Origin of the sequence: Streptomyces sp. NPDC048484 (assembly GCF_040651415.1) — a bacterium.
Taxonomy (GTDB): Bacteria; Actinomycetota; Actinomycetes; order Streptomycetales; family Streptomycetaceae; genus Streptomyces.
Genome location: NZ_JBEZJY010000002.1, coordinates 56,444 through 110,660, shown reverse-complemented (window position 1 = coordinate 110,660; position 54,217 = coordinate 56,444). Strand labels below are relative to the sequence as shown.

Sequence of the window (54,217 nt, the reverse complement as noted above, 5' to 3'; positions counted from 1 at the left end):
GCGCGGGGCACCGAGTTGGCACTGGTCTCCAGGGCGCCGTACACGAAGATCCTGCCCTTCAAGGCGCGGATGGGGTGGACACTGCCCTGGTACTCGTCGTACGGCAACGACTTCAACCACGACTTCCAGGTGTCGTTCGGGGGCGATGAGGGCGATAAGGGTAATAAGGGCGATGACGGTGGCGAGGGTGGCCAGGTCGAAGGGTCTGGAGAGCCTTACGAGAGGCCGGGAGTGAGCTGCTTTCTGCGGGACCGGGAGCAGATCTTCCACACGTACTCGACGTACGAGCGCGGACTCGACGGACTGGGTTCCACCACGAGCTTCCTGGACCTCACGGCCCTCGGTCGGCAGGAGGCGTGGGAACAGCCCGAGGGGCGCGCGTCGGCGCTGGGCGCACCCGCGGGCAGCGAACGCATCCGGTACCACGACGAGTACGAGGACTGAGCGCGGCGCCTCACGAAACTGGGCGCGGCAGCCGTACGAGGACTGAACGCGGCCGCCTCACGAGAGCGTGGGAGCCGTCCGCGCCGGCTTGAGAGGTGGTCCACGTTCCGTTGTGACCATGTGTCGACTACGTCTCAGTAACGTCACTTCGCGAGACCTTGACCCCATGATGCGCGTTTAACTCTTCAAGGGCTCTCAAGAGAGCAGCGCTACATGGAGGTGCAGGATGTTGAACGGTCGAACGGTGCTGGAGCGTTTTCCCGCCGGCGGGCCGCGTGGTTCCTGGCCCGCGGAGGAGTTCGCGCACGCGCGTCGCCTTGAGGGGCAGCACGTCGATGTCGTGATGGACCTGTCCACGGACACCTTCCTGGTCGTCGTACGGGAACTCGTCGAGTGAGCCGGGCCGGGCAGAGCCGGGCCGGCCGTCGGGTACATCAACGCAACTTCGGCGTCGGCACCTTTGCCGTCGGCTCTACTACCGTCGGCTTCTTCACCGCGAACTGATCGGCCTGCAGCCCGTACAGCTCGGCGTAGACGCCACCCGTGGAGAGGAGTTCGTCCGGAGTACCGGACTCGACGAGACAGCCCTGGTCGAGAACATGCACCAGATCGGCGTGGCGCACCGACGCCAGCCGGTGCGTGATGAGGATGACCGTCTGACCGGTACCTGCCAGGGCCCGGATCTTCTCGAAGACCTCCAGCTCGGCGCGCGCGTCGAGCGCCGCCGTCGGCTCGTCCACGACCAGGATCGCGCCCCGCCGGTACGCCGCCCGTGCGATGCCGAGCCGCTGCCACTGGCCGCCCGACAGCTCGTGCCCGCCGCTGAACATCCTGGCCAGCAGGGTGTCGAGCCCTCGCGGCAGGTCCGCCACCACGTCCTCCGCGCCGGCCTCCTTGACGGACTCGCCCAGCCGCTCGTCGGTGAGCGGCGCCGAGGCCCGGCCGATCGCGACGTTCACCCGGGCCGTGAACGGCCACCGCTTGAAGTCCTGGGCCACCATCGCGATCCGCTCGGCGAGCTGGTGCCGGTCGGCGGTCGCCGCGTCCACGCCGTCCCACAGGATCCGGCCGCGCTGTGGCGCGTACAGGCCGGACAGCAGCTTGACCAGGGTGGTCTTCCCGGAACCGTTCTCCCCGACGAGCGCCACGATCTTGCCGAGCGGCACACTGAGCGTCAGGTCCGACAGCGCGGGCCGGGCCGCGCTGCCCGGATAGGTGAACGTGACGTTCTCGAAGCGGATCTCGCGCGGCTGTTCGGGCAGCGGCGTGCCGCCGACCGGGATCGTCCGCTCGGCCGCCACCACGTACAGGCGCTGCAGGTCCCCGACGAACAGGGCCTCCTCATGGAGGGTGTTGACCTCCAGGACGAGCGTGTCGAGATTCGCGGAGCCCGTACGGATCGCGATGACCGCCGTGCCCGCCACGGACAGCGCCATCGCTCCGGCCAGCAGCAGTCCGCCGAGCGTCGCGTACGTCGCCATGGTGGCGAGGCCGGTCCAGGCGGCCGCGATCAGACCGGTTCGAGCTTCCAGTCGGGCGAGACGGGCCTGTTCGGCCTCGGCGGCCTCCGACATGGCGCGGAAGTGCCGCAGCAGGAACGGGCCGACGCCGTGGACGCGGATCTCCGGCGCGGCGGCGGGCTCGGTGAGCAGACCGCTGATCAGCCGGCCGGCCCGGGCGTGCTGCACCCAGGCGTGCCACGACGCGTAACGGCGCCGGGCGATGGTCAGTGCGCTCCAGGCACTCGGCAGCGTCATCGTCATCAGCAGGGGCAGCAGCGCCGGGTGAGTCGTTGCAGACGCCGTGTCCCCCACAGATCGTGTCCCATTAGCGGTGGGTTGATGCCTCAGCTCGTGTCGCGTAACGGCGGCGCATCGTGTCTCTTTCATCGGTTGTCGGAGTGTCGGAAGCCGCGCTGCTCTGGCTGCTTGATGCCAATCATCTCAGGCCCAGGTTGTCGCCAGGATCCAGGCGCCGCGAGGCTCGCCGCAGAAGCGTGGCTGCCTGGGGGCTCTCCCGGGGCGGCCATCCAGGTATGGCCTGGTCGCCAAGGTCAGGTGACGACGCGGCGCTGGAAGTGGTGCATCCCTTGCCAGAGGAGCAGGGCTGTGAAGCCGATGAGGGCTGGATAGACGACGTAGAGGCTCAGGTGCGGGGCGGGGGTGACCGAGGCGCGGAAGCCTTCGCTGACGTAGGTCAGGGGATTGGCCAGGGACAGCGCCTGGACCCAGCGGATCTGGTCGAGCGTACTCCACGGGTAGAGGGTGCAGCCGAGGTAGAGCAGCGGTGTCAGCATGATCGCGAATAGCGCGGTGACGCTGCGCGGATCGAGGGCGGTGCCCAGGAAGAGGCCGAGACTCGAGCACATCAGTGCCGCGATCGGCGCCAGGGTCAGAAGCACGGCCCAGTGGAGGTGGAGGTCGGGCCGGGCCGAGGGGACGAACTCTGCGAGCGGGAAGACGACAACTGCGGCCAGCAGACCCTGGAGCGCACCGGCGAGGACCTTGGCGAACGCGACGAGGCCGACGGGAATCGGGGACAGGACGCGGTCGTCGATCTCGCGTGTGTAGCCGAACTCCTGCACCAGTGGCATGGCGACCGCGAAAATGCCCTGGAAGAGGACGACCATCGCGAGCATTCCCGCCAGGAGCGTGGTGGCCTCATCCGCCGCCTGGGTGCCGGAGCCGTGGCCCGGGGTGATCTTCGGGGTGACGTAGCCGAGCACGAACAGCAGCATCAGCGGTTGCACGACGGTGCGGGCGATGAAGTTGCTCGGTTGCTTGCGCAGGACCGTGAGGTCGCGGGCGAGCAGGGCGCCGACCGCGCGGCACGTCGCGGTGGCGGAGGGGCGGATCGGTGTGGCAACTGGGTCGAAGGCAGCGGTGGTGGTGTCCATCAGTCGCGTAGTTCCTTGCCGGTGAGGCGGATGAAGACGGTCTCCAGGGAAGGTTCTTCGATGCGGACGTCGCGCAGGCCGATGCCCGCGACGGCGGCGGCGGCGGCGATGGCCGGGAGCACCGTCTGGTCTCCGTGGACGGTCAGCAGGACGGAGTCGTTGAGGATGTGCACGTCGCGGACCCCGGGTACCTGCTTGCGCAGGAGCGCCGCGAGATCCGGTGGTCCTGTATCGGTGGTCACCGCAATGACGGTGTCGGCGTCGACCAAGCGTTTGAGCGCCTCCGGGGTGTCGAGGGCCAGCAGATGTCCGTGATCGATGATGGCCACCCGGTCGGCGAGCTGGTCGGCCTCCTGCATGTCGTGGGTGATCAGGACGATCGTTTGGCCGGCGGAGCGCAGCCCGCGCACGATCTCGTGCAGGGCGAGACGGCTTTGGGGGTCCAGGCCGCTGGTCGGCTCGTCGAGAAAGAGCACCTCTGGCCGGTGCAGGATCGCCCGCGCGATCATCAATCGCTGTGCCATGCCTCCAGACAGGCCGTCCACCGCCTTGCCTCCGACGTGCGCGAGCGCGACCTGCTCAAGCCTGAGGTCGGCTTCGCGGCGGGCATCGGTGGTGCGCATGCCGAAGAACCGACCGTGGAAGATCAGGTTCTCGCGCACGGTCAGGCTGCGGTCGAGAGTGTTGCGCTGGGGTACCACGCCGATGTTCCGGCGAGCGTCGGCGGGCCGGTCCGCGACGTCGATGCCGGCCACCCAGGCCCGGCCGGCTGTTGGTACGACGCCCGTGGTCAGCATGCCCACCGTGGTGGACTTGCCCGCTCCGTTCGGGCCGAGGAGAGCGAACACCTCGCCCCGGCGTACCGACAGGTCGAGGCCGTCCACGGCGGCCGTGCCGTCTGGATAAGTCTTGCTCAACCCTTCGGTGCGGACGATCGCGTCGGCGGGTGGAGAACCCTCCGAGGAGGAGGCCACGCGGCGCTGGATGAGAGAGGGCATGGATGCTCCCAGTTTTTTGGACTAGACCGTCTAGTCCAAGTCATTGACTATAGTATTGGACTCATGAGTCCAAGTCGTCAACATCAGGCTCCTGCGGGATCGGCGCCCTCAGCACACGGCGCCCGCCCAGGCCGACCCGGAAAGCGGCGGGCGATCATCGACGCGGCCAGACACGTATTCCTGCGCAACGGCTTCACCGACACCAGCGTCGATGCGATCGCAGCGGAGGCCGGAGTCTCGAAGCAGACGATTTACAACCACTTCGGCGACAAGAAGAGCCTGTTCACCGCGGTCATCGAGGCGGCGCAGCGCGACGCGACGAGCGAGTCCGAGTCCCGGTTCGCGACCGAGTTCAAGGAATCGGGCGACCTGGACCGCGACCTACGCGCGGCCGCACGTCTCTGGGTGGAACTGGTCCTGGCAAAGGACCTCAACGCACTACGCCGCGTCATCATCTCCGAGCAGGTGCGCCACCCCGAGCTCGCCGAAGAATGGGCGCGCCCGCGTGCCCCGTTCGAGGCGGCCCTCGCCCAGGAGATCGAGCAGCAGGTTCGTAAGGGTGTCCTTGATGTGCCCGATGTCGAACTGGCTGCTCATCAACTCGTCCTGCTCACCGCCCATGAGGCGGCGCATCAGTCCAGCTATGGCATGCACGAGCTCTCGCCCGCCGAGGTCAACAAGATCGTCAATGATGGCGTTGACATGTGGCTGCTCAGCTACCGAACACGGCAGTGAGGAGCGAGGTGATGGTGCAGTCGGCGGTCAGCTGCACGACCCGAACGGGGCAGTCCGGTCGCCGACAGCGGGGAGTCGGCGGACGTTCTCGCCGTTGGCGGCCTGCTCGCGCAATCGCATGATCTCGTCGTGCTGGGCGGCCAACCGGGAGATCGCCAGGGTCTTGAACTCGGACAGCTTCGTCAGCTCCTCATTGCGGTCGGTGATGCGTCTCTTCAGTTCGGCGTTCTCCTTCTTGAGCCGCTCGATCTGCGCGACTCGGGGATCGAGGATTTCCCCAGCGTCCTGAAGTTCCCTGAGCCGCCGCTCGAACTCCTCGGCGAGGTGCTGGTAGGCACCGGGCCTGGTGGTGCCGTCGCGGTTGGGTTTGGGGTAGAAGCCGGTGCGGGTGACCCCGGCCAGGGCGGCGAGGGTCTTGAGGTCCGCCTTTCCCCCGGGCGGCAGGTTCCCGCTCAGGATCCGTTCCATAGCAGCCCGGATTGCGGCCTCGTTGCGAGCTTTGTCATCCCAGGTGAGCCGGGCCATGTCACTCCTCTCCACCGGACGCGGCCTGGGCGGCGTCGATCTCGGCGACGACTCGCAGGGCGCGATCGCGCTCGGGTACCAGCCGTGCTTTCTCGCCCTTGGCCACCCGAGGGCTCTCGATGAACACATCGATGGCGGTGGCCTGTCCGGCCCAGACAGGACGGTGGCAGGGGTGGTGGGTGGCCTGCGGGCAGCGAGCCGAGTCGCACATGCCGACCAGTGGCTTCGCCGCATCCGGCGTGCCGGCCAGGCGCAGGCACAGGGCCTTCGACGGGTCACGGAACCAGCAGAAGTTTGCAGGCCCGACGTGCAGCGTCTTGGCCTGTTTACGCAGGAGATTCTCCAGGTGACGGTCGTCCTTGAGGATCTTCGGGTCTGTGCGGGCCGCGTCCTTCAGCTGGGCATCCACGTGGTGGAATGCCTCGATCAGGCCGCGTGCACCGGGACCGGCGGGCATACGGCCTGCTTGGACATCGCGGAATGCCTCCACCGTCAGCTGCACGTGATGGGCTTCTTCGGCTTCTTCGATCTCGGCATGGAACAGTCGCTGGGATCCGCCGGGGCGAGCGGCATAGCCCTCCGTGGTGGCTACGGAGATGTGCTTGAGGGCGATCTTCGCCGCCAGCAGACCCCCCGGCCGCTCCGCGATGGCCAGGGACAGCGTCCGTCGCAGCATCCTGGCATTGAGCGGGCCTTGGGGGATGATCGGGAGTCCCCAGCGCTCCCGGTTGCCGGTCCGCTCCAGCCAGCCACGCAGGTTCTTCAATCGGCCGGACAGATCGATGGTGCCGAACAGCGCCTCACCGGCAGGCCGGTTCACCAGGCGTTCGGCGAGGGCCACGGCTCGGTCCACCTGCTCGATGACCACCCACTCGTCGGGGACTCCCCCGAACTTCTGCCCTTTGATCAGGCGGCTGGCGAGCCGAAACCGGCGGCCGCCCCCAGACGTTGTCACAGCAGGGAGTCGGCACCCTGCCTCGATCTCCAACAGTTCGCTGGTCCGCATTCCGCTGAGGGCGCAGGTCACCGCCAGACAGGCTGTCACCGCATGGTCGACCATGAAGAAGAGATCGCCCTCAGCCAACGGCAATGTCCACGGGATCAGCTCGCCGTCCCCCAAGCGCGGGATGGCTGCGGCCTGCCGGGCCAGCGGCGGCTGGAATCCGACCTCGGCGGCCAGGGCGGTCAGTTCAGGGATCATTTGCCGACGCGCGTCGTCTCCGAATCTGCGGGCGTCGATGGTGCGGGCGAGTGCTTCCCACCCCAGGTGCTTCAGGGGACCCTCCTGTCCCAGCGTGGTGCGCTTCCGCAGCTGAACATCATCAACCGCGGGCAGGGGTTCGCCATTGGCCCGCATGATGGCCAGGACCTGCCGCAGAGCGGGAAGGTGCGCCAGGGTGACGCTGCCTGACACCGTCGTGTCCGCTCGGGACGTGCGCGCCGTGTCCATCAGGTCTGCCAGATGCGGCCCCACTTCATTGACGACGTACAGGCAGGTGGCCAACAGCGGCTGCAGCATGGAGTCCGGCACGGGCGGTGTGAGGTTCGGCCCCTTCGACTTGTAGCCGACGACCTGGGTGGCGGTCTTCCCTCTCCACGGGACAAACCCGGTTTCGTAGCTGTCGCTGGACAGCAACTCCTCGTACTGGGCAATCAGTTTGAGGATCCGGACATGCGCCACGGTTGAGTACGGTTCGAGACGTCGCCTTGGCCGCCCGGGGACCGGGACGCTCCACGAGTAGTGCTCCAGGTACCGTTCGCACATCTCCTGCGTGACATCCTCCAGAGCCGTGATCCCTTGCTCGGTGAGCCAGTTGAACCACTCGGTGTATCGCTGCAGGAAGTTGAAGCAGGTCCGGGGAGAACGGGCGGCCCGCAGCGCATGCGCGCACTCCAGCACCGCCTCGTACTGCGGGGCCAGCATCGCCAGCAGGATCTCCTTGGCCACGATTCTCCATAGCGGATTGACGATCCGGGGGAAGTCCCAGATCTGCTCGTGGTCGGACATCATCCGGTGTGCGTCCGCGAGGCCGGAGAACACCCAACGGTCCTGCTCGAACCGCGGGCGTGTCGCACCATCGACGAGTCGCAGCCCGGCGATCTCACACACGTCACTCTGAGCGAAGACCGAGGCCAGCCGACGGTGACGGGAAAGAAGTGCATGTACGGGAGGGTGCGTCACAGTGTGGCCTCCTCGGGCCTCAGCGGGAGATCAGTGTCGTCGTCCTCCACCTCGCGTTCGCCCTTCGCCTTGGCCTCGACGGAGAGCTTCGGCAGGATCTCGCTGGTCAGACGATCGGCGTACGGACCGAAGACCCGAACGAAGTTCTCCGTAGGCATCTGCCGGAACTGGCGCGCGAAGAAGGCGTTCAGCCGCAGCAGGTTCGCCGCGTGACGTGGTAAGAACACCGACAGCGGGCACAGAAGACACACCCACGGCCGGGCCGGACACGGTTGCCCGGCCGGACCGTGGACTCCGGCCAGTTGATCGGCGCACGCAGCGGTGAACACATCGCGCTCGCCGCCCACCAACTCGGCAATCGCCGTGGCATCCAGCTTGAGCCGCTTCACCTCGTCAGGAAAATCCTCGGCGAACTGCGCTGCCTGCCCCGCAGAGAGCACCACCGGCGGCAGCGCCTTGCGCAGGATGTCGGCCTGACCGTCCTCGATAATCGACTCCACCGCATCGAGCTGCGCAGGACTGGTCGGAGTGACGTAGTGATCGCCTTCGGTGCGGGCGGTGTGGTTCGGATCGATCGTGGCCCGTCCGGTCCACCCTCGCCGGGCCAATCGTTCGTGGTACGTCGCACGAATCCGGCCGCGATGGATCACGAACGGCTTCCCCGCATCGTCCACCAGGCCCAGCTGCTTCACCAGATCACGATGACGGCCCGTGCCCAACGGAGGGCCGACAACCGGACTGAACTCCCCACTCGTCGTGTACCACTTCGGCGTGTACGAGATCCACAGCTGCCCACGGATCTCGGCGTCAGTGAAGTTCCGCAGCGGCGCCGAGTACGCCAGCCACCGCTCCAGCAGCCGCACCGCCCGAGCCGGAAGATTGGAACTCTCCCGCGCAGTACGCCCCTTGATGTAGGTGATCAGCATCGTGGCGTCGCCGGTCCACTCGAGACCGTCCAACCCCAGATCGTCAATGCCGTCCGGCACGACCCCGCAGTACATGCCGAACAAGACGGAGTAGGCGACTTGGACGACCGGATGCGGAAACAGATCACTGCGTACCTGCCGCACTGCCCGGCGCAGGTCCCACTGTGTCGACTTCGTGCCCTGGGTCCGCGCCCGGTACACGGGCCGGTCCGGAAAGGGGCCGTCCCGCAACAGCAGCCAGGCGATGTCCTGCGGACTGTGGTGCGCGCTCGCCGACGGCTCGCCGCCCTGCGCGGCCAGCTCCAGAGCCCGCCGGTGACGGGCCCAACTGTCGTCCACCACCGCCCGGCACGACGTCTCCAGCCGCTCCCACTCTCCATCGGTGTACGCCTTGTACGGGCTGGTGCCTCGATACGCCTGGATCTGGTTCCCTGTGAGATACGTCCGCACCTCCGGACGCAGGGCTCCGGTGACCGCGTCGAAGCCCTTCAACAGCATGCGGGTCTCGCGCTCACGCGTATACGTGCTGGCCATCCAGTAGCGGACCAGCGCGGCCCGCGTCAGATCCGGGGCACGCCCGGTGAACCCGGCCTCAGCCAAGGCACTCACCATCTTGCGGAGGGCCACCGCGTACGCCTTCGCCGTGTTCTTCGCGCCGATACCGCCAGAGGGATGCGCGTTGGCCGCGAGCCCCTTAGCAAGATCACGCGCCAGCCCGGGATTGGGCAGACCCTCCAGAACAGCCGTCCACTCACGACCGTTGGGAAACACGAAGCGCACCGCCAACGGCTCGTCCATCACGTACGCGGGCATCCGCCGGCCTCCTCGTCATCGAACTCGGCCGCGGCTTCGGCGGCAGCCTCCGGATGCAGTGCGTCGGCCGTGTCCTTGTAGGCGTCGCGATAGATCCGTGTGACGTCCAAGCGAGCGATGTAAAGCTCCGTCGACAGGACGCTCTGGTGGCCGAGCAAGTCCCGCAGGATCAGCATCGGATCGTTCCGGGTCAGATAGAGAGCCATCGCGGCGTCGTCTCCGGTGTCCGCCGCGAGGGCAGCCGCCCGCTGGTAGTAGCCCGTGACCAGCCACTCCAGGGTCGCCATCGCCATCGAGTGACGCAGCCGGTGCGGGGCCACCGTCGGAAACCGCGGCTCGAACCGCTCGCGGATACGGGCCGACGTGCGACGGAAGACCGTCGCCCAGTCCACGAACGGCTTCCCCGAGGACTGCAGGCCCAGCAGCGGCGACCCGCCATCCGGACCGACCAGACGCAGCCGCTCGGCCGGACGCAACTTCCGCCACGACCTCCGCTTCCCGTTGAGGAACGCGCCCTCCCAGTCGGGCTCCTTCACCACCAGCGGCTCACCCAGATTCGATGGCGGCCGCCACGTGAAGCCCTCGGCCGACGCCGCCCGGTCCAACTCGATGTACTGGTGCACCTCGGCGAGCGCCTCATAGCTGATCCACGTTGTGCGGGCCTTCTGCCCCTTGGTGATCGCATGGCTCAGCGGAAACAGCACGGGCAGTGTTCGCGAGCGGGACGGAAGAGGCGGCACTTCGTAGACCGTCAGGTGTGTGAACTCCTGCCGCCGCAGGCCGCTGGACAGCACCAGTCGGCCCATCGCCGCGTTACGCGCCCCTTCCCGGCCGCGGTAGCTCGGGTCCGGCTCGCCATCCGGGCCGAGCCCTGCCAGCCCCCGCACGAACAACTCCGCGAAGTCCCGTTCCAGGTACTTGATCGTTGTGTGCGGCCTGGGTGTGCGCAGCTTGGCGAGGTTCCGCTCCACATCGACCAGAACCCCATCCGCCATGCGTCGGCCTGTCCGGTAGCTGAACGGCACGGCGGCGGCGATGCCTTCGTCACGGGCCCATGTGTAGAAGCCCGACAGGATCCCCATGTTCAGGTTCCAGGTGCTGGGGTCCCAGCGGTCCGTCAGCTCGCCGGCCAGCCGGTACTCGGCGTACATGCCCAAGGTGGCGCGCAGGTCCTGACCGTCACCCAAGGGGCTGACCCCCCGGACCTGGAGGAACGTCAGCCAGTCGCGGAGGCAGCTGGCGCTGTTCTGCCAAGTGCGTGTGGCTGGGGCACCGTTCAGCGGAAGCTCACGCAGCCAGCGGTTGACGAACACCGTCGGCCGGGGCGCTCCTGGAGCGTCCTCGAATCTCAGGTCGTCGTCGATGAGTACGGGCATCCGGTCCCGGATGAGCGGCTGCCGAGCCACATCCCAGGACTCCCAGCCGGCGGCGGAGAAACCGATCAGTTGCATGGCGCGGAGCCTAGATATTCGACACGGCCTGAATGCAACAGACTTGGAGGAATCACTCCAAGGTGTACCGCGAGTAAAGCGACACGACGATTAAGCAGCGACTTCCGGGTGCAGCACTGTGAGGACGCCGGCCGCCGCGATCAGCGAGATCATCGCGTTCACCACGCGCGTGGCGATCCCGATCATGCGCCGGGCGGACGAGGCGCCGTACTGCGCGGTGTCCAGCAGCTTGTGGAACGCCTCGTCCTCGATGGCCGACAGTTCGACCGTCGCGGCCCGTTCCAGATACAGCTCCGTCGCGACCCGTTCCACCTTCGGTTCGAGGCGGCCGGTGGCGTACGTCGAGGCGGCGCGCAGCAGTGCGGCGAGCAGCGTCACCACGGCGACCGCGACAAGTGCGGGCACCGCGTCCCGCAGCCGGTCCGCGACCGGGCCGCCGCCCATCAGGCGCCCCAGGACGCTGTTGACCGCCAGCAGACTCACCGCCTGCGCCAGACCGCGGCTCACTTCCGCGGCCAGGACGATGCGCGCGGCCTGGCGGTCCGCCTGCCACGCCAGCCGGAAACTGGACGCGAGCAGCGCGGGCAGCCGCGTCAGCATGGCACGGAAGTTCAGCTCCATGAACGCGTTGGAGTGCTGTGACCAGCCCATGTCGTAACGCAGCGGGCCGCCGAACAGAAGCCGCTCGGACTCGGAGGGTTCAGGCCCGTCCGCACCGGCTTTCCCGCCGGTGGCCCCCGGGGCCGGCTCCTTCCGGGTGGCACCTGGCCCTTTCCGGGCGGCTTCTGGGGACTTTGCCGACGTGGTCCTCTTCGATGGTCCCGATGACTCAGCAGACCTCACCGTTGACCTCCCCGATCGTGGACGGACGGCCACTATCGCGGTGTGGGGCGCTGTCGGGCAGGGCGCGTGCCCGCTCCGGTACGGCGTAACCGGAGCGCGCCCGGGCGCTCGTGGCCGCGCGCTGTGCCATGCCCGGGAACGTGTGCTTCCACGCACCCGGGGGCGGGAGAGAACTGTGGCGGACCGAACGTACGACCAGGTGCTGATCGACTCGGGCGCTGATCGACCCAGGCGCTGGTCGACGCGTGTACTGGTCGACTCGTGTACTGGTCGGCTCAGGCGCTGATCGGCCGGGACCAGGCCGGCGGCGTCCCTGTCACCCGGCACAGCGCCAGATAGAGGGGGATCGGCGGGGTGTACGGAAGGGTGCCGTCAGGTGTGTGGATCAGGCCGGGAAGGCTGGGCGAGGCGGGAACGCGCGCCCCTGTGGCGTAGTGCGCGGGCGCGGGCCACTCCAGGGCGACATCGGAGTCGGACGGCACGAGCCACCACCAGTGCGTACTGTCGGCGTACACGCAGCCGACGCGCGGCAGCCGGGGCATCACCAGCGGGCCGATTCTCGCGGGCATCGCCACCGCGTCGCAGCCCAGCGGGGCCCGCATGCCCTCCGGCACGGTCAGCCGCCGCGACCCAGCCGGGCCCGACGTCGCCCGGCCGCGTTCGATGCGGACCAGCGTGTCCAGGCTCAGCGTCCGTGGCGCACCGGCCGAGGTAGCCCTCACACCCATTCAGCCCCTCTCCCGATATCCGCACCGGCCGGTGGCCGACCGGCGGCTCGGCACTGGAACGGTTCAGCTCAAACCCGCTCGTGTCCGGTCGGGAGTGTTCCGGCCGGGGGCATACATATCCCGGTCGGCGAGGAGCCGGCTGGGGCCGGCCGGCTCCTCGCACTCCAACCCAGGTCCGACCGCGGCTCGGCGCCGTTGTTCGCCGAGCGCGGCAGGTCCGCCCAGACCAGCAGTCCGGGACCGGTTTCCTGGGCGCCCCAGGCAGTGCACATCGCCGCGACGAGAAGCAGTCCCCTCCCATGCTCCTCATCAGGGCGCTGTGGCGACGGGTGGGGCTCACCCGGCGCACATCCCTCGTCACGGACGGCTATCCGCAGCAGGTCCTCGCCGTCGTGCAGCTCGCACACCACATGGCGGCTCGCTGTGTGCACGATGGCGTTGGTGACCAGTTCGGAGACGACGAGCTCTGCCGTGTCGCAGGTGTCCTCGCAGACGGCCCACCCCGAAAGCCGGGCGCGCGTCAGGTGTCGGGCCTGTGCTGCGGAGCCCGGGTGTGCGGCCAGCTCGAAGCGGAACCGGCGCTCGGCTGCCGTGTCGGGGCGTACCCCGGCAGTGGCACCAAGACGGAACCGGTCCTCGACGGCGTCTGTTCCTAACGGCGCGGACGGAATCACGCTTGCCACTATCTCCCCGTCGTGAACACTTGGCAAGTGTCACTCTGAAAATTGCAGAGTGCAGTGTTCTGGGCGGTATGGCCATGGCACACTGCTCGCAACAGCATGTGGCGCGGCGTCAGTTGGGTACCCGTACAGGGCCCGAACGGGCGCCGCCCCGGCTGTCCGGACCAAAGTGGAGGTGGACGTGAGTGAGCCGCGGTCCGCGCCGACGGTCGGGCAGGTCGTCCTCGGGCGGCGTCTGCTGGACCTGCGGGAACGCGCGGGGCTCAAGCGTGAGGAGGCGGCGCGCATTCTGCGGGTCACCGCCGCCACCGTCCGGCGTATGGAGATGGCCGAAGTATCACTCAAGATTCCGTACCTCCAGCTCCTGCTGAAGTCGTACGGCGTCTCCGACGGCGAGGCCGAAGCGTTCGTCGCGCTCGCCGAGGAGGCGAACCAGCCGGGCTGGTGGCAGCGGTTCCACGACATCCTGCCGGGCTGGTTCTCGATGTACGTGAGCCTGGAGGGAGCGGCCTCCCTCATCCGCTCCTACGAACCCCACTTCGTACCCGGAGTGCTGCAGACCGAGGAGTACGCGCGTGGCGTCATGGAATCCGGCGCCATCGGCCAGACAAGACCCGAGGACATAGAGCGCCATGTGGCGCTGCGTATGCAACGGCAGGAACTGCTGACGCGCCAGGGCGCGCCCCGGTTCTGGGCCGTGATGGACGAGACCGCCCTGCGCCGCCCGGTCGGCGGCCCCGAGGTCATGCGCGGCCAGCTCGACAGGCTGCTGGAGGCCACGAAACTGCCCAACGTGACACTGCAGATCGCCCCCTTCTCCTCGGGGCCGCACGCGGGCACGTACGGGCCGTTCGTGCTGTTCCGCTTTGCCATGCCCGAACTGCCGGACATGGTCTACAGCGAGTACCTGACCGGTGCCGTCTATCTGGACGCGCGCACCGAGGTGGCAACCCACCTCGAGGTCATGGACCGCATGGCGGCGCAGGCCGCCACGGCACATCGCACGAAGGAGATCCTGCTGGATCTCCGCAAGGAGCTGTGAATGGATCGCATCAAGTCCCGGATACGCCTCGCGCGGATCTACAACGGCATGCCCGCCAGGGAACTGGGCAGCGAGGGCTGGCACAAGCCGTGGAGCGGGGGCAACGGCGGCAACTGCCTGGAGGCGATGAAGCTCGCCGACGGCCGGATCGCGGTGCGTCAGTCGGCCGACCCGGACGGTCCAGCTCTCATCTACACCCCCGGCGAGATGACCGCGTTCATCCAGGGCGCCAAGGCGGGGGAGGCGGACTTCCTGCTCTCCTGAGGCCACCGACCAGTGTCGAGAACGCCGTTGTCGGAACGCCACTGCAAGAACGTCGCCGCGAGAACGCCGATTCAGAACCAGGACCACATGCGCCGTGGCGCGTCCACGAGCCGGCTGACCGCCACCACCGGTAACGGCGGCTGCTCCGCCCGGCTCGGGCCGAGGCTCAGCGCGTAGTGGATCTGCTCGATGGACGGCGGTCCGACCGCGAGGTTGCGGCGGACCGCATCCGACGGGGATTCCTGCCCGGCATGCACGGGGTATGCCGCAGCCATCGTCCCCGTACCGCTCACACCCGCCCCGCAGTGCACGAACACCGGCCCCGGGGGCGCACCGACGACGCCCAGGAAGCGCCGTACCTGGTGCGGCGTCGGGATCTGTCCGTCCCGTACGGGCAGCCGTACGACGTCCAGGCCCGCCCTGTGCGGTCCGGCGAGCTGGGCGGCGGACGGGTCCTCGGCACGCAGGTCGACCACGGTGCGTACGGCCGCACGGAAGTCGTGCCGGCCCCGCACGTCCAGCACGGACGTGAACTGACCTGCCAGGGGCGGTTCCTGGGGGTCGGGGCCGGGACCGGGGGCTCCAGCTCCGCGCCGACATCGTGGTGCGCGCCCCGTTCCTCCCGTCGCACGCACCGTCTTCGTGACGTTCGCCAACCGTCGTCCTGGAGCACCCTCCAGGACCGACCGCCAACAGGGGGACGTGCGGGGATCCACGGAGTTGCAAGGAGACTCACGGAGGCGGCAGCGCGGCGCACAACGCGTTCAGCGCGGCTCCGTAGGCGTGCTCCGAGGGCGTGGCATAGCCCACGACAAGGCCGTCCGGCGCCGCTCCGGCCGCCTCCGGGTGCCGGAACTCCGCGAGCCCGTCCAGCGAGAGGCCCTGCCACACGGCGGCCTTCACCGCGGACTGCTCGCTGCCGGGCGGCAACCGCAGCACCGCGTGGAGCCCGGCCGCGATCCCGGTGACCTCGACATGCGGTGCCTGTACGGCGAGCGCCTCGATCAAACGGTCCCGCCGCCTCCGGTACCGCTGCCGCATCCGCCGTACATGACGGTCGTACGACCCCGACTCGACGAAGTCCGCGAGCGTCAACTGGTCCAGGACGCTCGCCCAGGCCTCCCGCTCGCCCTTTGCCGCCAGCACGTCTTCGACGTACCGCTCGGGAAGGACCATCCAGCCCAGCCGCAGCGCGGGCGACAGGCTCTTGCTGACCGAACCGATGTGGATGACCCGCTCCGGATCCAGGCCCTGCAAGGCCCCGACAGGCTTGCGGTCGTAGCGGAACTCCCCGTCGTAGTCGTCCTCCAGAATCACCCCTCCACGCGCGCGTGCCCAGTCGATCACGGCGGCTCGCCGCGCGGGATGCAACGGCCCGCCGGTCGGGAACTGGTGCGCGGGCGTGAGCAGCACGGCCCGCTCCCTGCCGAGGTCGCCGACCTGGGCGCCGTCCTCGTCGAGGGCCAGCGGGACGGTCCGAACTCCTGCCGCGGCCAGCAGCCCCCGATGGAAGGGGAGACCGTACGACTCGACGGCCAGGGAGCCCCGCAGAATCGTGGGGAAGAGCAGCCGCAGAGCGTGCGCGAAACCCGAACAGATCACGATCCGTCCCGGCTCGGTACGGACACCACGCGCGCGTGCCAGGTACTCCGTGAGCGCCTCCCGCAGTTCGGGTCGCCCCGCGGCATCGCCGGGCCCGAACGCTTCGGCGGGGGCCCGCTGGAGAGCCCGCCGGTACGAGGCGAGCCAGGCGGTGCGCGGGAACGCCGACGCGTCCGGGGTGCCCTGCCGCAGGTCGTGCCGCGGCCCACGCGCGCGTGGAGGTGTCTTCTTGGGTACGCGCGCCTTGGCCTCCAGCGGTTCTGCTCGCTCGGCGACCCGGGTGCCCGAGCCCTGGCGCGCCGTGAGCCAGCCCTCCGCGACGAGCTCGGCGTACGCGTCGGCCACCGTGTTGCGCACCACGCCCAGGTCGGCGGCGAGCGAGCGGTACGGGGGAAGGCGGGTGCCCGGAGCGAGACGCCCGCTGCGGATCGCCTCGCGCAGAGCGCGGATCAGGGCAGCGCGCCGGCCACCCGGACCGGACAGTTTCAGATGCAGGTCGACGCCGATGCGCTCCGCATAATTGACCCATGAATCTGCCATGAAAATGCACCCTACCGGGGGTCTTTGAGGCACATAGATTCATGGTCATGACGACAAACACGATGCACGCCACGCACACTACGCTCGCGGTGATCAGTAGCACTGGGGATGCGACCGAGGCCGCTGGGGTCACCGAGGCCACTGGGGTGGCCTCGCGGGTGGCCGAAAATGTTCGCCCCGCTCGCCCCGTTCGCCTCGACTTCGGGAAGTCCGCTCCCAAGGTCTTCCGCGCCCTCATCGGCTTCGACGCCGCGGCCCGTGAGGGGCTCGATCCGGCTCTCGTTGAACTGATCCAGATATGCGCCTCGCACCGCAACCACTGCGCGTACTGCCTCCACATGCACACCAACGACGCCCGCAGGGCCGGCGAGAGCGAGGACAGGCTGCACATGGTCGCGGTGTGGCGCGAGGCCCCGCACTTCTTCACCGAGAGGGAGCGGGCGGCCCTCGCGCTGACGGATGCGGTCACGCTGGTCGCCGACGGCGGCGTGCCGGACGACGTCTACGCCGAGGCCGCCGCGCACTTCGACGACCGGGAACTGGCCCAGGTGCTGGCCCTGATCCTTGCGATCAACACCTGGAACCGCGTTGCCCTGTCGACGGCGAAGACGGCGGGCACGGACCAACGCTGAGAGCTGTCGTGGGAGCAGCACACCGGGATCACCGGGGTAGGGGAGGGGTAGGGGAGAGAGGCGGGGCCGGGCGAACGCCGGCTACGCCGTCATGGGGCGGTCGTGCGGTCCGATCGGCGCAGGCAGCCGAGAGGCGCCCGTCAGATGACGGTCCACCGCTGCCGCCACCGCCCGGCCCTCGGCGATCGCCCACACGATGAGGGACTGGCCGCGCGCGGCGTCCCCGGCGGCGTACACCCCCGGCACGTTGGTCGCGAAGTCCGCGTCGCGGGTGATCGTGCCGCGGGGGTCGAGGCTCAGGCCGAGTTGGCCGACGAGACCGTCGGAGCGGTCGGGACCGGAGAACCCGAGGGCCAGCAGCACGAGGTCGGCCGGGAGTACGCGCTCGGTGTTGGGGCGCGGGCGGCGCTCGGCGTCGACCTCGACCAGGTGCAGCGAACGCACCCGCCCGGCCGCATCGCCCGTGAAGCGGAGCGTGGACGCCGCGAAGAGCCGGGCGTCCGCGTCAGCCGCGGGCGCGGTCTCCAGATCCCGGGCCTCTTCGTGCGCGGCGGACAGCCGGTAGATCTTCGGGTACACCGGCCACGGGTCGGAGTCCTCGTCACGCTCCGCGCCGGGCTGGGCGTAGATGTCCAGCTGGGTCACGGACTTCGCGCCCTCGCGCACCGCCGTGCCCAGACAGTCCGCCCCCGTGTCGCCACCGCCGACGATCACGACGTCCTTGCCCGCCGCGGACAACGGGGACGCGTCCAGATCCCCCTCGCACACCCGGTTGGCCAACGGCAGATACTCCATCGCCTGATGGATGCCGCTCAACTCACTTCCTTCGACCGGGAGCTCGCGCCAGGCCGTGGCACCCACGGCAAGGACGACGGCGTCGTAGCGCGCTCGCAGCTCGGCCGCCCCGATGTCCCGGCCGACGGCGGTCGATGTACGGAACCTGGTTCCCTCTGCCCGCATCTGCGTGATCCGCCGCTCCAGGTGCCGCTTCTCCATCTTGAACTCGGGGATGCCGTACCGCATCAGCCCGCCGATCCGGTCGTCCCGCTCGTAGACGGCGACGGTGTGTCCGGCCCGGGTCAGCTGCTGTGCCGCCGCGAGCCCCGTGGGCCCCGAGCCGATCACCGCGACGGTGCGCCCCGACAGGCGGTCCGGCGGCCGCGGCGGTGCGAGGCCGTCGGCCCAGGCCCGGTCGGCGATGGCGACCTCGACGTTCTTGATCGTGACCGCGGGCTGGTTGATCGCCAGGACGCAGCCCGTCTCGCACGGAGCGGGGCACAACCGGCCGGTGAACTCGGGGAAATTGTTCGTCGCGTGCAACCGGTCGCTCGCCCCGCGCCAGTCGCCGCGCGCGACCAGATCGTTCCAGTCGGGGATCAGGTTGCCCAGCGGGCATGCATCGTGGCAGAAGGGGATGCCGCAGTCCATGCACCGGTCGGCCTGCGTGCGGACGATCGGCAGCAGAGCTCCGGGGACGTACACCTCGTTCCAGTCACGGACCCGGTCCTCGACGGGCCGACGCGGCCACTCCTCACGGGACGAGTGGAGGAAACCCTTGGGATCGGGATGGGCGCGGGGATCGGGATCGGGGTCGGGGGCGGGACTGGGATCGGCCATGGCCGTCTCCCTCGCGTACGCGAACGGGGCCTGTACGGTCTCCGCCACCGTCTCCCACACCACCATCCGGGCGATGGCGTGGGGTGACGGTCCATGGGCCATGTGCAATGGGCGACAGGCATGGGCGGCGGGCCGTAGGGCCTTCGGCAGACTCCTCCTGTCACGATACGACGCCGCAGCCGCGCCCGCCCCAGGGGACGCGGCTGCGGTGGCTCAGGTCAGCGCCAGCACGTACGAGATCGCTCCGGCGGCCGAGGCGATCATCCGGACGTGGTTCCACATCGACCACTCGCTCACATACGTGGGCCAGTACGCGATGGCCTCCGGCGTGCCGGGCTCCATCCCGGCCAGCCTGTTGTTGCGCGGAACGTTCGCCGCGATCGTGACCCCGAAGCAGCCGAACAGATACAGCGCGCTGCCCAGCAGCAGTTCGACCGTGCCCTCGTCGGGCCACAGCACGAAGGTGACCACCGCGATCACGGCACACAGCGCGGCCGACCCGATGAACACGAACATGAAGGCCGGCATCAGCGCGGTCACGTTGATCGCCTGCATCGCCGCGACACCCTGCGCCGGAGGCAGTGCGGCCAGGCCTCTCATCACGAACGTCGAGAACGCGCAGAAGACCCCGGCCACCAGTCCGGTGCCGAGCACGCCCACCACGGTGAGCACGAAGTACGGTCCCTCGATCATGGCAACTCCCGCGTAAGCAGCACTTCTTGTCAACAACTCGCGCACCGTTCCAGGAACCGCGGAGCCGGACCACCCCGGCCCGAACCCCAGGATCCTGTATGGCGCTCCCTGTCACCGCAAGTGAAAAGCCATACGAGGAGAGTGACCATGGCTGAGAGGCGCCACCGCATGTCCGGGCGTCTCAAGGCAGCGTTCAGTGTTCGAGGGCGGCCTCTCGGATCGGCGCCTCAGGGGTGGCGAACGGGTGAGGGAGGGGTGGGGAGGGGCGGGCCGGCCCGGTCTCGGATCAGCCGGCCTCCCGCGCCGTGCCCGGGCCGCCGCTTTCGACCCGTCCACCCCCGGTCCGTCCACCCCCGGTCCGATCGCCCGCGCACCAGCCCGCGAGCGTCGCCTCGACCGCGGGGGCGATCCGACGGCGGGCCTCGTGGCGCGTGACACCGCTCATCAGGAACTGGTCGTAGGGCGTGTCCGTGTGCCGGACCGCCGCGCGCACGGCCGCGACCACCGCGGCATCGGACAGCGCACGCCCGGCGGCGCTGCGGCCCACCCGCCCGCTGCCGCGCACCGAGGCGTGCACGGCGATCGCGTACGCCCGGTCGGCCGGACAGCCGGGAAACCGTCGCCGGATCTCCCGCGCGAACGCGTCCGTGAAGCGCACATCCTCCGCGGCCCGGCGCCGCGCGTCCCGCGCCCGGCGCCGCTGCCGCGCCTCCGCGTCAGCAAGGCACCGCTCCTCGGCCCGGGCGAGCGCCGCCTCCTCGACGAGCACCCCCTGCCTCTCGTACCGGCCCCGCCGCCGGTTGAACCGCACCACGACCGCCGACAAGCCGCTCCCCTCCCGCGACCTCCGCGTCAACGCCGTGTCACCCCGAGGCAGGAACACCAGATGTCCGAGGTCGGCACAGTCCAGACACCGTGGAACCCCCTCCTCCATCACCAGCAGCGAGAGCGGTCCGCCCCGACACTCGCCACAGTGCCGCCGCTTCAACGGCTGGACGACGAGCGGCCCGGTGCGGGGCGGGGTGGTTGCCAGGGTCGCCATGAGCGTTTCATTCCCGGGCGACACCCGCATGTACGCCGACTCGCGCGTCCTTTCTCCTCTCGCCGGCGCGGTGCGCCCGTCCCGCTCGCCCGGTGTCGTCGGGTGTCATGTCGAGTGTCGTCGAGCCGGCCATGAGGACGCGGCTGTCGAGCGGCGATGAACACGGGGCCGTTGCAACGGCCGTGCGGACGCGGCCGTCGTCCGTGTGCGCCCGCGCGGCATCATGGGCCGTGTGCGACTCGAAGCGATCACCTGGGACCGGCTCGGCGACCTCATCGCCGAGCGCGCGCTCGACCTGCGGCCGGCCGACGGCAGCCCCTGGCCGCGCATCGCCTTCGACGGGGCCCCGGCCGCCCGCCCGGGCGACCTGGCCGGACGCGTCGCCGAAGCCCTTCGCCCACGTGGCCGCCCCGCCCTGGTCGTCGGCACGGAGGGCTATCTGAGGCCCGCCTCCCTTCGGTTCGAGTACGGCCGCCAGGACGTGGAGACGTACTACGACGGCTGGTTCGACACCGGCGCCCTGTGGCGGGAGGTCTTCGGCCCGCTGGAACCCGGCGGTGACGGCCGTGTCCTGCCCGACCTCCGGGACCCGGCCACCGACCGCGCCACCCGCAGCCCGTACACGCGACTCCCTCCCGGCGGCATGCTGTTGTTGCACGGGCCGCTGCTTCTGCACCACTGGTTCCCGTTCGACCTCACCGTCCATGTACGCCTCTCACCGGCCGCCCTGCGCCGCCGTACACCCGAGGACGAGCACTGGACGCTCCCCGCGTACGAGCGGTACGAGAGTGAGACGGCTCCTGGCGACACGGCCGATGTCCTGGTGCGGGCGGACGACCCGCGCCATCCGGCGTGGACAGGCTGACCCGACGTCCGGAGCCCGCTGTCGCCAGCTCCCCGGCACCGCGGCCTCCCCGGCACCGCGGCGCTACAGCCAGCCGTTCCGCTTGAAGCCCCGGTAGAGGGTGAAGCACGCGACGGCGATCACGCCGACCGCCAAGGGGTACCCGAGTCTCCAGTGCAGCTCCGGCATGTGGTCGAAGTTCATGCCGTAGACACCGCAGACCATCGTGGGCACGGCGATCAGCGCCGCCCACGCCGTGATCTTCCGCATGTCCTCGTTCTGAGCCACGCTCACCTGGGCCAGATGGGCCTGCAGGATCGAGTTGAGCAGTTCGTCGAACGCGGCTATCTGCTCGGCCGCCCGCAGCAGGTGGTCGGAGACGTCCCGGAAGTAGGCCTGTATCTCCGGGTCGATCACCCGTATCGGCCGTGTGGCGAGATCCGTGATGGGCCGGCTCAGCGGGACCACCGCCCGCTTCAGCTCAAGGAGTTCACGCTTGAGCTGGTAGATGTGCCCGGGGTCGGCCCGCGCGCCGTCCGCCGCGAACACGGCCGTCTCGACCTCGTCGATATCCTCCTGCACGGAGGCCGTGACGTTCAGATAGTCGTCCACCACGTGGTCCGCGATCGCGTGCAGTACGGCGGCCGGTCCCTTGGTGAGCTGCTGGGGGTCGGCCTCGAGTTCTTCACGCAGAGGACCCAGCGAACCGTGCCGCCCGTGCCGCACGGTCACCACGAAGTCCCGGCCGACGAACACCATGATCTCGCCGGTGTTCACCACCTCGCTGGTCGATGTCAGTTCGGAGTGTTCGACGTAGCAGACCGTCTTGAACACCGCGAACAGCGTTTCGCCGTACCGCTCCAGCTTCGGGCGCTGGTGGGCGTCCACCGCGTCCTCGACCGCCAGCGGGTGCAGGTCGAAGAGTTCGGCGATGCCCGCGAACTCCGCCTCGGTCGGTTCGTGCAGTCCGAGCCAGACGAAACCGCCGTCGGCCTTGCGAACCCGCTCCACCGTCTCGGCCAGATCGCGGCCGGCGGGGACCCTGTTCCCTTCCTCGTACGCCACGCAGTTCACCACCGCGGAGCCCAGCGGTGACCGGGCGGGATGGCTCAGATCGACACGGGCGCGCCGTCGTGTCAGTCGTGCCACCTTGCGGAGGCCGCCGACCCTGCTCAGGCCCGTGACCTTCCGCAGGTTCCCTGCCATGGACATCTGGCATCTCCTCGCGTGGATCTCCTCGCGCCGCACTCTGCGCCTTGCCGCGGCCAGTCTGCCAGGATCCTCCGGGCGGCCGGCCAAGCCTGGGGGAACGGAGCATTCCGCTCCGGAACCGCCCGTCCAGCCGAGTGCGGACCGAGCGGCGAACCGGGTTCGGATCGGGTGCGGACCGGTGTGAATCGGGTGAGAGCGCGGTCTTGGTGGCGCGTATTCGTCCAGCGCGACGCGCTCGGGCCGGGAGCGTCGACAGCCAAGGAAAAGCCAGACAAATGGGATGATCGGCGCATGACGCGAACCGATGGATACCTCCTCGACAACCGCCAGTCCGAGGCGGGGCAGGGATTCGACGCCCTCGCCGCTCTCTTCGACCCCACGACGTTCCGGCACATCGAACGGTCCGGCATCGGTTCCGGCTGGCGCTGCTGGGAAGTGGGCGCGGGCGGCATGTCAGTGGTGTCCTGGCTCGCCAAGAAGGTCGGGCCCACCGGCAGGGTCCTCGCGACCGACCTCGACACCTCCTGGGCGTCCCTGGCCGTCCGCCCGCCGATTCAACTGCGCGTCCACGACGTGGGCGCCGACGAGCCGCCGGGGGAGGGCTTCGACCTCGTGCACGCCCGGCTCGTCCTCGCTCATGTGCCGGACAGGGAGCGCGCGTTGCGCACGATGGTCAGGGCGCTGCGGCCCGGCGGACGGCTTCTGGTCGAGGACGCCGATCCCACACTGCAGCCGCTGGCCTGCCCGGACGAGGGTGGCCCCGAGCAGCAACTGGCCAACCGGGTGCGCCATGCGATGCGCGACGTGCTCGCCGAACGTGGTACCGAACTCGCGTACGGGCGACAGCTTCCCCGGCTGCTCCGTGAGGCCGGACTGCGCCAGGTCGAGGCCGAAGCGTACTTCCAGCTCACCTCGCCCGCCTGCGGGGCGCTCGAGTCCGAGACGGTCGGGCAGGCCCGCGAACAGCTCGTCGCGACGGACCTCGTCACCGGCCAGGACATCGACCGCCACCTGGCGAACGTGGCCGCGGGCGGGATGGGCCTCGTCACGGCACCGCTGATCTCGGCGTGGGGACGCAAGGTGTAGTGCCCGGCCGGGCTAGGTCCTTCTCTCCGGCCTCCCGCCCACCTGCTCCACTGCCCGGGCCCCGGCTCGGCACCCCTCGGCGGCCGCCTCCTCCGGTCGGCCGCCGGCGAGCAGCGCGGCCAGGAAGGCTCCGGTGAAGGCGTCGCCGGCACCCGTGGTGTCGACGGGTGCTGCCGGTTGTGCCGGCACCCGGGCCCGGATCGCGCCCGCCTTGGCGACGAGGGCTCCGGCATCGCCCTGCTTGACCACCACCAGGGGAATGTGGCGGCTCAACTCGGCCGCCGCGTCCGCCGTATCGGACAGACCTGTCAGCAGGCGGGCTTCGTCCCGGCTCGGCAGGAGGACGTCGGCCTCCTGGGCGAGCGAGAGGAACCGGTCCACGCCCAGCTCGGCGAGAAACCCCGTCGAGGCGGGATCCACACTCACGGGCACTCCACGCGCGCGTGCCGACTCCACCGCCATCGCCACCAGGGCCCGGGAGGGCTCGGAGAAGAACAGATAGCCCGACAGATGCAGCCAGGCGACACCGTCGAGCAGTTCCGGCGTCCAGTCGTCGGCGTCCAGGCGAAGGGACGCACCGCTGTCCGTGAGGAAGGTGCGTTCCGCCGCGGCGTCCGTGTCCACCAGGCAGATCACCGTCCCTGTCGGCGCCCGCGGGTCGGCGACCAGGAGGGGGCGCACTCCGGAAGCCACCAGTTCCCGCTCGTGCCAGGCGGCCGAGTCCGCGCCCACCCGGCCGAGGAACCGCACCTCCGGTCCACCCTGACGGGCCGCCCAGCACGCGACATTGGCGCCCGCGCCGCCCGGCACGCTCCGGACGGTGGCGGCCGTGTCGGTGCCTGGAGCGAGCGGCCCGCGATGGCGCGCGACGACATCCGTGATGACGTCACCGACGACCAGGAGAGCCCCGCCGGGGACGCTCGCCCGTGTCATGCCTGTGCCCAGGCCGCCGCGATCCGCCCCGCGAGCCGTACGTTGCCGCGTACCGCCGCCAGATTGGCGTCCAGTGACGCGCCGTCGGTGTGGCGTACCAGGTGGTCGAGCAGGAACGGCGTGACCGCCTGGCCGCTCACGCCCTGCGCCTCGCACGCCTGCAGCGCGTCGGCGAGCACACGCGCGTGCAGGGCGGGATCCAGCTGCTGTGCCTCGGGCACGGGATTGGCGACGATCAGTGCCGACTCCGGTCCGTCCAGAGCGTCCTGCGCGCGCATGACAGCCGCGACCTCGCCCGGCGACTCCAGCGTCCAGTCCACCGGGTGCCCCGAGTCCGACAGATAGAAGCCGGGGAAGTGCGCCGTGCCGTATCCGGCGACCGCGACGCCCAGCGTCTCCAGGCGTTGCAGGGTCGCCGGCACGTCCAGGATCGACTTCACCCCCGCGCACACCACCGTGATCCGGGTGCGCGCGAGGAGCCCCAGGTCGGCGGACTCGTCCTGCGTCGCCGTCCACTGCCGGTGTACGCCCCCGAGGCCGCCCGTCGCGAACACCCGTACACCCGCCTGCTCGGCCAGCAGTGCCGTCGCCGACACCGTGGTCGCCCCGCTGACGCCGGCGGCGACAGCCAGCGGCAGATCGCGATGTCCCAGCTTGCGGATGCCGTCCTCGTTGGCGACCCGCTCCACCTGCCCTTTGCCGAGGCCCACATGCGGCTGCCCGTCGAGCACGGCGATCGTCGCGGGAACGGCGCCCTCCTGGCGTACGACGTCCTCCAGTTCCAGCGCGACCTGGAGATTGCGCGGACGGGGCAGCCCGTGCGCGATGATCGTGGATTCCAGCGCCACCACGGGCCGCCCCGTGGCGAGCGCCTCGCGAACCTCTTCGGACACCACCAGCACGCGCGCCTCCTGTCTGTCGGTTCTCCCCTCATCCCTGGCGGGCGACACGCCAGGCCAAACCCTTGCGCCTCCCGCAAAGAGGGCAGCAGCCTGAGGTCATGACCGACAACTCGGCACGTCTTGACCACGTCGTCCTCTGGGTACGCGACCCCGTCGCCTCGGCCGATTTCTACGAGAAGGCAGTGGGCCTCGAACCCATCAGGGTCACCGAGTTCGCCGCGGGAAAGGCGTCGTTCCCCTCCGTACGCCTCAACGAGGAGACGATCTTCGACCTCGCACCCCTGACGTTGGCCGCGGGCATGGATATGGTCCCCGGCGCCGCCGACAGCGCGGGCCACCCGGTCAACCACGTATGCCTCTCGCTCGGGGCCGAGGAATTCGACGCGCTCCGTGCCCGCCTGGAGGAACGCGCCGTGCCTCTCTCGGACTTCACGTACGACGCCTTCGGCGCCCGGGGGAAGGCCAGGCGGAGCTTCTACTTCCGGGACCCGGACGGAAACATCTTCGAGGCCCGGCACTACGAGTAGTTCTCAGACACCGCCACCACGGGTGCCGGCCGGCCCGGGAGCCTGGGAAAGGGGTGTCCACGCGCGCGTGGACACCCCTTTTCGCTCGGCCCGGCTTCTCAGAGGGGCCGTATCCCGTTCAGCGCTCCATGCGGATCGAGGACGTACTTACGGCTGGCGCCCTGGTCGAACTCGGCGTAGCCGCGCGGTGCGTCCTCCAGGCCGATCACCGTCGCGTTGACGGCCCTGGCGATGTGTACCCGCTCGTGGAGGATGGCCTTCATCAGCCCCCGGTGATACTGCATCACCGGACACTGGCCTGTCGTGAAGCGGTGGCTCTTCGCCCACCCCAGACCGAGCCGCACCTTGAGTGTCCCGGTCCGCGCGTCCTGGTCGACCCCGCCGGGATCGTCCGTGACGTACAGGCCCGGTATGCCCAGCGAGCCGCCCGCGCGGGTAAGACCCATCAACGAGTTGAGAACCGTGGCGGGTGCCTCCGGGGCGTCGGGGCCGTGGGCCCGCGCCTCGAAGCCGACCGCGTCGACGGCCGCGTCCACTTCCGGCTCGCCCAGGAGCTGCTCGATCTGCTCGCCCACGTCGCCCTGGCTGACGTCGACCGTCTCGCAGCCGAAACTCCGGGCCTGTGCGAGACGTTCGGCATTGAGGTCACCGACGATGACGACGGCCGCGCCGAGCAACTGCGCCGACGCCGCGGCGGCGAGACCCACCGGCCCCGCACCGGCCACGTACACCGTCGAGCCGACCTCGGCACCCGCTGTCACCGCCCCGTGGAAGCCCGTCGGGAAGATGTCCGAGAGCATGGTCAGGTCGAGCAGCTTCTCGCGTGCCTGGTCCCGGTCCGGGAACCGCAGCAGGTTGAAGTCCGCATACGGGATCATGGTGTACTCCGCCTGGCCACCGATCCAGCCGCCCATGTCGACATAGCCGTAAGCCGCTCCGGGACGGGCCGGATTGACGTTCAGGCAGATGCCCGTCTTACGGTCCTTGCAGTTGCGGCACCGCCCGCAGGCGATGTTGAAGGGCACCGAGACGATGTCCCCGACTTCGACGAACTCGACGTCCGGGCCCCGCTCGAGGACCTCTCCGGTGATTTCGTGCCCGAGGACGAGCCCCTCGGGTGCGCTCGTACGGCCGCGGACCATGTGCTGATCGCTGCCGCAGATGTTGCTGGCGAGTACTTTCAGGATGACGCCGTGGCGGCACTTGCGGCCGATGTTCGCCGAGGCCACCCCCGGCCCGTCCGGCAACTCCAGCGTCGGGTAGTCGATGGTCCTGACTTCCACCGCGCCCGGCTTGAGGTATGCGACTGCCCTGTTCCCACTCATGCGTGATCGCCGTCCCTTCGGCCCCCGTGCCTTCGGATGCCAGTGGCTGTGCGCATGGCGGAGTCTGCTACCGCCGCACCGTTCCGGCCAGCCTTCGCGCGGGCCCCGGTGGGCACGTCACGGCCGGGAGCGCCTGACCCGGGTGAACAGCGTCAGCGCGCCGAGCGGCAGCAGCAGACAGGCGGCGACGAGGTTCAGCCAGCCGTAGCTCGCCTGCGCGACGACGAGGCCCGCGGCGGCCCCGCCGAGCCCCGCCGATGTGTTCATGGTCAGGTCGGAGAGCCCCTGCGCGGCAGCACGCGCGGGCTGGGGTACGGAGTCGGTCAGGAGCGCGGAGCCGGAGACGAGACCCGCGGACCAGCCGAGGCCCAGCAGGAAGAGTCCGGCGGCGGTCTGTCCGTGGTCGGCGCCGGCGGTACCCGCGAGGAGCGCGGCGCAGGCCAGCAGTGCCACGGCCAGACCGATCACCGAGAGCCGCCCGAACCGGTCGGCCAGCCGGCCCATCAGGGGTGAGAACGCGTACATCCCCGCGATGTGGATGCTGATGACCAGCCCGATCAGATCGATGCCCGCACCGTGATGGCCGAGGTCCAACGGTGTCATCGACATGACCGACACCATCGCCGTGTGCGACACGGCCACCGTCACCAGTGCCAGCCGCGCACGCGGGGACGCCCGGACGGCCGCCGCCCCCGCTCTGATGGAGCGCGCTGCGGGGGACTGCTCCTCGACCGGCGCCAGCGCGCGGGCGGTGAGCAGCGGATCGGGCCGCAGCAGCACCGCGACCAGCAGCGCCGATATGAGAAAGACCCCGGCCGCCCAAAGGAAGGGGCCGGCCGCCTCCGGTATGCCGATCCCGGAAACACTGCGGCCCGCGGGTGCGGCGATGTTGGGGCCGAGGACCGCGCCGATCGTCGTGGCCCAAACGACGTTCGAGATGGCTCGGGCCCGCCGTTTCGGCTCGGCCAGATCGGCGGCCGCGAACCGTGCCTGCAGGTTCGCCGACGAGGCCGCGCCGAAACCCGCCATGCCGGCCAGCAGCAGGGGGAAGCTGCCCACGGCCGCCCCGACCACGACGACCCCCGCCCCCAACGCTCCGATGAGGTAGGCCAGGACGAGACCCGGCCGACGGCCGCGCGCGGTCATCAGCGCGGCCAGCGGCACGGAAAGCACCGCCGTCCCGGTGACGGTCGCGGTGGGCGCGAGCCCGGCGAGCGATTCGGTACCGGCGACTTCCTGGGCCAGGACCACGGCGAGCGCGATACCCGTGGCCACGCCGAGCCCGCCGAGGATCTGACTGGCGATGAGCACGGCGAACGTCCGGCGGCGCAGCGCCGGCAGTCCGGCCACGTCGAAAGGCACGGCGACCGGCCGCTCGACGGCGGTCACCGCGAACACGCCCGAGCGAGGAAACCGCCGGCGAACGCGCCGCCCGGATCTACGGACCGCCCCGGGCCGGACACGTGCACACGAGTGAAGTCGGCCGTGGTCATAGCGCAGTCTCCCCCTCGTTCTCGCGTCCCCTCGCCCTGAATCCGGCTGAATCCAGGACACTCCCGTGCCCTTGAGAGTAAGGAGTTGTTCAGAACAGCGGCTCGGGCAGCACGCCCTCCAGCGCCAGCAGCTTTCGCTTGGTCTCCAGGCCGCCCCCGAACCCGCCGATGCCACCGTCGCTCTCCACGACGCGGTGGCACGGCACGACGACCGGCAGCGGATTGGCTCCCATGGCCGTCCCCACCGCCTGTGCTGCCCCCGGTCGGCCGACCCGCCGCGCCAGGTCGCCGTAGCCCACCACCGCCCCGTACGGAACGCCGGACGCCAGCTCGCGCAGCACCTGGCGGTTGAATCCGGAGATCAGGGACCAGTCCAGCGGCAGTTCGAAGTCCTGGCGCTCACCCGCGAAGTACGCCGAGAACTGACGTATCGCCTCGGCCAGCAGCGGGAACTGCGGTGCTTCGAGGGGCTCGGTGCCGAACCGGGACCCGAGCCGCTCGAGCGTCTTGTCGCGCACCGCGTCCGTGGCGTGGAAGGCGACGCTGACCAGGCCCTCACCGGTCGCCGCCAGCAGCAGCGGACCGATGCCGCTGTCGACGACAGCCCACGCCACCCGCTGCTCGTTCTGCCCATGGCTGTTCATGCGCTCCACGGTACGGCGGACCACTGACAACGCCGGTGGCGCGGACGCGTGCGAGCGTCCGCGCCACCGGCGACGGTCTGTAGACCAGGACCGCTCAGCCTTCGTGCAGAGCCTTCCGCACCACGTCCGGCTTGTTCGTGATGACGCCGTCCACACCGAAGCCCGCGACACGCCGGGTGGCTTCCGCGGTGTCGACGGTCCAGGTGAGGATCTCCAGGGGTTTGCCGTGCGGTCCTTCGAGCGCGTGGATCGCGGCGACATAACCGAGGGAGATCGTCGTGTGCGACGAGTTGATCTGGTCGGCGAACTGCGCGTACGCGGGCAGCTCCGCGACCGACGGAGTGCCCAGGAAGCCGGTCTTGATGTCGGGCCGCAGTGCGTGCACGGTACGGATACTGTCCGCGGCGAAGCTCTGGATCACCAGCTTGTTCCGCACGTGGGCCGGGCCCAGCCAGCCTTCGTTGCTGAGGACTTTGAGGGTCTCCCGTTCGATGCCCGGGTACAGTGCGGGGTTCTTGATCTCGAGGACGAGCTTCTGGTGGTTGTGCGAGACCCGGTTCATGTACTGCTTCAGCGTCGGTACGCGCGCCCCCTTGTAACGCGGGCTGAACCAGCTGCCCGCGTCCAGGCGCGCGATCTCCGCGGCGGTGAAGTCGTTCACCTTCCAGGGAGCCCGTTCGGGGAAGACCTCCTCGACATCGGTCGTGCGGGCCAGGCTGTCGTCGTGGATCACGACGAGTCGGCCGTCCTTGGTGCGCTGGACGTCGTTCTCGACCCAGCGGAATCCGAGGCGGGCCGCCTTGTCGATGGCGGCGAGCGTGTTCTCGGGGGCTTGGGCCGAAGCTCCGCGATGAGCGACGACCAGAGGCTGGTCGTCCCTCACGTCTGCGTGAGCGGTGGGGATGGGGAGAACGACGGCGGCTCCCAGGAGCGCGGTGGTCGTGGCGGCGGCAGCGCGCGCTTGCATGCGGACTCCTTGCGTCTGCGATCACGGACGGTCCCAGAGTGACAGCAGGGGGTCAACAATAGGGGGGTACAGGATGGCCACAAATTGAATGGAGTTGCTCAAGTTCGATCACGCGTGCCGCACAACTGGGGCAAGACGGTGATTCTTTGCCGGAAAATCGTTCGAGCGTTCCGGTGGGAGTCATACTCTCTGCGACAACCCTGGTCACCGCGGCGATGCCGGGACGGGGGCATTTCACGGAATTCCGGGATGTAACAGGGCGGAAGGGCAACCGCGCATGCAGGGCACGGTCGACGGATTCAGCTACGGACTCGTCACGCCGGTGGTGGCGTACCTGATGGCCTGCCTCGGTGGAGCACTCGGCCTGCGCTGCACCACGAGGTCGATGCTCGTCACCCGTTCCTGGCGCCCCGGCTGGCTCGCGCTCGGCTCGGCGGCGATCGGCTCCGGCATCTGGACCATGCACTTCATCGCGATGATGGGGTTCTCCGTGAAGGAGACCCCGATCCACTACGACAGGCTGATGACCTTCGCGAGCCTCGGCGTCGCGATCGTCATGGTCGGCATCGGGATCTTCATCGTCGGATACCGGGGCGCCTCCGGAACAGCCCTGTTCACAGGGGGCACCATCACCGGTCTGGGCGTCGCTTCGATGCACTATCTGGGTATGGCCGGAATGCGTCTGAACGGGAAGCTCGAGTACAACACCTTCACCGTCGCCGCCTCGGTCGTCATAGCCGTCGCCGCCGCGATCGCGGCCCTATGGGCGGCGGCACAGGTCCGCGGCTTCCTGTGGAGCGTGGGTGCGAGCCTCGTCATGGGCCTCGCCGTCAGCGGCATGCACTACATGGGGATGGCCGCTCTCAGCGTCCATCTGCACGGCGCCACCAGCATTCCGTCCGGGGACTCGCCCGCGAGCCTGCTGGCGCCCCTGATGATCGGCCCCCTGGCCTTCCTGCTGCTGGCCGGCGTCGTCGTGATGTTCGACCCGCTGATGGTCATGGGCAAGCCCGACTGGAGCCCCGCCGAGCAGAAGCCCGGCATCCCGGCCCACACGGTCCAGCACACCGGTCGCCGACACGTGCCCGGCCCGCGCTCCCGACACCACGAGGGCTCCCGCACCCCGCAGAACCGGTGATGCGGGCCCGTTGTCAGTGCGGGGTCGTACGGTTGACTCCATGCGGCCCGTATCCAAGATCGAACGCACGGTGGCGCCTTTCGAGGTCGTCAGTTCCTACCAGCCCAGCGGCGACCAGCCCGCTGCCATCGCCGACCTTGAGCGGCGTATCCTCGCAGGTGAGAAGGATGTCGTCCTTCTCGGCGCGACCGGCACCGGCAAGTCCGCGACCACCGCGTGGATGATCGAGAAGCTTCAGCGCCCCACCCTCGTGATGGCGCCGAACAAGACGCTGGCCGCCCAGCTGGCGAACGAATTCCGCGAACTGCTGCCGAACAACGCGGTCGAGTACTTCGTCTCGTACTACGACTACTACCAGCCCGAGGCCTACGTCCCCCAGTCGGACACCTACATCGAGAAGGACTCCTCGATCAATGAGGAGGTGGAGCGCCTGCGGCACTCCGCGACCAACTCGCTGCTCACCCGCCGCGACGTCGTCGTGGTCGCCTCGGTCTCCTGCATCTACGGCCTGGGCACGCCGCAGGAGTACGTGGACCGCATGGTCAACCTCAAGGTCGGCGACGAGATCGACCGTGACGACCTGCTCCGCCGCTTCGTGGACATCCAGTACACGCGCAACGACGTGGCCTTCAGTCGAGGCACCTTCCGCGTCCGCGGCGACACCATCGAGATCTTCCCGGTCTACGAGGAGCTGGCCGTCCGCATCGAGATGTTCGGTGACGAGATCGAGGCCCTCTCCACGCTGCACCCGCTCACCGGCGAGATCATCAGCGACGACCAGCAGCTGTACATCTTCCCGGCCACCCACTACGTCGCGGGGCCCGAGCGCCTGGAGCGTGCCGCCAACGACATCGAGAAGGAGCTGGGCGAGCGGCTGACCGAGCTGGAGAAGCAGGGCAAGCTCCTGGAGGCCCAGCGACTGCGCATGCGCACGACGTACGACCTGGAGATGCTCCGCCAGATCGGCTCCTGCTCCGGTGTCGAGAACTACTCGATGCACTTCGACGGCCGCGAGACCGGCTCCCCGCCGAACACGCTGCTCGACTACTTCCCGGACGACTTCCTGCTCGTCATCGACGAGTCGCACGTCACGGTGCCCCAGATCGGTGCCATGTACGAGGGCGACGCCTCCCGCAAGCGCACCCTCGTCGACCACGGCTTCCGGCTGCCCTCCGCACTGGACAACCGTCCCCTGAAGTGGGAGGAGTTCCAGGAGCGCATCGGCCAGGCCGTCTATCTGTCGGCGACACCGGGCAAGTACGAGCTCTCGCGCGGGGACGGCTTCGTCGAGCAGATCATCCGCCCCACCGGCCTCATCGACCCCGAGGTCGTGGTCAAGCCCACCGAGGGACAGATCGACGACCTGGTGCACGAGATCCGCAAGCGCACCGAGAAGGACGAGCGCGTCCTGGTCACCACGCTCACCAAGAAGATGGCCGAGGACCTCACCGACTACTTCCTCGAAATGGGCATCCAGGTCCGCTACCTGCACAGTGACGTCGACACCCTGCGCCGGGTCGAACTGCTGCGTGAGCTGCGCTCCGGTGAGTTCGACGTCCTCGTCGGCATCAATCTCCTCAGGGAGGGCCTCGACCTGCCCGAGGTCTCCCTGGTGTCGATTCTCGACGCGGACAAGCAGGGCTTCCTGCGCTCGGGCACCTCCCTGATCCAGACCATCGGCCGCGCGGCACGCAATGTGTCCGGCCAGGTCCACATGTACGCCGACACGGTCACCCCGGCGATGGAGAAGGCCATCGACGAGACCAACCGCCGCCGGGAGAAGCAGGTCGCGTACAACACGGAGCGGGGCATCGACCCGCAGCCCCTCCGTAAGAAGATCAACGACATCGTGGCGCAGATCGCCCGCGAGGACGTCGACACGGAGCAGCTGCTCGGCTCCGGCTATCGCCAGTCGAAGGACGGCAAGAGTGCGAAGGCACCCGTGCCCGCACTGGGGTCGAAGGCGGACAAGGCAACCAGGTCCGCCAAGGGCAAGGGCAAGGAAACCGTGCCGACCGACCGTCCCGCGGCGGAACTCGCGGAGCAGATCGAGGAGATGACGGCACGGATGCGCGTGGCCGCCGCGGACCTGCAGTTCGAGATCGCCGCACGGCTGCGTGACGAGGTCTCGGAGATGAAGAAGGAGCTGCGGCAGATGAAGGAAGCCGGTATCGCCTGACCCCGGGCCGCGTCGCTGTGTTGCAAGACCGACACAAAGTGTGCACCAGTCTTCGGCGCTGTCAGTGGCCCTGCGTAGGGTTGCTGGTCAACCGCAGGATTCTGCGGCAACAGGGGACAGTCGGTTCGAGAGGGGAACAGCGCGTGACGGTCAACATGACCAAGGGTCAGGCCATCAGTCTGCAGAAGAACGACGGAGGCACGCTGACCGCGGTGCGCATGGGGCTCGGCTGGCAGGCAGCCCCGCGACGTGGCCTGTTCGGTACCCGTACCCGCGAGATCGACCTCGACGCGTCCGCCGTGCTGTTCGCGGACAAGCAGCCGGTCGACGTGGTGTTCTTCCGTCACCTCGTCAGCGACGACGGCTCCGTGCGGCACACCGGTGACAACCTCGTCGGCGGTGTGGGCCAGGGCGGCGACGACGAAGCGATCCTCGTCGACCTCGCGCGCATCCCGGTCCACATCGACCAGATCGTCTTCACCGTGAACTCGTTCACGGGCCAGACGTTCCAGGAGGTGCAGGACGCGTTCTGCCGTCTGGTCGACGAGACCAACGGCCAGGAGCTCGCCCGCTACACCCTGGCCGGCGGCGGGCAGTACACCGCGCAGATCATGGCGAAGGTCCACCGCGCCGGCGCGGGCTGGCAGATGACCGCCCTGGGTACGCCGGCCAACGGCCGTACCTTCCAGGATCTGATGCCGGCGATCCTGCCGCACCTGTAGACAGCACCGCGCCCGGCGCGCGAAGTATCTCGAAGTACACAGGGGGAACGAAGGCGATGACGGCTGAGCTGGTCCGGGGGCAGAACCACCCGCTCTCCCAGGCCCGACTTGAGATCCGGGTGTCGGCCGGCAAGCCGATCGTGGCCGGGGCCACGCTCAGCGACGAGCAGGGCAAGGTGCAGGGTGTCGAGTGGGTGGCACATCCGGGCTCACCCACTCTGCCCGGCATAGAGGTGTCCAAGCAGGCGGCGGCCGATCACCGGCTCGCGTGCGACCTGGACGCCCTGCCGGGGACCGTGCACCGGGTCAGTGTGCTGCTCGCCCTGCCCTCCGGAGTGGGTGGTCCGGTCCGGTTCGGCGCCGTTGCCGCACCCTTCGTCGCGGTCACCGGACTCGACGGCTCCGAGGTCGCCAGCTACACGGTCACGGGGCTCGACGCCGAGTCGGCCGTCGTCGCACTCGAGCTCTACCGCAGGCAGGGCGCCTGGAAGGTACGCGCCGTGGGCCAGGGATACGCGGGCGGCCTCGCCGAGCTTCTCGCCGACCAGGGCCTGCCCCAGGCCCACCAGCTCGCGGGCGGCATCAACGAAGCGGTCGTCCAGGGCCTGGCGCGCTCGGTGGCCGCCCCGCCGCCGCGCACGGCCGAGGGCGACCACCCGCGGCACGCCCCCGCACCCACGCGGGGCCAGGACCAGAGCGGATCGACGTCCCAAAGCGCGCCCGACCAGGTATCACCGCAGCACGGGCACTCCGGCGGGCAGGGATCCACGGCGCCAGGCCCAGGCCCCGGCCCCGGAGGGCCGCAGCCCGGGCGCCCCGCGGCGTCCGCACCGACGGACCCGTCCGCCGTCACGCAGCCCGGTGGGCCCGGAGCCGGCGGCCCCGTCGACTACAGCCACCCGGGCCGCCAGGCGGCCGCGCCGCCTGCGCCCCCGCCGACCGCGCCCCCGGCCCAGCCGGGGCAGCCCGCTCAGCCCGTGGCGGGCGACGCGACCGGCTGGTCCATGGAGGAGCGCCTGTACAACCAGGTGTGGGGCATGTTCGAGGACCTGGCCCGCACCGCCGCCGCGTACCGCAGCGCGGTCGACTTCGCCGAGTCGCGCATGGAGCAGGAGCTCGACAAGGTCCTGTCCGACCCGCGCAGCCGGATCGGCGGGCAGGGTGACGCCGCCCGCGAGGCGGCCCGCGCCAAGCACGCCGAGTTGATCGACCGGGCCAGGCAGGCACTCGACCGCGACCTCGCCCAGCTCACCGCCGAGGCCGAGGTCGTCGAGCCCGCGCTGCCGCCCGCGTTCGCGCGCTGGGACAACCCCGCCTGGCACGGCTACCGGGTGCCGATGGAGATCCCCATGGCTCTGCGCCTGGGCGATCTGCATCTGCCCGAGAGCGCCGGCCTGAGCATCCCCATGCTGGTGCGGCTGCCACTGGAGCGCGGTCTGTGGATCGACAGCGGCCGCACCGGCTCCTTCGACGGTTCGATCGCGGACTCCGCCGAACTGCGCCGCCTCGCCATGGACACGGCCGTGACTCACGCGGCCCGGCTGCTCGCCGTCTATCCGGCGGGCGAATACACCGTGCACGTCATCGATGCGGCGGGCTCGGCGGCCGCGGCCCTCATGCCGCTCGTGAGCACCGGGGTACTCGCCGGCCCGCCCGCCGTCGGCGCCGCGGGGGTGAACGACGTGCTGTCCCGGCTGACACAGCGCGTCGATCTGGTGCAGATGGCCATCCGGGGCGGTGCGGCCGACTCGCTGCCGCCCGATCTCGACCCGGCCGAGCAGCTGCTGATCGTCAACGACTTCCCGCATGGATTCGACGACCGTGCGGTGACCCAGCTGCGCTACCTCGCGGACGAGGGCCCGGCCGTCGGCGTGCACCTCATGCTGGTCGCCGACCGGGAGGACGCCGACGCCTACGGGCCGTTGCTCGACCCGCTGTGGCGGTCGCTGCTCCGGCTCACACCGGTGCCCGACGACCACCTTGCCGACCCGTGGGTCGGGCACACGTGGACCTACGACCCCTCGCGGGTTCCGCCGGGCAGCGAGGTGCTCCAGCACGTCCTCGCCCAAGTCGCGGCCGCTCGTCGTTCCTGGGACCGTTGAGGGTCGGCCCGGTTTCTTCAAGAGTTAGTCAACTCCCCTGACCAGCGTACTTGGCCCTCCTTTTACCATTCTCTTTACCTTTCCTTGGTGATTGGGGTACAGTCGCAGGTGCGGAGGGGAGTACTCCCTACCTACTGCGGCGTACCCGTCAATACGGATCTCTCCAGATCCCGGGGCGTCGGCCCGAGTGCACCAAGCGCATCACGCGCCCCGGAGCATCGGGTGGAAGAGACCTCCGGCAGCGACGACGCTGACACTTGCCGTTACGTACTGCCGGAGGCGCAGTGGATGTTTCCGTGACCCTTTGGGTCCTCACGATCGTGGGCCTCGCGGCCCTCATCGCGGTCGATTTCTTCATCGGCCGCAAGCCGCACGACGTATCAATCAAGGAAGCCGGAATCTGGACAGTCGTCTGGATCGTCCTGGCCGCACTCTTCGGTCTCGGACTGCTCCTGTTCTCCGGTGGCCAGCCCGCCGGAGAGTTCTTCGCCGGCTTCATCACCGAGAAGTCGCTGAGTGTCGACAATCTCTTCGTCTTCGTCCTGATCATGGCGAAGTTCTCGGTGCCCACGCAGTACCAGCAGCGTGTGCTGCTCATCGGTGTGCTGATCGCCCTCGTCCTGCGTGCGATCTTCATCGCCGCGGGTGCCGCGATCCTCGCGAGCTTCGCGTGGGTCTTCTACATCTTCGGCGCGTTCCTCATCTACACCGCGTGGAAGCTGATCCAGGAAGCCCGCGCCGACGACGAGGACGAGGAGTTCGAGGAGAACCGGCTGCTCAAGGCGGTCGAGCGCCGCTTCGGTGTCGCCGACCGCTACCACGGCACCAAGCTGTGGATCCAGCAGAACGGCAAGCGGGTCATGACCCCGATGCTGGTCGTCATGCTCGCGATCGGCACCACCGACGTGCTCTTCGCGCTCGACTCGATCCCTGCGATCTTCGGCCTGACGCAGGACCCGTACATCGTCTTCACGGCCAACGCGTTCGCGCTGATGGGTCTGCGGCAGCTGTACTTCCTGATCGGCGGACTGCTCAGGAAGCTGGTCCACCTCAGTTACGGCCTGTCGGTCATCCTCGGATTCATCGGCGTCAAGCTGGTGCTGCACGCGCTGCACGAGTCCGGCGTCCATGTTCCGGAGATCTCCATCCCGGTCTCCCTCGGCGTGATCTGCGGCGTCCTGGTGATCACCACGATCACCAGCCTGATGGCCTCCAAGAAGCAGGCGGCCGAAGAGGCCCGTAAGGCCGACGGCTCCGAGAAGGACAGCATCGACGTCTGACCGCGTCGGACGCAGGAACAACCAGCACCGGGAGCGGCACTCGGCGGATTGCCGACCACCGCTCCCGGTGCTGGCCTGTGTGCTGAGATGCGAGACCTGGTCCGCGGGCGCGGTCCCGCCGGAGTGCGGGGCCCGCGTGGGGCTGCGACGATCGCTGCATGATCGTTCGGCTTCGGTCACTTCTGACGCGGTGGACGACCGTCGTGCCCGTGATCTCGATCGTCCTGTTGGTCCTCACCTGGGGTCGTGATCTGCCCGGCGCGGTCGTCGCCCTGGTGACGCTGGTACTGGCCTGTGCCGTGCTGGCCGCGGTCCACCACGCCGAGGTGGTCGCACACCGGGTCGGTGAACCCTTCGGGTCACTGGTCCTCGCCGTCGCCGTCACGATCATCGAGGTGGCGCTGATCGTCACTCTCATGGCGGACGGTGGCGACAAAGGCGCCACACTGGCCCGCGACACCGTCTTCGCGGCCGTGATGATCACCTGCAACGGCATTCTCGGCCTGAGCCTGCTCGTCGCCTCACTGCGGCACGGCCTGGCCGTCTTCAACGCGGAGGGCACCGGCGCCGCCCTGGCGACCGTGGCGACACTGGCGACGCTCAGTCTCGTACTGCCGACCTTCACCACCAGCAAGCCGGGGCCGGAGTTCTCCACCGCCCAGCTCACCTTCGCCGCCCTCTCCTCACTTGTCCTGTACGGCATGTTCGTGGCGACGCAGACGGTGCGGCACCGCGACTACTTCCTGCCGGTCACCCGGCAGGGCGCGGTGATCGACGCGGACGACCACGCCGACATCCCCTCCTCCAGGACCGCGATGACCAGCCTGGGACTCCTCGGCCTGGCCCTGGTCGGTGTGGTCGGTCTGGCCAAGGGCGTGTCGCCCACCATCGAGTCCGGAGTGGAGGCGGCCGGCATGCCGCACTCCGTGGTCGGTGTGATCATCGCCCTGCTCGTCCTGCTGCCCGAGACGATCGCCGCACTGCGCTCCGCCCGCCGCGACCGTGTGCAGACCAGCCTGAACCTCGCCCTCGGCTCGGCGATGGCGAGCATCGGCCTGACCATCCCGGCCGTGGCTGTGGCGTCCATCTGGCTCTCCGGCCCGCTCGTCCTCGGCCTGGGTGCCACCCACATGGTGCTGCTCGCACTGACCGTGGTGGTCAGCTCGCTCACGGTGGTCCCTGGCCGGGCCACCCCGCTGCAGGGCGGCGTTCATCTGGTGCTGTTCGCGGCGTATCTGGAACTCGCGATCAATCCGTAGCCGCGTGAACGCTCGCGCAAGCGTTCACGCGCGGTGTGATCCCCCTCAGCCCGTGGCGGGCTCCGCTGCCACCATCCGCACGGGCCGTGTTTCCGGAAGCAGCGCGAAGCACCCGAGGCTGAGCAGCGCGAGGCCCGTCAGATAGGCGGCCACGCCCCAGGGCACTCGCCCGCTCTGGTCGGCGATCGCCGTCGCCACGATCGGGGTGAGCGCGCCCCCGAGCACCCCGCCCAGGTTGTAGCCCACCGCCGCACCCGTGCAGCGCACCCGCGGCTCGTACAGCTCCGGCAGATACGCGCCGATCACGGCGAACATCGTCACGAACGCGATCAGCGCCACCAGGAACCCGAGGAACATCAGCAGCGGTTCGCCCGTCGACAGCAGCGCGATCATCGGGAACATCCACACCGCGGCGCCCGTGCAGCCCGCCAGACACAGGGGCCGCCGCCCGTAACGGTCGCTCAGCACGGCCGCCACCGGAGTGAGCGCACCCTTCACCAGGACAGCCGCCATGATGCAGGCCAGCATGACGGTACGGCTCACCCCGAGCCGCTCGGTCGCGTAGGCGAGGGACCAGGTCGTCACCGCATAGAACAGCGCGTATCCGACCGAGAGCGCCCCGGCCGTCAGCAGTACGAGACGCCAGTGGCCGCGGACCACTTCGGCGAGCGGCACGCGCGCGTGCTCCCGCAGTTCGAGGAACCGCGGGCTCTCGTCGAGGGAGGAGCGCAGCCACAGCCCGGCGGCGGCGAGCACGCCCGCCGCCCAGAACGGCACCCGCCACCCCCACGACGCGAACTGCGCCTCCGTGAGCGTCGCCGACAGTGCGAGCATCACGCCGTTGGCGAGAACGAACCCCAGTGCCGGCCCGACCTGGGGGAAACTCGACCACAGTCCCCGCCGGTCGGCGGGCGCGTGCTCCGCGGTCAGCAGCACGGCCCCGCCCCACTCCCCGCCGAGCCCGAGCCCCTGCAGGAAACGCAGCACGAGGAGCAGCACGGGAGCGGCCGTACCGATCGAGTCGTACGTCGGTACGCAGCCGACCGCGACGGTCGCGGTGCCCGTCAGCAGCAGGGAGGCGACGAGCACGGGCCGCCGTCCGTGCCGGTCCCCGATGTGCCCGAACAGGACCGAACCCAGGGGCCGCGCCACGAACCCGACCCCGAAGGTCGCGAAGGCCGCCAGCGTCCCCGCCACCGGCGAGAACGTGGGGAAGAACAGCGGGCCGAGGACGAGCGCGGCCGCCGTCCCGTAGACGAAGAAGTCGTAGAACTCGATGGCCGTCCCGGCGAGTGCGGCGGCCGCGAGTCGCAGCATCGAAGGGGGCTTTACTGTGCGTGCACGGTGCATGCGCTGTCAACTACCCACGGTCACCATGGGTTACGGGGGCGCATGGAGGCCCAGGCGGCCTCAGCACATCATTGTGATGCGAGCGGGCGCACGGGAGTCGTCATGCCAGGGAGGGCAGGGAGGGCAGGAGGGGGAGGGGCCGTCCGGTGTCCACACACCGTGATAGACCGGGTCCGAGCAGCGGTCCTGAGCGGGCCGACCCATCCGATCGGACCGGAGGAACGGTGCCCCGCACCCTCGCCAACGCCCCCATCATGATTCTCAACGGCCCCAACCTGAACCTCCTGGGCCAGCGGCAGCCGGAGATCTATGGTTCCGACACCCTCGCCGACGTCGAGGCGTTGTGCGCCAAGGCGGCGGCCGCGCACGGCGGAACGGTCGACTTCCGGCAGTCCAACCACGAGGGCGAACTGGTCGACTGGATCCATGAGGCACGCCTCGGGCACTCAGGGATCGTGATCAACCCGGGCGCCTACTCGCACACCTCTGTCGCGATCCTGGACGCGCTCAACACCTGTGACGGACTGCCTGTGTTGGAGGTCCACATCTCCAACATCCACAAGCGCGAGGAGTTCCGCCACCATTCGTACGTCTCCCTCCGCGCCGACGGAGTCATCGCGGGCTGCGGTGTGCAGGGGTACGTGTTCGGGGTGGACCGGGTCGCGGCGCTGGCGGGGGCGGGGCAGACGGAGGCCTGACAGTCACGGGCGGGCGGTGGTCGGCAGTCGTGGTGCCCGGTTCGGCCTGGCACACGAGGCGGCCTCCGACGCGGTGCCCGGGGCGGTGGCCGCCGGACGTCGGCCACCGCTACCGGGCGGAGCCGCCGGCCGAGGGTAGGGATCGAAAGGCCGGCGGCCCGTCCACGCAGGAGCCGTCATCCTGTGCGGGACAGTTACCAGTGGACAGCGTGCCCGCAAGCGCGGGGAGCGCGCGCGGGGCACCGGCGTGAGCGCTCTGTTCACACGGGGCGCGCGATGGCGCGCGTGGTCGCCGGTCCCGCATCCGGCATCGGACGCCCCAGCAACTCCCGGCCGGCCCCGGACCGTTGCGGTCCCGTTGCGGCAATCACCGTCCCGCTCACGGCACGGACAGGTTCACCACCCAGGTTCACCAGCCCCGCGCGCGCCACTCCGGCAGCTGGGGCCGCTCCGTGCCCAGCGTCGTGTCGTCACCGTGCCCCGGGTAGACCCAGGTCTCGTCCGGCAGCGTGGCGAAGATCTTCGTCTCGACATCGTGGATCAGACTGGCGAAGGCCTCCGGATCCTTACGTGTGTTGCCCACACCGCCAGGGAATACGGAAGGCGCTCAGAGGGTAATACTAGGCTATGGCCCTGAACGTCATCCAACTGCGCATCCTCGTCTTCCTGTACGCCCGCATCAGCGAGGATCCCCGAGATCAGAAGCGGGGCGTCAAGCGGCAGATGAAGGATCTGTACGCGTGGGCCGAGGAGCTCGGCGGCGAGATCGCGGGCGAGTGGACCGACAATGACCTGTCCGCCCATACGGGCGAGGAGCGGCCCGGCTACGACCAGCTGATGGCCGCAGCGCTCGCCGCCGCAGCGCAGCCTGGCGTGCGGGTCATCGTCGCCGCCTATCACCCGTCGAGGTTGTGGCGCCGCCGCGTCGAGCGCGCCCAGGCCATCGAAGACCTCCGGCAGGTGAAGGCATTCGTGGCCTTCGAAAGTGGCGGTTATTTCGCCATGGCCAAGGCATCCGACCGGTCGCAGCTCGCGAACCTGGGGGAGTCCGACACTGCCGAGTCCGAGGTGAAGTCCGAGCGCGTCCAGCGTGCCGCCAGGGAACGCGCTGAGGAAGGCCGCGCCAACGGCCCCGTCGCCTACGGCTGGAAGCGCGTGTACGAGCACGACGACGACGGCAAGGTCAGCGGCTTCCACGACGTCGAGCACCCGGAGCAGGCCGGCATCGTCCGGGACATCGTCAAGCGACTCCTCGGCGGCGAGTCGGTCCTGTCGCTCACCACCAGCCTCAACGCTGCCGGGATCCCTGCCCCGGGGGCCGGCCAGAAGCGGAAGCTGCGGGCAGTCGGTCAGGCGGCAGACGGCAGCCGGTGGAGCAAGTCCAGCGTGCGGAAGGTCGCGACGCGGGCCGCCAACGTCGCCATACGCACCCACAACGGCACCGAGTATCCGGCGGCCTGGCCTGCACTCGTCACGGCTGAGCAGCACGCCCGCATCACGGACCTGTTTGCGCAGCGGGCCGGCAGCCGCGACAAGCCGGCGCAGCGGGTGCACCTGCTGTCGTGGGGCGAGGTGTGCATCTGCGGCGAATGCCGGGGTCCGATCTGCGTGTCGTTGCGGGGCAATGCCAAGCGGGGCACCCGCCAGCCGACCTACGTGTGCCAGGAGCGGGGCTGCGTAGGCCGCAACGAGGAGGCCCTCGACCGGCATGTGGAGGCGATCGTCGTAGAGGTGCTGGCCGACCCGCAGGCCGCCGACGTCTTCCGCGGCGACCAGTCTGCGGCCCTGGCCGCGATCGAGCGCGCGGAAGCGCTGCGGCTGCGCCAGGGCGAGGCCGCCGACGACTTCGCAGACGGGATCATCACCCGCGAGCAACTGCGCCGCATCACCCGCAAGCTGGCCGGCCAGATCGATGAGGCGCGGGCCGAGGCCAGGCGCCTGCAGCCGGTCGACCTAACAGCGCTGGACGGGCTCATCGGGCAGCAGGTGTATGAGAAGTGGCCGAAGCTGACGGTGCAGCAGAAGCGGCGGGCGATCGAGGCGCTGAAGGTTCGGGTGCGGATCAACCGGTCCGTCCGCCGGGGGCCCGGCTTCGATGCGGGATCGGTCGACGTCGGATGGCACGGCCGCGACCTCGATGCGTGAGGGGCCGCACACCGCATCCCTTACGCGGTTGGGGGGTAAGGGTTTCGGTAGGGCCGAACCCCTTTACGTTACGGCTACCCGTAGAAGTGTCTCCCGTCCGGCAGTATCGTTACGGCTATGCATAGAGGAGTCTGCCGCGTGTGCGGCGCCACCGATCTCGACGCGGTCTATCTCGTCCAGGGGTCGGTCAAGTACCCGAAGCAGCGCAGCTGGCACCCCGAGCGGATCCACATCTGCCAGGAATGCCACGGCCGCGGCGAAACCCCCGTCGCCCAGTGGTATGTCGATCACGTCAGGTGGACCCGCGTCGTCGGACGCGGCGACCTGATGCCGCCCACCCCGTGCGAGCACTGCGGACTGCACTTCATCCGCAACGCAGACCCGCTCCTGAAACGCATGACCTGCTCGGCGGCCTGTCTGACATCTCTATCGGATAGCCGTAACGCCGCCCGCGGTAACCAAGGCAGCGATCAGCCGTGCGAGACCTGCGGCGAGCAGATCACCACCGGACGGTCCGACTCCCGGTACTGCTCCCCGAAGTGCAGGCAGAAGGCGTACCGGCAACGCACCTCTAACGACAGCCGTAACGGTGCTGAGTAGCCTCCGATTGTCGGACCCTCCCCATACCCTTTCGAGGCAGGACCGACGGAAGGCGCTCAATGCCCGAGATCACCGAACGGAAATGCAGGCGCTGCGGCCAGAGATGCAAGCGCGGCTGGCTCCGAGTGCACGAGCAAGGCCAGATCAAGGCGCCCGGCGCCAACCGACCCACCGAAGTTGAGACGGTCTACTGCTCCGAACGCTGCCTGCGAACCAGCCTCTTCGACGCGGCCGGCAACATGCAGATCATCGTCGACCAGCAGCGAGAGATAGACCGGCTCAAGGGGCAGCTCCGCATGGATCGGCAAGACGAGGACTGGCAGGACGCCCGCACCGGCGAACTGCGGCAGCTCCTCAACAACATCATCGACCAGGCCGAGCCGCTCGCCGACATCGACCCGAACGCACGCGAGACCAGCCCCGAAGACCTTGAGCGCCTTCGCATCGCTGCGAACAACATCCTGCGCCTGGCAGGCCCGCACATCCGCCGCCGCCAGGCCGCGCGCCACCCAGCGACCTAACCCCGGACATGCCGGAAGGGGCCCGCCTGGCGTACAGGCGGGCCCCTTCGTATCCCGTGGGGGCTACTCGCCCGCGACTTCGAGGGCTTCCTCCTGCAGCAACTCCAGCACGGCCGCCTTCGGATCGGCGTGGCCCTGCTCGGCGAGCAGCAGTTCCAACGCGTTCACCCACGAGCCTGCCAAACCGATCAGCAGAGCCGACGCCGACTGCCCGTCCAGACCCTCAAGCAGCGGCGCCACCCGCTCGCCGCCACCCTGCACAGACGCCAGACCAACCGCCAGCAGCAGCCGGCGGAGCTCCAGTGCATCGATCTCCTCGCTCACAGCTCCACACCCCCGGCAGGCTGGCCGACGGGCGCCGCCATGTAGTCCACGAGCCGGCCCGCGTCGAGAGCGGCAACCCTCTCCTCGGTGCTCATCTGCGCCACCTCCTCGGCCGTGTGCTGCTCCGGCCACTGCGGGACATCCGCCGACTCGACGTCCTCACCGAGCATGTAGTTGTCGAAGTGCCCTGCCTCGTAGGCCGCCACCAGATCGGCAGGCGCCAGCGTCCTCGACACATCCTCACCCCACTGCGGGATCGTTTTTCCGTCCGCGTCCACGGGGTCCCGCTGCGCCTGCCTCCTGCCACCGAGCATCAGACCGCCTCCCCGTTCCTAGTCCGGGCGGTGGCGACCATGCGGGCCGCGAACTTCGTCGACGCCCAGCCGACATCGGTCGATGCCCGGTCCTCGCCGGCCACCGCGGCGAGCAGCCGCTCGACCGGATGCAGGCCGTTGGGCCGCGGAAACAGCGGCTTGTAATTGCGCTCACCGCTCGTCGCCATCACGGCGCCCGCCACACGGGCCAGCAGCGCCGTCACCTCGTAGCGGCCCGACTCGAAGTGCTCGCCCGCCACGTCGATCATGCGCCGGGAGTCGCCCGTGTCGACGAGCAGCTGCGTGTCGCCGGCCGCACGCAGGATGCCGGAGTGCTCGGCGATCGTGGCCTCCCGGGTGCGGCACAGTGCCGCCAGGTCGGCGACCGCGGCCAGGGCCTTCGCGTAGGAGTCGGCCAGCACCTCAGCAGACACGGCCGCCAGCGCGTCCGTGGCGTCCTCCTGGGCATCCTTCAGTGTCTGCGTCCGCTTGGCCTGCTCCGCGGCCTCCACGCGGCGCTCGGCGCGCTGCTGCTCCAGCTCGGCGAGACGCTGCAGGCCGTACTCCTCGCCGAGGCCGACGACCACGGCGTTCTCCTCGCCGTCGAGGACCCGCTGCTCCAGTGCCTCGATCAGGCCGTCGGCCTCTTCCTTCCGCTTCCGCGCGTCCTCAAGCTGCTCCTGCGCCGCCGCAAGATCCGTCATGCTGCCTCCGTCTCGTCCGTGGCGATCAGCCATGTACGGCCAACCCGGCGAGCCGGCACCCGACCAGACCTCGCCAACCTGCGCGCGTACTCCGGTGAGCAGCCCATCCGTTCGGCCAGCTCACTTGCGCCGATCTCCACACTGGACGCACCCGCAACGGAAGTTCCGGGGACGGAACCGGCGGGGGTCGGGACTGGCTCCGATCCTTTCTCATCCTCGGCCTGGGCGGCGTAATGCAGTGTCCACAGAAGGTCACGCACGCCTGTGGACAACTTCCCGCCGTCCGCCCGCACACGGGCCCCCAGGTCGCGCAGCAGAATGCGAAGCACCTCGCCCGCCAGGCATGGAGGGACGACGACACTGCCGTCCTCCCGGACCAGTCCGCGCGCACCCGCAGGCAGATCAGCCCTCGGCACGAGACTGCCTCTCCAACAGCAGCGACCGCAGATGCACGCCCAACGCGGCCCGCTCTCCCGGCTCCCGGCTCTTGCCACGCGGCATCATCCCCAGCAACGCCATGCTCGCCAGGCCATGCACCACATCCCCGAGAGTATCCACCGACAGATCCTCCAACAGCGGCTCAATGTCCGCGGCCCGCCCGTCCAACGCCACCAGCAGGACCGCGAACGTGCGCGCCTGGATCGCCGCAGCAGCCGGATCGAAGCCCTCGTCAGGCGTTGCCATCGCCGCCGCCCTCCCCGTCCGCCGGCTCATCCGCAACCGCCGCACCGATCGCCAACGCCAACCTGCCGAGCATCGACTTCGCGGCGTCCGTGTCCGCGTCGCCGTGCCGGTCGACCGTCGCCAGCCGCACATGCGAAGCCGCCAGGTAGTGCACGGCCTTCGCCGCATCCGACAGGGCGCGGGCATCCTCCGCCGTGTGCAGCCAGCCGCGCGCCACCTCCACATCCCCCAGCAGCCCCGTCGCCGCACTCAGCCGGGCCGCCTTCAGGTCGATCACTCGTGCCTGCGTTGCCGCCGCAGTCCGCGACCGGTCGAACAGGCCCTCCTCGCCCTGACAGATCCGGGACACCGACGCCGTCGACACCCCCGTCAGCCGGGCGATCTCGTTACGGGCCATACCCTCGCGGGCCAGGCGCAGCACCTCGCCGCGGACCTCGTCCGGGATCGGATCATTTGCCCCCATGGGGAGCCTCCTTGCGTTCCGAGATTGCCGACAGCGCGAAGATCACGACCGCGCCTCGCGCGCGTAAGGGGTGTACCGAGACCGCTGCTCAGGAGGCTGCTGGCTGCCTGCTTCAGCTGTGACCGTTACGGTCACGATTGCGTTCGCGCCGGGAGCTGCGTGGCCTTCTGGGCTACGCAGGTTCCGGAGCTTCTGTGCATGCCGTTTGGCGAGGCCGGCTCTCCGCGCGGCGAGGCGTTGGGCGCGCTGCTGCCGGTCGCGTTCGCGGCGCTGCCGGGCCTGCTCTATCTGGGCTGTCACGCGGTCCTCAACTGCTGCGAGGGCCGCTTCGATGAGCTGCTGGCCGCTGTCGGCCATGGCCGTCTCCGTGCTCCTGGGCGGGGGCTGAGACGATTAGGGACTAGGCGGGGCCTGCTACGGACGGGCCCCGCCGTCGTGCTGTCAGGCGTTCTTGTCTGGCTGCTTCGTCTTCCTGTGGGCGATCTCCGCCGTAACCTCGTCTTCGGTGGGCCGGGGTTCGCCGGGCCCGAGGATGAACCAGAATCCGCTGTCGGTGGCTTCGATGGGCTCGACGCCCCAGTCCTCGACGCGGGCGGCGGCGATGTCACGGGCTCCCGTGCTGCGGCCGTCCTCACTGGTGGAACTGTCGAACTCGAATTCTTCGCGGATGATCCAGCCAGGCATGGGGGCGATGTCGAGACGGCCTTGAGTGAGCCAGGCGATCCGCCAGCCCTCCGGCGCGGGGCGGAAGTCGACGGTTCGGAACCGGTAGTCGAGGGCCATGAGGTGGGGTCTCCTTAGTGGTGCATGGGCTGGTGGTTACGCACCGCTCTGGCCGTGCTCGAAGCGAGCTGAGCGGGCTGCGGCGTAGGCGGCGATGATCTCGGGCTCGTTGCCGCGGTAGCACTTGTCGCCGTTGCAGCAAGGCGCTTCGGCATAGTGCTTGTGGTGGCAGCCGCAGCGAGTGCGGGCGGACCGGGCGTCGAAGGTGATGTCGTAGAAGCCGCACCAGCGGCAGCGGGTCCACGCGTAGTGGTGATCGCCGTAGGTGAGGATGTCGAAGTTGTTCTCGTCGTAGGGGTGGCCGGTCTCTTCGAAGGTTCGGGTGTCGGGGATGCTGCCGGCGGCGATGAATACCCGCTGCTCGGTGAGCAGCATGAAGCGGCACAGACGTTCCCATTCACGGCCCTTCGGCGTTACACCTTTTACCTCGAACCAGGCTTCCTGCTTGGGCAGGTAGAAGTCCGGAAGGTAGTTGCCGAGGTGTCCGCGGTCGTCTTCTTCGGGCTCTCGGAGCCACTCGTCTTTCATCTTCTTGAGGAGGCCGGCGGGCAGCGGTATGAGTTCGAAGCCTTGGGGTTCGTACTGCCATGGGATGCCGAGGGTGTCGAAGAAGACGGCCCAGCGGGCTTCGAGGCGGGAGCGGAAGCGATGGTCTGCGTAGCGGGTCTCGATTGACGGGATCTCCATGTCTCTCCTGGGCGGTTGATGTTGGTCTGTGGTGTGAAGGTACGTCCGGCGAGGTTCGCCCGTCCGGGAGTTGGATCAGGCGGGTCAGCGGATGGCTCGGCCGTCGCGTTGATGCTGGACGACGTCGACGTAGGCCTGCACGAGACTTTTGAAGCTGTCGCGCTGCTGCTCCCCGTCGAGCAGGGCCCACGCCTTCAACCCGATGATGATGGGGAACTCGGCGGGGTTCTGCTGCTCGACCTGGACGACGGCCCGGTACATGGGCGACAGACCAGCGTCGACCTCCATGATTTCCTCGAACGTCCACGGCTCAGGTGTGCCGGCCACTTCTGCCCACGGCGAGAGGATCGCCAACCGCCAGGCTGCGTCGCCTTCTTCGCTGACATCGTGAAGGACCTCGATGCCGTCCGGCTTGAGGACGTACACCCAGTCCGCCGTGCCCGCGTCGGTGTCGGCCTGCGTGCACAGCAGGGGGGCGTCGTGGCGGTCACCGTGGCAGAAACAGACGAAGTGGCTATAGCCGATGCCGCTACGGCTGTTGTCCCAGCCCGTGTCGACGGCGGGGGTGTGGCCGAGCTGGGACCAGCCGGCGGGGTGGTCGTCGATCAGGAAGTGCTGCAGGGCTTCGAGGTCGCCGCGGAAGGGTCCGGCGTACAGCTCCCGGAGGAGCGGCAGTCGGGTGTGCGGGTGCCCGTCGTTGTGGACGTACCGGCCGGCGAATCCGTCGCCATCGGGGCGGGCGATCACTGAGGGGTGGTTGGGCATCTCGGAGTCTCCTAGATCGAGGTGAAGGTGCTGCGGCGGGCCGTCTGGGGGCCGGCCGTGGGCGCGTGCAGGAGGTAGAGCAAGGTTCGGATCTCGTCGTGGCGCTGGGCGAGTTGGTCCCGGTTGGCGGTGCCGCGAACCCGGCGGAGGTCGTCCCGGGCTGCCGTGATCGCGCCCTTGACGTTGAGCATGTCCCGGGTGACGGCCGGCTCGTATTCCATCGCGTATGCGAGCAGGGCCTGGCGGTCGCGGACGACAACGACTTCCGCAGCTCGCTCCAGCCAGCCGTGGCTTTCGAGTTCCTTGAGGGCCTGGCCGAACGCCATCGACGTCTTGTTCTTGACGATGCCGGTCCTGTCGCCGAGGTGCCAGCGCTCGATGGCTACCGGGCCGCGCCGCTTCCGCACACCCTTCGGCAGCATCGCCCGGATCGTGCCGCGCCGCACGGTTTCCAGGCCGAGGGTGGCGAGCGCGAAGGCGGTGAGCCGGCGAGGGCTGGGGGGCTTTTCGGTGTCGTCCATGTCGGTCTCCATCCGTTCGACGGTGCGGCCCATCAGCTGCCCATATGGCTGAGGCGGGCGAAACGACCCTGGAAGGCGAGCGGCACGGCGACTTCGTTCTGGCCCTGCCGGTTCTTGGCGACGATGACGTCGACCTCGCCGGTGCGGACCTTCGCTTCGGACATGCCGGAGGCCGGAATGACCGGCTCGCGGTGCAGCAGCATGACGATGTCGGCGTCGTTCTCGAACGATCCGGACTCGCGCAGATCACCCATGGTCGGCTTCTTGTCGGTGCGCTGCTCGGGCCCGCGGTTGAGCTGCGTCAGTGCGAGGACGGGCACCTTGAACTCGCCCGCCATGATCTTTAGTTCGCGGGACAGGGTGCCCAGCTGCTCCCAACGCTGTTTACCCCAGGCCGGATCACACTGGACCTGCTGGATGTAGTCGATGACGACCAGGCCGACGGGCCGGTTGAACGTGGACTCCATCCAGCGCAGCCGTGCCCGCAGCCGGCCGAGGGTGAGACGGGACGTGTCGTCGATGATCAGCGGGGCTTGGCCGATCACCTGCGCATGGTTGGCGAGCCTCGCCCAGTCCCCGTCGGTGAGCGACTTGGTCTCCATGACGGTCAGCGAGACCTTCGCCTGGTCGGCGGCGATGCGGGACTCGACCATCTCGCCGGACATCTCCATCGAGAAGATGACGGTGGGGATGTTGTGGTGCAGGGCGGCGTGCGCGGCGAGGTTGGAGCCGTACAGGGACTTGCCGCCTCCGGGGCGGGCGCCGACGATGACCAGCTGGCCGGCGCGGATGCGCACAACCTTGTCGAGTTCGGGCCAGGGCGTGGGCAGGATTGGGTCGCTGTCGGGGTTCTCAAGGTGTTCGACCAGCTTCAGGAAGTGGTCGGAGGCGTGCAGGGTCATCTCTTCGGTGGACCCGACGGCGAGGTTCTGCAGGGTGCCCATGGCGGAGTCGAGGATCTCCGCGGGGGTCTGGCTGGCATCCCGGGACTGGGCTTTGAGCTCGTCGGCGGCGACGCCGAGTCCGGCCCGGGTGGCGCAGTCGCGGACGATCTCGGCGTAGTACTGAGCGTTCGCGGAGGTGGGGACGGCCTGTACGAGGGCGTGCAGGTGGGCGGGGCCGCCGATACGCACGAGGTTGCCGGTGGTGCGCATGTGTGCGGTGAGGCTGATGGGGTCGACGCGGGCGCCGGTCGCGTACAGGCTGAGGATGTCGCTGAACACGGTGGCGTGGGTGCCGCTGTAGAAGTCTTCGGGGCCGCGGAGGATCTGTTCGACTTCGTCGATGGCCCGCGACGACAGCAGCATGCCGCCGAGGACCGCCTTTTCAGCCTGCATGTCGTGCGGTGGCGGCTGATCGGTTTCGTCTTGCTCGTCGGTCATGCGGCTACTCCTGGGTTGCACTCGGGGCAGCGACGGACGCCGCCCTCGGGGTTATCGATCCAGCCCTCGGCGCCGGGGCACTTGGTGCAGGGGTCGGTGGTCTCGCCGTTGCGCTCCGGCGCGGCCTGGTTGGCGCGCCACTTGGCGGCGATGTCGGGGAAGTCGCCTTCCTTGGCGACTGCTCGCCACCAGGCGGGCCCGCGGGGCGCATAGGTCTGGTTGATCCAGTTGATGAAGGTCTCTCTCTCCTCGTCAGTTACGACGGCAGCAGCAGTCACGAGGCGCTCGGCCACAGAGAGAGGAGAGGTAGTAAAGGGAGTAGGAGGAGTAGGGAGGTCCGATTCGGACCGCCTTTGGTGCCTAAAAGAACCGCCTTTGGGGTCCATAGCCGGTTCTTTTTGGACCTCCTGTACCTCTGCGCCTGAGGGAGTGGAGGTCCGATTCGGACCGCCTGTCAAAGGCGGTTCGTTTTGAACCTCCATTGCCTGCGGGCACTGGCAGCCAGGGCGGCCAGGGCAGCCGGCGGGGTCCATGTGCAGGAACCTGAACTTGGCGACCTTGCCCTTGAAGCCGCCCCCGGCATGCTCGATGACTTTCATGTCCTGCAGCCGGGCCAGCACCTTGCGCATGTCGCGCTCGTTGCGGATCAACGCCTGCCGCATGAGGTCGGGGTCGACGACGCTCTTGTAGGTCAGTCGCGTCTGCTCGTTGGCGTCATCGGCCAACACGAGTGCGGTCAGCTTCTCCCGGTGAGTCAGCCCGCCCGGGGCGTACAGCTTGACGTCGCGGTACACCTGGAACCCCATCAGCCGGTCACCGCCCCACGGCGGTTGGGCGCTTCGGTGGTGCGGATTCCCACGGTTGGTCTTCTCTCGGACAGGGCGGGTGCGGCCGGGGTCGGATGGTCATGACGTGCTGTCGCTTGCCTCGAATCCCTCCGCGATCTCCTCCGAGATGTGCAGGACGAGGACGTTGAGGCGGCGCGCCGCCGAGCGGACGGTGTTGGGCGACGGCTGCTCGCCGAGGACGGCGCGCACAATGCTGATCAACGTCTCCTTGCGATGCCGCTCGGCTGCCAGTTGAGCTAGGACGGCTTCGCGGTGATCGATCTGCGTGCTGGGCATCGGGGCTCCTTCGCGACGGGAGCGAGGCGGGGCGGGGGCTTCATCTGCCGTCTCGCGAGGGAGCGCCGGGCCCCGGGTGAGGCCCGGCGGGGGTGCTACAGGGCGTCCGCGACGCGCTGCATCTCGACGTAGGCGGCGAGCAGTTCGGGCAGGTGTCGGGCCTGCTGCTCGGCGTCGAGTTGCGCCCAGGCGCGAAGGCCGATGAGCGAGGGAGCTACGTCGGGGTTGAGCTGTTCGGCTTCGCGGACTGCGGCCCGAAGGTCGTCGTCGTTGTAGCCGCCGATGACCTCGGCGAACCGGGAGGCTTCGCCGCCTGCCGTGTTCTCCCGCACTCGCCGGCCGTGGACGCTGTCGCCGTATCCCTCGTCGGGGATGGTGAAGGCCCGTCCGGCGATGCGAAGGAGGTTGCGGGTGATCGCCTTGGTTTCCGGGTTGGTGAACTTGGAGGGCGAACGTTCGAGCTGGTGGGCGAGGGCGAGCCAGGCTTCGTCTGCTGCTGTGCTGCGGAGGTAGGCGGCGCCACAGTTGGCGTGCCACCAGGCGTGGAAGATGCGGGTGATCTTCTCGCCCTTGGCGGGGATCTTGTCGCAGCCGGGGCAGAGGGTTCCCCAGTCGGCGGTCTGGACGGCTCGGCCGCCGGTGTCCTCGCGCCATCCACCGGGGATGGCCCCTTTGGACTCGGAGAGGGCGAGGCGGACGACGGTTGCGACGTCGGGCTTGTGCGTCATACTGAGTGGGTCCTTTCGTTGAAGCCCTGGGCGCTCTGGCCGAGCGATGTAGCCCGGGGCTTCTGCGTGTCTGGACATGTGGCCCCTGTCGGGTCCGGCGCGGGAACGCCGACCCTGGCGGGGGCTGCTTGCTATGCGGCGTCGGCCGGCTGGTCGAGGACCGGCGCGAAGATGTCCCGGAGCTGGACTTTCTCGGTGTCGGTGAGCGGCCCGCGGCCTGCGGCGCAGCGCTTCACGAATGCTTCGACGGACTCGTCGGGCAGCATCCGGAACCAGAGCGTGCCGTCTTCGACCCACTGGCCGGGGGTTTCCTCGGCGGCCATCAGGCGGCCAGTTCTTGACCGGAGTCTTCGTCGCCGCGCAGCCAGTCGAGAACGTCGCCTCGCCTGTAGCGAACCCGTCCCGCCCGCCCCGGGGAGAGCTTGCGGTACTTCGGCCCGGTGCCGCGCCAGCGCTTGTCCTTGAGTGTTGAGAGCGTGAGCTTCGTGAGGCGACTCACCTCAATAGGAGTCAGGAGCTCCTCACGATCGTCCGCAGTTGCTGCGGATTGTGACATTGAAGCCTCCAAGATTCGCAGCGATCGCTGCATGTCTGGGAGTGTACGAGAGTGGCGATAGCGCCGCAAGGTCTGTCATGAGATGCTGCGCAAATGGCAGCGATCGCAGACCAAGAGGGGGGCGGGTCCGAAGGTTGGGGCCCGGTCAGCCGTTACGTAAAGAGCAACCTCAAGAGGGTCCGCGAGGCGCGAGGGCTATCGACCACGGCCCTAGCGGCAGCCCTGGAGGCGACGGGTCAGCCGATTCCCGCTACGGGCATCACGCGCATTGAGAAGGGGCGTCGGCGCGTCGACGCGGACGACCTCGCAGCGCTGGCCCTTGTTCTCAATGTCTCGCCCTTGACGCTGCTCCTGCCTCCCGAGTGGGGTGAAGGGGCTGTGCAGCTCACGGACCGGAAGCGTGTCCAGTCCCGGACGGCGTGGCTGTGGGGGCAGGGGGTTGCGCCAGCCGAGGATATGCCTGCTGCGGTCGCGGATGAGGATGGTGGGAGCGCGCAGCAGCGCGGCCGGGACTACTACAAGCTCGACGAAGACTTCCGAGCCCTGGCTCTGCCAGACGATCAGCGGCGTGCGGCCGATCACCCTGCCAACCGTGAAGCCGA

Annotated in this window: 59 protein-coding genes and 3 pseudogenes (2 of these 62 cut by a window edge); 20 read left to right on the top strand and 42 right to left on the bottom strand. The window is 69.3% G+C overall.

The window, feature by feature from the left end; all coding sequences use genetic code 11:
- Positions 1-444, top strand: partial view of a DUF899 domain-containing protein gene (locus AB0D14_RS02310; protein ID WP_362773447.1) — the 3' portion only. Its footprint begins 306 nt before the window's first position; 444 of the gene's 750 nt are visible here — the last part of the coding sequence; the start codon falls outside the window, past its left edge; its stop codon occupies positions 442-444.
- A 226-nt stretch (positions 445-670) separates the two neighbouring features.
- Positions 671-841, top strand: coding sequence for a hypothetical protein (locus tag AB0D14_RS02305; protein WP_362773444.1), 171 nt, complete (start codon positions 671-673; stop codon positions 839-841).
- A gap of 37 nt (positions 842-878) precedes the next feature.
- On the opposite strand, the pseudogene AB0D14_RS02300 reads toward AB0D14_RS02305, so the two are convergent.
- From AB0D14_RS02300 to AB0D14_RS02290, 3 genes and pseudogenes are all read right to left on the bottom strand, one after another.
- Positions 879-2,231: pseudogene (locus AB0D14_RS02300) on the bottom strand (ABC transporter ATP-binding protein); the annotation flags it as partial.
- A 266-nt stretch (positions 2,232-2,497) separates the two neighbouring features.
- Positions 2,498-3,340 (bottom strand): ABC transporter permease, encoded by an 843-nt coding sequence (locus AB0D14_RS02295; protein ID WP_362773441.1) that lies wholly within the window; start codon positions 3,338-3,340, stop codon positions 2,498-2,500.
- The gene (locus AB0D14_RS02290) at positions 3,340-4,338 is read right to left on the bottom strand and encodes an ABC transporter ATP-binding protein (RefSeq protein ID WP_362773438.1); all 999 of its coding nucleotides are present in this window, start codon (positions 4,336-4,338) and stop codon (positions 3,340-3,342) included. The genes AB0D14_RS02295 and AB0D14_RS02290 overlap by 1 nt, the downstream gene beginning before the upstream one ends.
- A 63-nt stretch (positions 4,339-4,401) precedes the next feature.
- On the opposite strand from AB0D14_RS02290, the gene AB0D14_RS02285 reads away from it, so the two are divergent.
- The gene (locus AB0D14_RS02285; protein WP_362773435.1) at positions 4,402-5,073 is read left to right on the top strand and encodes a TetR/AcrR family transcriptional regulator; all 672 of its coding nucleotides are present in this window, start codon (positions 4,402-4,404) and stop codon (positions 5,071-5,073) included.
- A 27-nt stretch (positions 5,074-5,100) separates the two neighbouring features.
- On the opposite strand, the gene AB0D14_RS02280 is transcribed toward AB0D14_RS02285, so the two are convergent.
- The 8 genes and pseudogenes from AB0D14_RS02280 to AB0D14_RS02245 form a co-directional block, all read right to left on the bottom strand.
- Complete coding sequence (locus AB0D14_RS02280) at positions 5,101-5,598, bottom strand: hypothetical protein (RefSeq protein WP_362773433.1); 498 nt, start codon at positions 5,596-5,598, stop codon at positions 5,101-5,103.
- 1 nt (position 5,599) lies between these two features.
- Positions 5,600-7,708 carry an integrase gene (locus AB0D14_RS02275; RefSeq protein WP_362773430.1) on the bottom strand — a complete coding sequence of 703 codons (2,109 nt, stop codon included), beginning with the start codon at positions 7,706-7,708 and terminating at the stop codon, positions 5,600-5,602.
- Between the two features lie 68 nt (positions 7,709-7,776).
- Positions 7,777-9,519, bottom strand: coding sequence for a hypothetical protein (locus AB0D14_RS02270; RefSeq protein ID WP_362773428.1), 1,743 nt, complete (start codon positions 9,517-9,519; stop codon positions 7,777-7,779).
- Positions 9,504-10,970, bottom strand: a complete 1,467-nt coding sequence (locus AB0D14_RS02265; protein WP_362773425.1) for a site-specific integrase — start codon at positions 10,968-10,970, stop codon at positions 9,504-9,506. The genes AB0D14_RS02270 and AB0D14_RS02265 overlap by 16 nt, the downstream gene beginning before the upstream one ends.
- A gap of 105 nt (positions 10,971-11,075) precedes the next feature.
- Positions 11,076-11,621: pseudogene (locus AB0D14_RS02260) on the bottom strand (ABC transporter ATP-binding protein); the annotation flags it as partial.
- 178 nt (positions 11,622-11,799) lie between these two features.
- The gene (locus AB0D14_RS02255; protein WP_362773423.1) at positions 11,800-11,943 is read right to left on the bottom strand and encodes a hypothetical protein; all 144 of its coding nucleotides are present in this window, start codon (positions 11,941-11,943) and stop codon (positions 11,800-11,802) included.
- A gap of 145 nt (positions 11,944-12,088) precedes the next feature.
- Positions 12,089-12,541 (bottom strand): hypothetical protein, encoded by a 453-nt coding sequence (locus AB0D14_RS02250; protein ID WP_362773420.1) that lies wholly within the window; start codon positions 12,539-12,541, stop codon positions 12,089-12,091.
- Between the two features lie 68 nt (positions 12,542-12,609).
- Positions 12,610-13,224, bottom strand: coding sequence for an ATP-binding protein (locus AB0D14_RS02245; RefSeq protein ID WP_362773418.1), 615 nt, complete (start codon positions 13,222-13,224; stop codon positions 12,610-12,612).
- Positions 13,225-13,402: 178 nt separating this feature from the next.
- On the opposite strand from AB0D14_RS02245, the gene AB0D14_RS02240 reads away from it, so the two are divergent.
- The gene (locus tag AB0D14_RS02240; RefSeq protein ID WP_362773415.1) at positions 13,403-14,263 is read left to right on the top strand and encodes a helix-turn-helix transcriptional regulator; all 861 of its coding nucleotides are present in this window, start codon (positions 13,403-13,405) and stop codon (positions 14,261-14,263) included.
- The gene (locus AB0D14_RS02235) at positions 14,264-14,527 is read left to right on the top strand and encodes a DUF397 domain-containing protein (RefSeq protein WP_107017598.1); all 264 of its coding nucleotides are present in this window, start codon (positions 14,264-14,266) and stop codon (positions 14,525-14,527) included. It abuts the gene before it with no gap.
- Positions 14,528-14,598: 71 nt separating this feature from the next.
- On the opposite strand, the gene AB0D14_RS02230 is transcribed toward AB0D14_RS02235, so the two are convergent.
- Entirely contained in the window at positions 14,599-15,051 is a 453-nt protein-coding gene (locus AB0D14_RS02230; RefSeq protein WP_362773413.1) for a hypothetical protein, read from the bottom strand.
- Positions 15,052-15,259: 208 nt separating this feature from the next.
- On the bottom strand, positions 15,260-16,669 hold the full coding sequence (locus AB0D14_RS02225; RefSeq protein ID WP_362773411.1) for a PLP-dependent aminotransferase family protein: 1,410 nt from the start codon (positions 16,667-16,669) through the stop codon (positions 15,260-15,262).
- 41 nt (positions 16,670-16,710) lie between these two features.
- Here AB0D14_RS02225 and AB0D14_RS02220 point away from each other — a divergent pair, with 41 nt between their 5' ends.
- Entirely contained in the window at positions 16,711-17,301 is a 591-nt protein-coding gene (locus AB0D14_RS02220) for a carboxymuconolactone decarboxylase family protein (protein ID WP_362773409.1), read from the top strand.
- Positions 17,302-17,382: 81 nt separating this feature from the next.
- On the opposite strand, the gene AB0D14_RS02215 is transcribed toward AB0D14_RS02220, so the two are convergent.
- The 3 genes from AB0D14_RS02215 to AB0D14_RS02205 all read right to left on the bottom strand — a co-directional run bounded on the left by AB0D14_RS02215 (position 17,383) and on the right by AB0D14_RS02205 (position 20,653).
- Positions 17,383-18,918: a glutamate synthase subunit beta gene (locus AB0D14_RS02215; RefSeq protein WP_362773901.1), complete on the bottom strand. Its 1,536-nt coding sequence runs from the start codon at positions 18,916-18,918 to the stop codon at positions 17,383-17,385.
- Positions 18,919-19,131: 213 nt separating this feature from the next.
- Positions 19,132-19,611, bottom strand: a complete 480-nt coding sequence (locus AB0D14_RS02210; RefSeq protein ID WP_362773406.1) for an anthrone oxygenase family protein — start codon at positions 19,609-19,611, stop codon at positions 19,132-19,134.
- A gap of 286 nt (positions 19,612-19,897) precedes the next feature.
- Positions 19,898-20,653 (bottom strand): DUF2293 domain-containing protein, encoded by a 756-nt coding sequence (locus tag AB0D14_RS02205; RefSeq protein WP_362773403.1) that lies wholly within the window; start codon positions 20,651-20,653, stop codon positions 19,898-19,900.
- 223 nt (positions 20,654-20,876) lie between these two features.
- Between AB0D14_RS02205 and AB0D14_RS02200 the strand changes: the two genes are divergently transcribed.
- Positions 20,877-21,518: a uridine kinase gene (locus AB0D14_RS02200; RefSeq protein ID WP_362773401.1), complete on the top strand. Its 642-nt coding sequence runs from the start codon at positions 20,877-20,879 to the stop codon at positions 21,516-21,518.
- Between the two features lie 63 nt (positions 21,519-21,581).
- On the opposite strand, the gene AB0D14_RS02195 is transcribed toward AB0D14_RS02200, so the two are convergent.
- On the bottom strand, positions 21,582-22,709 hold the full coding sequence (locus AB0D14_RS02195) for a magnesium and cobalt transport protein CorA (protein ID WP_362773398.1): 1,128 nt from the start codon (positions 22,707-22,709) through the stop codon (positions 21,582-21,584).
- A gap of 291 nt (positions 22,710-23,000) precedes the next feature.
- Here AB0D14_RS02195 and AB0D14_RS02190 point away from each other — a divergent pair, with 291 nt between their 5' ends.
- Entirely contained in the window at positions 23,001-23,795 is a 795-nt protein-coding gene (locus AB0D14_RS02190) for a methyltransferase domain-containing protein (protein ID WP_362773396.1), read from the top strand.
- Positions 23,796-23,807: 12 nt separating this feature from the next.
- Here AB0D14_RS02190 and AB0D14_RS02185 read toward each other — a convergent pair whose 3' ends face one another.
- Together AB0D14_RS02185 and AB0D14_RS02180 are read right to left on the bottom strand one after the other, a co-directional pair.
- Positions 23,808-24,728, bottom strand: a complete 921-nt coding sequence (locus AB0D14_RS02185) for a sugar kinase (protein ID WP_362773393.1) — start codon at positions 24,726-24,728, stop codon at positions 23,808-23,810.
- Positions 24,725-25,630 carry a pseudouridine-5'-phosphate glycosidase gene (locus tag AB0D14_RS02180; RefSeq protein ID WP_362773390.1) on the bottom strand — a complete coding sequence of 302 codons (906 nt, stop codon included), beginning with the start codon at positions 25,628-25,630 and terminating at the stop codon, positions 24,725-24,727. The genes AB0D14_RS02185 and AB0D14_RS02180 overlap by 4 nt, the downstream gene beginning before the upstream one ends.
- Positions 25,631-25,728: 98 nt before the next feature.
- Here AB0D14_RS02180 and AB0D14_RS02175 point away from each other — a divergent pair, with 98 nt between their 5' ends.
- Positions 25,729-26,157: a VOC family protein gene (locus AB0D14_RS02175; protein WP_362773387.1), complete on the top strand. Its 429-nt coding sequence runs from the start codon at positions 25,729-25,731 to the stop codon at positions 26,155-26,157.
- 98 nt (positions 26,158-26,255) lie between these two features.
- Here AB0D14_RS02175 and fdhA read toward each other — a convergent pair whose 3' ends face one another.
- The 4 genes from fdhA to AB0D14_RS02155 form a co-directional block, all read right to left on the bottom strand.
- The gene (gene fdhA, locus AB0D14_RS02170) at positions 26,256-27,482 is read right to left on the bottom strand and encodes a formaldehyde dehydrogenase, glutathione-independent (RefSeq protein WP_362773385.1); all 1,227 of its coding nucleotides are present in this window, start codon (positions 27,480-27,482) and stop codon (positions 26,256-26,258) included.
- 117 nt (positions 27,483-27,599) lie between these two features.
- A complete protein-coding gene (locus tag AB0D14_RS02165) occupies positions 27,600-28,871 on the bottom strand; it encodes an MFS transporter (RefSeq protein WP_362773898.1) in 1,272 nt (423 codons plus the stop codon).
- 193 nt (positions 28,872-29,064) lie between these two features.
- The gene (locus AB0D14_RS02160) at positions 29,065-29,619 is read right to left on the bottom strand and encodes a methylated-DNA--[protein]-cysteine S-methyltransferase (RefSeq protein ID WP_362773382.1); all 555 of its coding nucleotides are present in this window, start codon (positions 29,617-29,619) and stop codon (positions 29,065-29,067) included.
- A 94-nt stretch (positions 29,620-29,713) separates the two neighbouring features.
- The gene (locus AB0D14_RS02155) at positions 29,714-30,586 is read right to left on the bottom strand and encodes a glycerophosphodiester phosphodiesterase family protein (RefSeq protein WP_362773380.1); all 873 of its coding nucleotides are present in this window, start codon (positions 30,584-30,586) and stop codon (positions 29,714-29,716) included.
- Positions 30,587-30,863: 277 nt separating this feature from the next.
- Between AB0D14_RS02155 and AB0D14_RS02150 the strand changes: the two genes are divergently transcribed.
- The 6 genes from AB0D14_RS02150 (at position 30,864) to AB0D14_RS02125 (ending at position 39,266) form a co-directional block, all read left to right on the top strand.
- Positions 30,864-31,724 (top strand): MHYT domain-containing protein, encoded by an 861-nt coding sequence (locus tag AB0D14_RS02150; RefSeq protein ID WP_362773377.1) that lies wholly within the window; start codon positions 30,864-30,866, stop codon positions 31,722-31,724.
- Between the two features lie 40 nt (positions 31,725-31,764).
- Positions 31,765-33,903 (top strand): excinuclease ABC subunit UvrB, encoded by a 2,139-nt coding sequence (gene uvrB / locus AB0D14_RS02145; RefSeq protein ID WP_362773374.1) that lies wholly within the window; start codon positions 31,765-31,767, stop codon positions 33,901-33,903.
- Positions 33,904-34,046: 143 nt separating this feature from the next.
- On the top strand, positions 34,047-34,625 hold the full coding sequence (locus AB0D14_RS02140; protein WP_362773372.1) for a TerD family protein: 579 nt from the start codon (positions 34,047-34,049) through the stop codon (positions 34,623-34,625).
- A 56-nt stretch (positions 34,626-34,681) separates the two neighbouring features.
- Positions 34,682-36,727 carry a TerD family protein gene (locus tag AB0D14_RS02135; RefSeq protein WP_362773370.1) on the top strand — a complete coding sequence of 682 codons (2,046 nt, stop codon included), beginning with the start codon at positions 34,682-34,684 and terminating at the stop codon, positions 36,725-36,727.
- 284 nt (positions 36,728-37,011) lie between these two features.
- Positions 37,012-38,007: a TerC family protein gene (locus AB0D14_RS02130; protein WP_362773368.1), complete on the top strand. Its 996-nt coding sequence runs from the start codon at positions 37,012-37,014 to the stop codon at positions 38,005-38,007.
- A 158-nt stretch (positions 38,008-38,165) separates the two neighbouring features.
- Entirely contained in the window at positions 38,166-39,266 is a 1,101-nt protein-coding gene (locus AB0D14_RS02125; RefSeq protein ID WP_362773365.1) for an ionic transporter y4hA, read from the top strand.
- 45 nt (positions 39,267-39,311) lie between these two features.
- Here the strand turns inward: AB0D14_RS02125 and AB0D14_RS02120 are convergent, their stop codons facing one another.
- A complete protein-coding gene (locus AB0D14_RS02120; RefSeq protein WP_362773362.1) occupies positions 39,312-40,583 on the bottom strand; it encodes an MFS transporter in 1,272 nt (423 codons plus the stop codon).
- Positions 40,584-40,840: 257 nt separating this feature from the next.
- On the opposite strand from AB0D14_RS02120, the gene aroQ reads away from it, so the two are divergent.
- A complete protein-coding gene (gene aroQ / locus AB0D14_RS02115) occupies positions 40,841-41,314 on the top strand; it encodes a type II 3-dehydroquinate dehydratase (RefSeq protein WP_362773358.1) in 474 nt (157 codons plus the stop codon).
- Between the two features lie 409 nt (positions 41,315-41,723).
- On the opposite strand, the pseudogene AB0D14_RS02110 reads toward aroQ, so the two are convergent.
- Positions 41,724-41,909 (bottom strand): annotated as a pseudogene (locus AB0D14_RS02110) (MBL fold metallo-hydrolase); the annotation flags it as partial.
- A gap of 32 nt (positions 41,910-41,941) precedes the next feature.
- Between AB0D14_RS02110 and AB0D14_RS02105 the strand changes: the two are divergent.
- From AB0D14_RS02105 to AB0D14_RS02095, 3 genes are all read left to right on the top strand, one after another.
- Positions 41,942-43,459: a recombinase family protein gene (locus tag AB0D14_RS02105; RefSeq protein WP_362773355.1), complete on the top strand. Its 1,518-nt coding sequence runs from the start codon at positions 41,942-41,944 to the stop codon at positions 43,457-43,459.
- A 138-nt stretch (positions 43,460-43,597) separates the two neighbouring features.
- Positions 43,598-44,059, top strand: coding sequence for a hypothetical protein (locus AB0D14_RS02100; protein WP_362773352.1), 462 nt, complete (start codon positions 43,598-43,600; stop codon positions 44,057-44,059).
- Positions 44,060-44,118: 59 nt separating this feature from the next.
- Positions 44,119-44,580 carry a hypothetical protein gene (locus tag AB0D14_RS02095; RefSeq protein ID WP_362773350.1) on the top strand — a complete coding sequence of 154 codons (462 nt, stop codon included), beginning with the start codon at positions 44,119-44,121 and terminating at the stop codon, positions 44,578-44,580.
- A 63-nt stretch (positions 44,581-44,643) separates the two neighbouring features.
- Here AB0D14_RS02095 and AB0D14_RS02090 read toward each other — a convergent pair whose 3' ends face one another.
- From AB0D14_RS02090 to AB0D14_RS02010, 17 genes are all read right to left on the bottom strand, one after another.
- The gene (locus AB0D14_RS02090) at positions 44,644-44,904 is read right to left on the bottom strand and encodes a hypothetical protein (RefSeq protein WP_362773347.1); all 261 of its coding nucleotides are present in this window, start codon (positions 44,902-44,904) and stop codon (positions 44,644-44,646) included.
- Positions 44,901-45,218 carry a hypothetical protein gene (locus AB0D14_RS02085; RefSeq protein WP_362773345.1) on the bottom strand — a complete coding sequence of 106 codons (318 nt, stop codon included), beginning with the start codon at positions 45,216-45,218 and terminating at the stop codon, positions 44,901-44,903. Before AB0D14_RS02085 ends, AB0D14_RS02090 begins: the two co-directional genes overlap by 4 nt.
- A complete protein-coding gene (locus AB0D14_RS02080) occupies positions 45,218-45,922 on the bottom strand; it encodes a hypothetical protein (protein WP_362773342.1) in 705 nt (234 codons plus the stop codon). The genes AB0D14_RS02085 and AB0D14_RS02080 overlap by 1 nt, the downstream gene beginning before the upstream one ends.
- Entirely contained in the window at positions 45,919-46,062 is a 144-nt protein-coding gene (locus AB0D14_RS02075) for a helix-turn-helix domain-containing protein (RefSeq protein WP_362773340.1), read from the bottom strand. Before AB0D14_RS02075 ends, AB0D14_RS02080 begins: the two co-directional genes overlap by 4 nt.
- 262 nt (positions 46,063-46,324) lie before the next feature.
- Entirely contained in the window at positions 46,325-46,606 is a 282-nt protein-coding gene (locus AB0D14_RS02070; RefSeq protein WP_362773337.1) for a hypothetical protein, read from the bottom strand.
- Complete coding sequence (locus AB0D14_RS02065) at positions 46,593-47,069, bottom strand: helix-turn-helix domain-containing protein (RefSeq protein ID WP_362773334.1); 477 nt, start codon at positions 47,067-47,069, stop codon at positions 46,593-46,595. The genes AB0D14_RS02070 and AB0D14_RS02065 overlap by 14 nt, the downstream gene beginning before the upstream one ends.
- A 42-nt stretch (positions 47,070-47,111) precedes the next feature.
- Positions 47,112-47,426 carry a hypothetical protein gene (locus tag AB0D14_RS02060; protein ID WP_362773331.1) on the bottom strand — a complete coding sequence of 105 codons (315 nt, stop codon included), beginning with the start codon at positions 47,424-47,426 and terminating at the stop codon, positions 47,112-47,114.
- Positions 47,427-47,510: 84 nt separating this feature from the next.
- On the bottom strand, positions 47,511-47,852 hold the full coding sequence (locus AB0D14_RS02055) for a hypothetical protein (RefSeq protein ID WP_362773328.1): 342 nt from the start codon (positions 47,850-47,852) through the stop codon (positions 47,511-47,513).
- Between the two features lie 36 nt (positions 47,853-47,888).
- Complete coding sequence (locus AB0D14_RS02050) at positions 47,889-48,539, bottom strand: hypothetical protein (protein ID WP_362773326.1); 651 nt, start codon at positions 48,537-48,539, stop codon at positions 47,889-47,891.
- 84 nt (positions 48,540-48,623) lie between these two features.
- Positions 48,624-49,304 carry a hypothetical protein gene (locus AB0D14_RS02045; protein WP_362773324.1) on the bottom strand — a complete coding sequence of 227 codons (681 nt, stop codon included), beginning with the start codon at positions 49,302-49,304 and terminating at the stop codon, positions 48,624-48,626.
- A gap of 11 nt (positions 49,305-49,315) precedes the next feature.
- Positions 49,316-49,825: a hypothetical protein gene (locus AB0D14_RS02040; RefSeq protein WP_362773321.1), complete on the bottom strand. Its 510-nt coding sequence runs from the start codon at positions 49,823-49,825 to the stop codon at positions 49,316-49,318.
- 32 nt (positions 49,826-49,857) lie between these two features.
- A complete protein-coding gene (locus AB0D14_RS02035; protein WP_362773319.1) occupies positions 49,858-51,207 on the bottom strand; it encodes a replicative DNA helicase in 1,350 nt (449 codons plus the stop codon).
- Entirely contained in the window at positions 51,204-52,001 is a 798-nt protein-coding gene (locus tag AB0D14_RS02030; RefSeq protein WP_362773317.1) for a hypothetical protein, read from the bottom strand. Before AB0D14_RS02030 ends, AB0D14_RS02035 begins: the two co-directional genes overlap by 4 nt.
- A 111-nt stretch (positions 52,002-52,112) precedes the next feature.
- Positions 52,113-52,331 (bottom strand): hypothetical protein, encoded by a 219-nt coding sequence (locus tag AB0D14_RS02025; protein ID WP_362773315.1) that lies wholly within the window; start codon positions 52,329-52,331, stop codon positions 52,113-52,115.
- Between the two features lie 95 nt (positions 52,332-52,426).
- Positions 52,427-53,059, bottom strand: a complete 633-nt coding sequence (locus AB0D14_RS02020) for a hypothetical protein (RefSeq protein ID WP_362773313.1) — start codon at positions 53,057-53,059, stop codon at positions 52,427-52,429.
- A gap of 131 nt (positions 53,060-53,190) precedes the next feature.
- Positions 53,191-53,382: a hypothetical protein gene (locus AB0D14_RS02015; RefSeq protein ID WP_362773310.1), complete on the bottom strand. Its 192-nt coding sequence runs from the start codon at positions 53,380-53,382 to the stop codon at positions 53,191-53,193.
- Entirely contained in the window at positions 53,382-53,648 is a 267-nt protein-coding gene (locus tag AB0D14_RS02010; protein ID WP_362773308.1) for a helix-turn-helix domain-containing protein, read from the bottom strand. Before AB0D14_RS02010 ends, AB0D14_RS02015 begins: the two co-directional genes overlap by 1 nt.
- Positions 53,649-53,708: 60 nt before the next feature.
- On the opposite strand from AB0D14_RS02010, the gene AB0D14_RS02005 reads away from it, so the two are divergent.
- Positions 53,709-54,217: the 5' portion of a helix-turn-helix domain-containing protein gene (locus AB0D14_RS02005; RefSeq protein WP_362773306.1), read on the top strand. Its footprint extends 175 nt past the window's final position; only the first 509 of its 684 coding nucleotides appear in the window; it begins with the start codon at positions 53,709-53,711; its stop codon lies off the right edge, out of view.

Coding starts and splice junctions, on each gene's coding strand:
- AB0D14_RS02070 (WP_362773337.1), bottom strand. CDS start 46,606: ATGGCAACGCCTGACGAGGGCTTCGATCCGGCTGCTGCGGCGATCCAG.
- AB0D14_RS02200 (WP_362773401.1), top strand. CDS start 20,877: ATGGGCCGTGTGCGACTCGAAGCGATCACCTGGGACCGGCTCGGCGAC.
- AB0D14_RS02060 (WP_362773331.1), bottom strand. CDS start 47,426: ATGGCCGACAGCGGCCAGCAGCTCATCGAAGCGGCCCTCGCAGCAGTT.
- AB0D14_RS02270 (WP_362773428.1), bottom strand. CDS start 9,519: ATGCCCGCGTACGTGATGGACGAGCCGTTGGCGGTGCGCTTCGTGTTT.
- AB0D14_RS02160 (WP_362773382.1), bottom strand. CDS start 29,619: ATGAACAGCCATGGGCAGAACGAGCAGCGGGTGGCGTGGGCTGTCGTC.
- AB0D14_RS02205 (WP_362773403.1), bottom strand. CDS start 20,653: ATGGCGACCCTGGCAACCACCCCGCCCCGCACCGGGCCGCTCGTCGTC.
- AB0D14_RS02120 (WP_362773362.1), bottom strand. CDS start 40,583: ATGCTGCGACTCGCGGCCGCCGCACTCGCCGGGACGGCCATCGAGTTC.
- fdhA (WP_362773385.1), bottom strand. CDS start 27,482: ATGAGTGGGAACAGGGCAGTCGCATACCTCAAGCCGGGCGCGGTGGAA.
- AB0D14_RS02190 (WP_362773396.1), top strand. CDS start 23,001: ATGACGCGAACCGATGGATACCTCCTCGACAACCGCCAGTCCGAGGCG.
- AB0D14_RS02290 (WP_362773438.1), bottom strand. CDS start 4,338: ATGCCCTCTCTCATCCAGCGCCGCGTGGCCTCCTCCTCGGAGGGTTCT.
- AB0D14_RS02050 (WP_362773326.1), bottom strand. CDS start 48,539: ATGGAGATCCCGTCAATCGAGACCCGCTACGCAGACCATCGCTTCCGC.
- AB0D14_RS02185 (WP_362773393.1), bottom strand. CDS start 24,728: ATGACACGGGCGAGCGTCCCCGGCGGGGCTCTCCTGGTCGTCGGTGAC.
- AB0D14_RS02280 (WP_362773433.1), bottom strand. CDS start 5,598: ATGGCCCGGCTCACCTGGGATGACAAAGCTCGCAACGAGGCCGCAATC.
- AB0D14_RS02010 (WP_362773308.1), bottom strand. CDS start 53,648: ATGCAGCGATCGCTGCGAATCTTGGAGGCTTCAATGTCACAATCCGCA.
- AB0D14_RS02125 (WP_362773365.1), top strand. CDS start 38,166: ATGATCGTTCGGCTTCGGTCACTTCTGACGCGGTGGACGACCGTCGTG.
- AB0D14_RS02095 (WP_362773350.1), top strand. CDS start 44,119: ATGCCCGAGATCACCGAACGGAAATGCAGGCGCTGCGGCCAGAGATGC.
- AB0D14_RS02305 (WP_362773444.1), top strand. CDS start 671: ATGTTGAACGGTCGAACGGTGCTGGAGCGTTTTCCCGCCGGCGGGCCG.
- AB0D14_RS02035 (WP_362773319.1), bottom strand. CDS start 51,207: ATGACCGACGAGCAAGACGAAACCGATCAGCCGCCACCGCACGACATG.
- AB0D14_RS02015 (WP_362773310.1), bottom strand. CDS start 53,382: ATGGCCGCCGAGGAAACCCCCGGCCAGTGGGTCGAAGACGGCACGCTC.
- AB0D14_RS02080 (WP_362773342.1), bottom strand. CDS start 45,922: ATGACGGATCTTGCGGCGGCGCAGGAGCAGCTTGAGGACGCGCGGAAG.
- AB0D14_RS02055 (WP_362773328.1), bottom strand. CDS start 47,852: ATGGCCCTCGACTACCGGTTCCGAACCGTCGACTTCCGCCCCGCGCCG.
- AB0D14_RS02175 (WP_362773387.1), top strand. CDS start 25,729: ATGACCGACAACTCGGCACGTCTTGACCACGTCGTCCTCTGGGTACGC.
- AB0D14_RS02285 (WP_362773435.1), top strand. CDS start 4,402: ATGAGTCCAAGTCGTCAACATCAGGCTCCTGCGGGATCGGCGCCCTCA.
- AB0D14_RS02020 (WP_362773313.1), bottom strand. CDS start 53,059: ATGACGCACAAGCCCGACGTCGCAACCGTCGTCCGCCTCGCCCTCTCC.
- AB0D14_RS02045 (WP_362773324.1), bottom strand. CDS start 49,304: ATGCCCAACCACCCCTCAGTGATCGCCCGCCCCGATGGCGACGGATTC.
- AB0D14_RS02135 (WP_362773370.1), top strand. CDS start 34,682: ATGACGGCTGAGCTGGTCCGGGGGCAGAACCACCCGCTCTCCCAGGCC.
- AB0D14_RS02215 (WP_362773901.1), bottom strand. CDS start 18,918: ATGGCCGATCCCAGTCCCGCCCCCGACCCCGATCCCGATCCCCGCGCC.
- AB0D14_RS02025 (WP_362773315.1), bottom strand. CDS start 52,331: ATGCCCAGCACGCAGATCGATCACCGCGAAGCCGTCCTAGCTCAACTG.
- AB0D14_RS02235 (WP_107017598.1), top strand. CDS start 14,264: ATGGATCGCATCAAGTCCCGGATACGCCTCGCGCGGATCTACAACGGC.
- AB0D14_RS02195 (WP_362773398.1), bottom strand. CDS start 22,709: ATGTCCATGGCAGGGAACCTGCGGAAGGTCACGGGCCTGAGCAGGGTC.
- AB0D14_RS02225 (WP_362773411.1), bottom strand. CDS start 16,669: ATGGCAGATTCATGGGTCAATTATGCGGAGCGCATCGGCGTCGACCTG.
- AB0D14_RS02085 (WP_362773345.1), bottom strand. CDS start 45,218: ATGCTCGGTGGCAGGAGGCAGGCGCAGCGGGACCCCGTGGACGCGGAC.
- AB0D14_RS02220 (WP_362773409.1), top strand. CDS start 16,711: ATGGTCATGACGACAAACACGATGCACGCCACGCACACTACGCTCGCG.
- AB0D14_RS02105 (WP_362773355.1), top strand. CDS start 41,942: ATGGCCCTGAACGTCATCCAACTGCGCATCCTCGTCTTCCTGTACGCC.
- AB0D14_RS02295 (WP_362773441.1), bottom strand. CDS start 3,340: ATGGACACCACCACCGCTGCCTTCGACCCAGTTGCCACACCGATCCGC.
- AB0D14_RS02210 (WP_362773406.1), bottom strand. CDS start 19,611: ATGATCGAGGGACCGTACTTCGTGCTCACCGTGGTGGGCGTGCTCGGC.
- AB0D14_RS02150 (WP_362773377.1), top strand. CDS start 30,864: ATGCAGGGCACGGTCGACGGATTCAGCTACGGACTCGTCACGCCGGTG.
- AB0D14_RS02255 (WP_362773423.1), bottom strand. CDS start 11,943: ATGGCACAGCGCGCGGCCACGAGCGCCCGGGCGCGCTCCGGTTACGCC.
- AB0D14_RS02250 (WP_362773420.1), bottom strand. CDS start 12,541: ATGGGTGTGAGGGCTACCTCGGCCGGTGCGCCACGGACGCTGAGCCTG.
- AB0D14_RS02040 (WP_362773321.1), bottom strand. CDS start 49,825: ATGGACGACACCGAAAAGCCCCCCAGCCCTCGCCGGCTCACCGCCTTC.
- AB0D14_RS02155 (WP_362773380.1), bottom strand. CDS start 30,586: ATGCAAGCGCGCGCTGCCGCCGCCACGACCACCGCGCTCCTGGGAGCC.
- AB0D14_RS02065 (WP_362773334.1), bottom strand. CDS start 47,069: ATGGGGGCAAATGATCCGATCCCGGACGAGGTCCGCGGCGAGGTGCTG.
- uvrB (WP_362773374.1), top strand. CDS start 31,765: ATGCGGCCCGTATCCAAGATCGAACGCACGGTGGCGCCTTTCGAGGTC.
- AB0D14_RS02265 (WP_362773425.1), bottom strand. CDS start 10,970: ATGCAACTGATCGGTTTCTCCGCCGCCGGCTGGGAGTCCTGGGATGTG.